The organism is Thermomonospora echinospora (assembly GCF_900108175.1).
Taxonomy (GTDB): domain Bacteria; phylum Actinomycetota; class Actinomycetes; order Streptosporangiales; family Streptosporangiaceae; genus Thermomonospora; species Thermomonospora echinospora.
This window is the reverse complement of the sequence record NZ_FNVO01000010.1, coordinates 1-54,384: the sequence shown is the minus strand read 5'-3', so window position 1 is coordinate 54,384 and position 54,384 is coordinate 1. Positions and strand designations below refer to the sequence as shown.

Sequence of the window (54,384 nt, the reverse complement as noted above, 5' to 3'; positions counted from 1 at the left end):
TGGGATGTGGCGGGGTTGAGCCACTCGCCCCGGACGACGTCCACCTTCAGGGTCCGCAGCAGTTCGGGGGTGGTCGCGCTCACCCCGATACCCCCGGTCTCCTCCTCGGGGATCTTGTCGGTGCGCAGGATCGAGGCCGTGGTCTCCCCGGTGGCGCCCACGGTCAGCACACCGTCGATGCCCCGGGTCACCTGGACGGCCCGCTCCGGCAGGGGCGACCGCCCGCCGGTCAGCGTGGTGCCCGCCGAGGCGGTCAGCAGGTCGGTGCCCAGCCGGTCGAGCCGGCGCAGCAGGTCGGCGCGGTTGGACTCGGAGATGCCCGGCACGGCGACCATGGTCGCGATGCCGATGGCGATGCCCAGCGCCGACAGCACCACCCGCGCCGGGCGGGTGCGCAGGCCCGCCGCCCCGACCCGCAGCGTGTCGCGGGGTCGCAGCCGCGCGGGAACGAGCCGCACCGCAGACCCACCACGCGGACCGGCGGCACCATCACGATCACGAGACCGCCACCGTGCGGGAACGAGCCGCACCGCAGGTCTGCCACCCGGCCGCAGCCCTCGACCGCGAGGACCGGCGGCATCATCGCGGGATCGCCGCCATGGGAGAACGAGTCTCATCGTGGTCCTCCCACCGTGGCCGCCGTGTCATCGGTGGTCACGGATCCGTCGCGGACTCTGATGCGGCGGGGGGCCGCCTCGGCGACCTCGGGGTCATGGGTGATGATCACGACCGTGGTGCCGGAGGCGTGGAGTCCGTGCAGCAGCCGCAGCACCTCGGCGCCGGAGGCGGTGTCGAGGTTGCCGGTCGGCTCGTCGGCCAGCAGCAGCCTGGGCTCGCCCACCACCGCGCGGGCGACGGCCACCCGCTGCCGTTCTCCGCCCGACAGCTGGTGCGGACGGTGGTCCAGCCGGTGGCCGAGCCCGACCCGGTCCAGTGCGGCGGCGGCCCGCAGACGGCGTTCGCGCGGCGGGACACCGGTGTAGAGCAGGCCGTCGGCGACGTTGTCCAGCGCGCTCACCCCGTCGGCCAGGTGGAACTGCTGGAACACGAAGCCGATCAGCCGCGCCCGCAGCGCCGACAGCTCCCGGTCGGTGAGCCGCCCCACGTCCAGCCCGGCGATGCGGACCGTGCCGTACGAGGGCCGGTCCAGTGTCCCGACCAGGTTCAGCAGGGTGGATTTGCCCGAGCCGGACGGCCCGACGACGGCGACCAGTTCGCCTTCGCCGATGGTCAGCGACACGTCCCTGAGGGCGGTGACCCCGCCCGGATACTCCTTGCCCGCCTGGTCGAGTTCCACCAACGGCGTGTCCGGTCCGCTCATCGCGCCGGCACCCCCACCCTGGTGCCCGCGGTGACGCCCGGTCCGCTGATCTCGACGCGGCCCTGGGCGTACAGGCCGGGTTCCACCGGAACGAGGCGTACCGAGCCCCCGGTGACGACCTGCACGCCGTAGCCGCCCTGCGGCAGCGCCCGCAGCGCCTCGACGGGAGCCGACAGGACGTCCTTGTGCCGCTCGCTCTCCAGCCGGACGCTGACGGGGGCCTGGTCCAGCCGCCCGGCCCGGTCCGGGTCGTCCAGGGTGATCTCGACGGTGATCGTCGAGTCGGGGGACGGGGATCCGGTCGCCTGGCCGTCGGCGTCCTTCGCGGTGGCGACGGTGCCGACCTCGGTGACCTTCCCCGGGACGGTCCCGCCGTCCGGCAACTCGACCCGTACCCCGGCGCCCTTGCGGGCCAGTTGCTGGTCGGCGGTGTCCAGGTGGACCCGGACGAGCCGTTCGGTGCCGGTCACCCGGAGCACGGGCTGCCCGGCCGCCGACCGGCCGCCCACCCCGACCGGGCGGGACGTGACCCGGACCGCGCCCGGCGCGAAGACCACCTCGCCGCCGTCGATCGTCCCCGTCACGGGCAGGCCCCGGTCGTCCTGCCAGTCCCGGACGGCGTCCGCGGTGGCGGAGGTGAAGTCGTCGTCGACCGTCATGTCGTCGCCGTAACCGAGCCGGTCGAGGTTGCGTTCCAGTTGCTCGACGTCCGCACCGCTCGTTCCGACCGACAGGGGACGGTAGACGGGCACGTCGCCGTACATGAGGGTGACGGGCTCGCCGTTCAGGTCGTACAGGGTCCGGCCGCGTTCGACGGTGGCGCCCTCCCGGGGCAGCCCGGTCACGATCCCCGACGCGGACGCCATCAGGGGCCACTCCTCGCCGTACCCGAGAGTGCCGTCGACGGTCTTGGTGTCCACCAGGTCGCCCCGGGTGACCTCGGCGGTCTCCTTCGGGAGCCGCCGATCCCCTGCGGCCGCTTCGTCTCCGCCGCCCATGGCCGCGGTGGTGACGGTGATGCCACCGCCCACCGCGAGGACGGCCGCCGTGGTGACGGCGAGGACGCGCCGCCGTCTCATCGGCCCCCCAGGGTCTCGCGGCACTTGCCGGCCGCCTCCTGGTAGTTGGGCGCGTCGCGGTCGATGGCGTCGAAGTCGAGCCTGCCGTTCTTGGGGTCGGGCATGTCCACGCCGTTGTCGCGCATGCACTGGGCGAACCGCAGGAGCCGGTTCTGCAGCTCGGGGTCCTTCATCCGGTCCTTGACGGCGGAGGGCAGCTTGTCCTCGCAGGCCGCCACGGCCCGGGAGTCCCTCAGCTCGGCCCTGTTCTCCTCCGACAGCCAGTTGGCGAGGTTCTGTCCCGGCTTGGGGTCCGGCACGTCGATTCCCTGGCCTCGCAGGCATTCGGCGAACTCCACCAGTTCGTCGGTGTTCACGGTCATTCCGCCGGGTCCGCCGCCGCTCGGGGCGTCGTCTTCGGAGCCGCCGCAGGCGGACAGCAACAGCACGGCCGCCAAGCCGAGAGCGAAGACCGACCTGTACGTCATATGGAACATTTCCGAGATCCCCTTCCCCGCCATTTCGGCGCCGACATGCAGTAGAACGGACGGCCGGTTACCTGGGCATTACCTCGCTGGCCCGGACGGCGACCGCCGAAAGCGGGGCTTACGCCCAGGTAACGGCCGGTCCGTCAGCATGACCGTCATGCGTGTTCTGGTGGTCGAGGACGAAAAGCTGATCGCGGACGCCATCGCCGAGTGGCTGCGCCGTGAGGCGCTGGCCGTGGACGTGGTCCACGACGGCGACCGGGCGCTGGAACTGCTCGCCGGCGACGACTACGACGTGGTCGTGCTGGACCGCGACCTGCCGCTGGTGGACGGCGACACGGTCTGCCGGTCGATGATCGAGTCCGGTGCGCGGGCGCGGGTGCTGATGCTCACCGCCGCCTCGGCCGTCCACGAACGCGTCGCCGGGCTGTCCCTGGGAGCCGACGACTACCTGTCCAAGCCGTTCGCCTTCACGGAACTGTCGGCGCGCGTGCACGCGCTGGCGCGCCGTTCCCGCCCGGCGGCGCCACCGGTGCTGCAACGCGCCGGGATCCGGGTGGACTACGCCCGGCGCGAGGTGCACCGTGACGGCCGCCCCGTGCCGCTGGGCAACCGGGAGCTGGCCCTGCTGGCCGAGCTCATGCGCGCCGAAGGAGCCGTGGTATCCACCGAGGAACTGCTGACCCGTGTCTGGGACGAGCACATCGACCCGTTCACCAACATCGTCCGGGTCACCATGCTGAAGCTGCGCCGCAAACTCGGCGATCCGCCGGTCATCGAGACCTTTCCGGGAGCGGGATACCGCATTCCTTGACCTCCTCCCCCGCCTAGCGGCAAGGGTCTCCACGCTTCAAGGAGTCAGATGAAAACGGCCCTGGCCCGTGTCGCCCCTCGGAACTGGACCATCAGAGCGCGCCTGACCGCGCTTTACGGGGGCGTCTTCGTGCTCGCCGGCACGCTGCTTCTGGGCAGCACCTACCTGCTCGTCCAGCAGCGCCTGGAAAACCAGGCGGGCACGTACGGAGCACAGGGAGCGGCCGGGCTGCAGCGGAACGACGCACTCGCGCAGAGCCTCCTGCGCGTCCAGAACGGCCGGCCCCTCACCCTCACCGGCGACCAGCTCGCCGAGCTCAGGAAACTGTCGGCGAACGTGCTCGCCGCGCAGGAGGCGTACCGCCGGGACACCCTGGAATCGCTGCTCACCCAGGGCGCGCTGGCGCTCGGCGGGGTCACGGTCATCGCGGTGGCGCTCGGCTGGGTGCTGGCCGGGCGCGGGCTGCGCCCCGTCCACCGGATCACCGAGACCGCCCGGCGCATCGCCGACAGCGCCGGGCGCGGCCTGCACGAGCGCATCGCCCTGGCCGGCCCCCGTGACGAGATCAAGCAGCTCGCCGACACCTTCGACGCCATGCTGGAACGGCTCGACCGCTCCTTTGACGGCCAGCGCCGCTTCATCGCCAGCGCCTCGCACGAGATGCGCACCCCGCTGGCGATCAACCGGGCGCTGATCGAGGTGTCGGTCACCCGTCCCGGGGCCTCGCCCGACACCCGGACGCTGGGCGAGTCCCTGCTGCAGGTCAACGCCCGGCACGAACGCCTCATCGACGGCCTGCTCACCCTCGCCGACAGCGAGAACGACCTGACCGGACGCCACCCCGTCGATCTGTCCGACGTCGTCCGCACCGTCCTGGCCGAGACGGCCGACACCGCCGGGGAGGCGGGCGTGACGGTCCGGCTCCCGCGGCTCGGTCCCGCTCCCGCCACCGGCGATCCGTACCTGCTCGAACGACTCGTCCACAACCTTGTGGAGAACGCGGTCCGGCACAACGTCCGCCACGGCGGATGGCTCGCCGTCCGCACCGGGTCGTCCGGCGACCGGGTCTGGCTGGAGGTCACCAACACCGGGCCGGTCGTCCACCGCTACGAGACCGAGGCCATCTTCGAGCCGTTCCGCCGCCTGGGCGATCGGCGCGCCCCCTCCCGCACCGGCAAGGACCGCGGCTTCGGCCTGGGCCTGTCCATCGTCCGTGCCATCGCCGGCGCCCACGGCGGCCACGCCCGCGCCGAGCCCCGCCCCGACGGCGGCCTGACCGTCACCGTCACCCTCCCGGCCCGCACCCCCGAGGACCAGGCGTTCCCTGAGCCGGCCCACCCACGGCGAGCCTGACACCGGCCCTATGCCGTTGAACGGACCGCCCTCCGTTCCACCGCGCCCGGCGGATCCTTGTGTGACGCGTTGCGGGGGCCGGCGCGTCTAGGGGGTGACGGCGAGGGCGTAGGAGGTCACGTGGCGGACGAGGAGTACCTGGAGTTCGCGTCAGCGCGCAGCGGGCACCTGTTCCGGACCGCGTGCCTGCTGACCGGCGACTGGCACCTCGCCGAGGACCTGGTCCAGGAGACGCTCGGCAAGGTCTACCGGTCCTGGCGGAAGGTCAGCCGGGCCGACAACCCGGCCGCCTACAGCGAGGCCATCCTGGTCCGGACGTTCCTGTCCCATCGTCGGCGGCGCAGTTCCGCCGAACGGCCCACGGCGTCCCTGCCGGACCGTCCCGGCACCGGCGACGCCGTCGACGGCACGGCGTTGCGGATGACGCTCCTGGACGGGCTCGCCCGGTTGCCCGTCCAGGACCGTGCCGTTCTGGTGCTGCGTTTCTGGGAGGACCGCAGCGTCAGCGAGACGGCCACCGTCCTGCACCTGAGCGCCGGGGCGGTGCGCAACCGCTCCATGCGCGCGCTGGAGCGCCTGCGCGAGGTGCTCGGCGACCAGTTCCTCGACGTCACCAGCCGATAGCACGACCCGGAAGCGGTGATCAGCTTGTCCGACGAACAGAAGCTCTCCGAGACGATGCGCATCGCGATGGCCGACGTACGGCCGCCCGCGGACCTGGCCGCGGCGGGGCTGGCCAGAGGTCACCGGATGCGGCGCCGCGCCCGCCTGCTGCGGGCCGGCGGCACCGTGCTCGGGCTGTCGGCCATCGCCGTCGCCGGCGTGAGCGTCCTCGGCGACGATTCCCGCCGGACCGAGACGCTGACACCGCAGGTGACCGCCTCATCGTCCCCGGCCACCCCGGCGAACCCGGTGCCGCACAAGGAGGTGGTCAGGATCTTCCGGGGCCTGCTGCCGGCCGGAGGCAGGCTGACCGTCGACCCACCCTGGCCTGGCATAGGTCTGGCCAGCGTTGTGGACGGCCAGTTCGACGACGGCAAAGGGCCTGCGGCGATCTCCCTGTCGATCCGGCGCGTCTCTCCCAGCGAACCGGAGGCGCAGTGCGTGCCGGTCCAGATCCACCCGTACGACGACTGTAAGGCCACCCGTCGTTCGGACGGGTCGGTGCTGGTGCTCAACAAGGGGTTCACCCGCCCGCAGTTCAACACCGGTGAAAAACTCTGGTACGCCGAGCTGAGCCGTCCTGGCGGCATCCTGATCCACCTGGGGCAGTACAACTCTCCCGAGGAGAAGCACGAGGGCGGGCCGACCCGCCCGGACCCCCCGCTGACCCTCGCGCAGATGACGAGCATCGTCACCGATCCCGCCTGGGTCAGGGTGGCGGCCAGGCTGCCGGCCCCCGGGCAACCGGTCGGTCCTGATCTTTATGAGGAGCATCCGGGCGAGAAGCTGATGGCGACGTTGCGGAGGTTGTTGCCCGCCGGAGGGAGGATCACTCACCCGCAGATCTCGGATGGCTACGTGTCGCTGATCTTCGGCGACGCCAAGGGCCGGACGACGATCGACGTCAACGTGCAGACCTGGCGGAACAAGGATCCCCAGTCAGGGCCGTCGGGGTGCAGGGAACGTACCAAGGATGATCCGCCCGACGCCTCCTGCACCAAGCGGACCCTCTCCGGCGGCGCCGTGGTCTACCTCCAGCAGCGCGCGGCGGATGTGGTCGAGTCGGGGGTGACCGTGCGCATCGCGGACGTGATGTACCCCGACGGGCTGCGAGTCGTCGCCATGGTTGCCAACGGGACGTCGCTCAAGAGCGGCCCCAAGACCCGCGACACGCCCGCGCTCACGCTGGAGCAGCTCTACCGGCTCGTGACCGACCCGAGCTGGCGGAACTGACCTGGAACGTGCGGCGGCCCCCGTCACCCTCAGGTGGCGGGGGCCGTTCGCGTCACCGGCCGCGGGAGACGGACGGGGTCAGAACGCCTCTTCGGGCAGTTCCATGACGTCCAGCGTGGTGGCCTCGGTCATCGCGCGGTCGGCGGCGATGCGGGGCAGCACGTTGGCGCAGAAGAACTGGGCCGCGGCGACCTTGCCGGTGTAGAAGGCCTCGTCGGCGCCGGGCAGGCCGCCCTCGCCGAGCCGGGCCAGGGCGATCTCGGCCTGGCGGCACAGCAGCCAGCCGACGACCAGGTCGCCCAGGGCCAGCAGCAGGCGGGTGGTGTTCAGGCCGACCTTGTAGATCTCCGCGGGGTTCTCCATCGACGCCAGCGCCCAGCCGACCATCGGGTTGATGATGCCCTCGACGTTCTCCAGCGCCTGGGCCAGCAGGGCCCGCTCGGTCTTGAGCCGGCCGTTGCCGGCCTCGCTGGCGGCGAACTGCTTGATCTCACCGGCCAGCACCTTGAGGGCCTCGCCGTTGTCCCGCAGGATCTTGCGGAAGAACAGGTCCTGTCCCTGGATCGCGGTGGTGCCCTCGTAGAGGGTGTCGATCTTGGAGTCCCGGATGTACTGCTCGATCGGGTACTCCTGCAGGAAGCCCGAGCCGCCCAGGGTCTGCAGCGACTCGGCGCCCAGCAGCGCGTAGGCCCGCTCGGAGCCGAAGCCCTTGACGATCGGCAGCAGCAGGTCGTTGAGCTTCTCGGCCTGCTTGTCCTCGCGGCCCTCGTGCTGGGCGACCTGCACCGCGTCCTGGTAGGAGGCGGTCAGCAGCACCAGCGCCCGCATGCCCTCGGCGTAGGCCTTCTGCGTCATCAGGCTGCGCCGGACGTCCGGGTGGTGGGTGATGGTGACGCGCGGGGAGGTCTTGTCGGCCATCTTGGTCAGGTCGGCGCCCTGCACCCGCTCCTTGGCGTACTCCAGCGCGTTCAGGTAGCCGGTGGACAGGGTGGCGATGGCCTTGGTGCCGACCATCATCCGGGCGTACTCGATCACCATGAACATCTGCTTGATGCCCTCGTGCACGTCGCCCACCAGGTAGCCGACGCACGGGTGCTGCTCACCGAGGGTGAGCTCGCAGGTCGTGGAGACCTTCAGGCCCATCTTCTTCTCGACGTTGGTGACGTAGGCGCCGTTGCGCTCGCCCAGCTCGCCGGTCTCCAGGTCGACCAGGTACTTGGGCACCAGGAACATCGACAGGCCCTTGGTCCCGGGGCCGGCGCCCTCGGGGCGCGCCAGCACCAGGTGGAAGATGTTCTCGGACATGTCGTGCTCGGCCGAGGTGATGAAGCGCTTGACGCCCTCGATGTGCCAGGTGCCGTCGGGCTGCCGCACCGCCTTGGTACGGCCGGCGCCCACGTCGGAGCCGGCGTCCGGCTCGGTCAGCACCATGGTGGCGCCCCACTTGCGCTCCAGCGCCAGCTCGGCGAACCGCTTCTGCTCGGGGGTGCCGATCTGCCACAGGATCTGGGCGAAGCCCGGACCGGAGGCGAACATGTAGACGGCCGGGTTGGCGCCCAGGATCTGCTCGGCGATCGCCCAGGTCAGGCTGCGCGGCGCGCCGGTACCGCCGAACTCGGGCACCAGGTCGACGCGGTACCACTCGGCGTCCATGAACGCCTGGTAGGACTTCTTGAAGCTCTCCGGCATGGTGACCGTGCCGCTCTGCGGGTCGAACACCGGCGGGTTGCGGTCGCTGTCGGTGAACGAGTCGGCGATCACACCCGTGGCCAGCCGGTTGACCTCGTCCAGGATGCTGCGGACCGTCTCCTCGTCCAGGTCCTCGTACGGTCCCCTGCCGAGCAGTTCCTGCCGGTTGAACACCTCGAAGAGGTTGAACTCCAGGTCACGGAGGTTGCTCTTGTAGTGCCCCATGGATTACCTCGTCAGGTCCGATCGGCCGGCGCCCGGCCAACATACTGGTCAGTAACACCGAACATGCTACCCGCTGGTAACCAGCAGACAACCCGTCGGAGGAACGAGATCCGCCGTGCGCCGCCCCGCCCCCCGGCCCGCCGGACCCGCCGCCTCCCACCCGCCCCAAGAGCACCCGGCACCACAGAGGCGTACACAGGAACGGTCGCATTGTGACACACATCACAAGAATTTGCCCGGAATCTTCCCGTCCCCGAGGCCGGAACAGGCCGTCCCAAAACGGACCGGCGTCAGTCCTCCGGAAGCAGGGTGCCCAGCGGCCCGAGATCGAGGTTGAGATCGCTCGGAGACAGGCCGAAGCGGTCGCACAGCTCCTCCATGGCCTCCTCCAGCCGCATCAGGGTCGTGCCGATCGCCTCGACCTGCTCGTCCGTCAGATCCCCCCGCTCGAAACGGCGGATGCACTGCCGCTCCACCAACTGGCGGACCAGCTCGACCACGGTGAGTACCAGCTTGGTCAGATCCCGCTGCACATGCTCGGGATCGGTCTCGATCCGCCGACCACCGGCCCGCGAAAACCCCCGCCGGGCCTCCCCGGCCTCGCCCTCGACGTACCGGTCACCGCCCCGCCCGACCCCGTACCGAACGCCCTCGAAACCGTCCTCGGCATACCAGTCATCGCCCCGCGCAACGCCGTACCGGACGTCCTCGAAATCAGCCTCGACACGCCGGTCACCAGCCCGCGCAACGCCGTACCGAACGTCCTCAGGATCGGCCTCGACACGCCGGTCACCGGCCCGCACGACACCGTGCCGGATGTCCTCGGGGCCGGCCTTGGCGGGTTGGTCGTCGGGGCGTGCGGGGTTGGGCTCCGGTGGGGTGGGGGCGGTCGGCCGGAGGTCGTCTCGTGCGGGGTCGTTCATGGTTGCCATCCGGGGCGTTCGGGGCGGGACGGTGGCAGGCCCACGGTTCCGCCTTCGCCGACCGAGGCGATCAGTACCCGCAGCGAGATCCGTACCAGGTCGATGTCGGCGATGGACAGGGTCAGGTCGCCCTGGAGGACCACCCCGCCGGCCAGCAGGCGGTCGAGCAGATCGACCAGTGAGGCGCGCTCGGCGGGCAGGCGGCCCTCGGCCGCCAGTTCACGGCCTCGCGAGTAGCCGACCGTCATCGCGGCGCCCGCTCGTCCGGTCCGCCGGTCCGGCCGGGGCCGCCCGGCTCCCCGGGCTCCCCAGGCTCGCCGGATTCGCCGGATTCGCCGGATTCCAGGATCGTGAAGGAGTACGGCGCCCAGGGGCCGGTGAGCTCGACGTCGATCTCCGGCGTGCGCAGGGATCCGGCGACGGACGCGAACTCGCCGCCGCGTTCGTCGTCGACCAGGTAGGCGCCGTTGAGCACCATCCATTCCTGCCGGCCGGACAGTTGGGGGTCCTGGGGGCGGTGTCGCCGGCTCGCCACGGCGATGGTGGCCAGGGCCTCGTCCACCTGTTCGGCCTGCGACAGTGCCCGGCGCATCGACTGTTCACGGGTGCGCAGGTCCGTCCGGCGGCGTTCCAGGTACGCCGCGCCCGACGACCGGCGCCCCGCCGAGGCGCCCCCGGCGGCGTCCGAGGGAGAGGATCGGGCGGCCACCTGGGGATCCACGTAGACCTTGACCCCCCACTCCCGCCGGCCGGTCACCATGTCGAGCATCTCGGTGAACTCCTCGCGGCGCCGTTCCAGCAGGTCGCGCACCTGCTCGTCGCCCCGGTAGACGGTCACCAGCCGCACCGGCGCGGCGGTGACCCGCCGCACCACCGCGTCGACCACCTGATGGTGGGCGCGGGCCGTCGTCTCCAGCCAGCGGAGGTCCTCCAGGTTGCGCCGCAGCGCCCGCTCGCCGAACTCGTCCAGGGGCACCGTGCTGACGATGCCGGTCAGCCCGCCGCGCTCGACCGTCCGCACCGGCGTCCCGCCGACACCCGACAGACCTTCGGCCGGGTTCTCACCGGTGCTCCGCGCGATGGCGTACAGGTAGGTCCCGGTGTCAGTCACGGCGGCCCTCCGACCTGGAGCGGTAGCCCTCCTGCTCGGCCCAGTCGTCCCTCGCCCCGCCCCGCCGGCCCTGCGGCTCGGCCCGGTAGTCCTCCTGCTCGGCCCGGCGGTCCCGCGACCTGGGTTGATAGTTCTCCGGCCCGTCCCGATAGTCCTGCGCCCCGGCCCGGCGGGTCTCCGGCCCGGCGCGGCGACGCTCACGCTCGGCCCAGTAGTCCTCCGGATCGGCCCAGTAGTCCTCCGACCTGGCCCGGGGGTCTTCCGGCTCGGTCCGGTAGGGCCGCGACCTGGCCCGGCGGTCCTCCGACTCGGCCAGGTAGTCCTCCGACTCGATCCCGCGTTCCTCGGCCGGTTGCCGGCGCGGCGGCCGCAACTCCAGGTCCTCGCGTTCCCCGTCCTCCACGGCGGCGAGCCGCCGGCGCAGCCGCCGATTCTCCTCCTCCAGCGACCGCTGCTTGCCGCTGAGCCAGGGATCGTGCTCCCACCAGTCGATCCCCAGCTCCTTGGCGGTCTCCACGGAGACGATCAGCAACCGCAGCTTGATGGTCAGCAGCTCGATGTCGAGCAGGTTCACCCGGATGTCGCCCGCGATGACGATGCCCTTGTCGAGCACCCGTTCCAGGATGTCGCCGAGGTTGGCCGGCTCCCGATGGGAGACGCCCCCGCCGTAGTAGGACGAGGACGGGACCACGGATCCCTGGCTCGGTCGTCCACGCATCACGCCCCCTCCCCGGCGCTGCCCTTGCCCCGCAGGTAACGCCGCGTCCTGCGGTAGGCCACCAGCGTTCCGTCCAGGTCCAGCTCGATCTCGTAGATCCCGAGGACGTCGGAGGAGGAGGGAACGTGCCGGTCCTCCAGCATCTCCACCTCGACGATCCAGCCGTCCTCGGACGGCTCGACCGAGACGACGCCCTCGGAGATCTTGGAGGTGATGTCGGCGATCTGCCGGGCGCCGGCCTTGGCGGCCTCGGCCACCGACAGCTCCTCGGGCCGACCCTGCTGCGGCCTGTCCTTGCGGTCGTCGGCACGATCCTCGTGCTCGCTGGTCTCAGCCCTGTGGTCGGTACGCACGTTCCCCCCCGGTCAGTGCGTTGGCGCTGCTAACGGTTCGTGGTGGGCGGTACTCCGAACACCTCGCCGAAGAGCTCCTCCGTCGCCCGTGCCTCCTCCTCTTCGGAGATCAGGCCGGACGCGCGGGCCTCCTGCAGTTCCTCCAGCCGCTGCCGGAGCGCCGCCGGCTGCCGCGTCCGCCGGTCGGCCTCCTCCTGCAGTAGCTCCGCGATCTTGACCAGCCCCTGGACGGGCAAGAACGGGAACTTCCACAGCGGTGACAGCAGATTCATGTCGGGCTCACCCCCCGCCTCCCGGTGTGATGACAAAGTCCCACGGGGCGATGGGGCCCTGCAGCCGCAGGTCGGCGCGGCCCTTCCCGTCCCCGGCGGCCTTCGCCACCGCTTCCTCGAACTCCGGACGCTGCGCGTCCTCGACCAGGAAGGCCACGTGCACGGCGTCCAGTTGATGTGTCGGCTCCCGTACGGCGTTCGCGACGCAGTACGGGGCCAGGTTCTGGATCAGCTTCTGGGTGTCGGCCTGGCGTTTGGCCTCGATGCCCTGGTAGATGAGCTCTCCGAGGCGTACCCGGGCCTGGCGGGTCTGCTCCTCTGGCAGTCCCCGGATCTGCTCGCGCAACCCGGCCGCCTCGGGGTTCTCCTCGATCACCTCGGTCAGGATCACGCGCTCGACGTACCGGCCCCGCACCACGTACTCGACCCGTCCCTCCAGGTCGGCCAGTGCGGCGGCGAACCCGTCGTGGTTGGGCGCCAGCAGGTCCTCGACCACCGCCTGCTCGGTCGTCAGGACCGCGCCGAAGCGCATGGGCAGCACGGGCGCCTCGGCCGCGGCGTCGTCCAGCAGTTGCTGGTGGGCGAGCAGGTCGGCGGGCCTGCCGAGCGGGACCTGCGGGTCGACCTCGCTCACCAGTGCGGCGATCTCGCCGTACCGGATCACCTCCACCGCGCGCTCGTCCACACCGCGCGCCTCCTCGGCGGTCTCCACGTCCGCGGGCACGATGCCGTACACGTACCAGGCCGTGCTCGTCGCGTCCCGCACGGCCTCGGACGCCTGCGGGGAAGACGTCGTCATCTCACTCCTCTCGGTCGGCACGCCGGCGGCGGGGCCGGGGCTCGGGGGCCTCGTCACGTTCGGCCCGGACCAACTCGGGCTCGCGTTCCTCGTCGGCCGCCTGGAGGGCCTGCAGGTCGGCGGCGCTCACTTCGTCGGACTTGGCGGATCCGCCGGGCAGCAGCCCGCCCACCAGATCCCCCACTCCGGGCTTCTCCTGGGCCGACAGGTCCAGCCGGTTGGTGGCCTCCGCGAACTGCAGGTAGGTCTCCACGCTGGCCACCACGACACGGGCGTTGATCGTCAGCAACTGGATACCGAGCAGGGAGACGCTCACATAGGCGTCGATCACCAGGCCCTTGTCGAGAATGGTGTCGATGACGTCGGCGAGCCCTCCGGCCCCGGGGCCGCCGCGGCCGCCGCCGGGTGGTTGGACGACGGTCATCACTCGGCCCCCCGTCCCCGCCGGATCCGGCGTTCACCGGCCGTGCCGACCGGTCGTCCGCCGCGCCGGATGACCGGCCGTCGCACCCTTCTGGGCCTCATCTCTTCTTCCTCCTCTTCCCGCGCACCCCTGGGCTCGCGTTCCTCGGGCTCTTCTCGTTCCTCGGGTTCTTCTTCGGGCTCTTCCTCTTCGGCCTCGGGCTCTTCCTCTTCTTCGGCTTCGGCCTCGGGCTCCTCCTCTTCGAACTCCTCCTCTTCCTCGGGCTCCTCCTCGGCGGCCTCCGGCCGCCGCCGCTCCGCGGGCTCGGCCCGCGCGGCGGACGGACGTTCCTCCGCGCCGGCCCGCTCCTCACGCTCCTCGCGTTCCTCCGCGCCGGCCCGCTCCTCGCGCTCCTCGCGCTCCTCCTCCTCGCGCACGGCGGTCTCGTGGTCCTTGACCACCTCGCCGTCGTGGATCACGCCGCGCCAGCCGTCGACGTCCTCCGGGTGCAGGATGGTGTTGGTCATCACGTGCCGCCGGAAGTGCTTGAACTCCAGCCGCGCCCGCCGGCCCTGGGCCCGCCACAGGTTGCCGGTGTGCTCGAAGAGCCCCCGCGGGTGGTACTCCAGCACCAGCAGGATGCGGGTCAGTTCGGGGCCGATCTCGTGGAAGGTCACCGCGCCGTCGACGTGTCCCTTGGCGCCCTTGGAACGCCAGACGATGCGCCGGTCCGGGACCTGCTCGATGATCGTGGACTCCCAGTCCCGGTGGGACCAGAAGATCTGCGCCTTCCAGGCCAGCTTGTCGTCGGCGACGCGGTCGACGTTCTCCACCTTCTTGGTGAAGCTCGGCCACTGCGGGAACGAGGTCCACTGGTCGTAGGCCAGCCGGACCGGCACCCCGACGTCGATCGTCTCGATGATGTTGGTGACCTTGAGCTTGCCGGACTTGCCGCGCAGGCCCTTGAACAGGCCCTTGATAGCGCCGCCGAGCGCGCCCTTGACGGCGCCGCCCTTCACTTTCCCGAGCAGGCCGCCGCCACGGCCGTCGCCCTCGCCGCCGCCTCCGAGCTTGCCGCCGAGCGCGTCCTTGAGCGTGCCGCCGAGCGCGTCCTTGACACTGCCGCCGACCGCGCCCAGCCCGGAGCCCAGCAGCGACCGCACCGGGGACCCGGCCTTGCCGTCCCCCCGGGCCGGCGCACCGGTCAGCGCGGACATCAGTCCCGGCCCGCCGCCCTTCTCGGCGTATTCGATCAGCCGGTCCGCCGTGCCCTCGGCCCTGTCGATCATCGAGTCCAGCGCCCGGGCGGCCAGCGCGCCGACCAGGTTCTCCATCTCCCCCTTCAGCCGGTCGGTGGGCAGTTCCCCGGCGAGCCGGCCGAGCGGTGACTTGCGCACGGTCTCCTCGGACTTGTGCACGGTCTCCTGTACGGAGTCGGTCACCTTCTTCGCAGCCATCGGCGTCTTCGCGACCATCAGCCTCACCCCCGCGTCCGCCGGATGGCGGAACGTCCGGCGGAGACACCGGCGCCGGCGGCCCGGCGCAGCCTCTCGGGCTTGTCGCCCACCGCTTCGCGCACCGCGTCACGCCGCCGCCTCGACGGCCGTTCCCCGGCCTCCTCGGCCTCCTCGGCCTCCTCGGCCTCCTCCGGCTCCCGACGGCTCCTGGCCTCCTCCGGCTCCTCCCGGTCCCGGCTCTCCCGGCGGCCTCTGGGCTCCTCGGGCTCGCGCCGCCCCCTAGGCTCCTCCCGGTCCCGGTCCCGGTCCCGGGCCTTCGGCCGTTCCCCGGTCTCCTCGGGCTCGCGCCGTTCCCTGGCCTCCTCCCGGTCCCGGGTCTCCTCCTCGTAGTCCTCCCGCGGCTTCTCCTCACCCTCGGGCTCCTCGGACTCGGCCGCGACGATCAGCGATTCGGTCCGCTGGCGCAGCCGGTCGCTGAGCTCGTCGAGCCGGCTGCTCGCGGCGGCCACCGCGGCGGCGCGGCCGGCCTCGGTCAGGCGACCCCGCAGGGTCTGGGTGAGCTCCTTCACCTCCGGCGAGGTTCCGACCAGGTGTGCGCCCTGTGCGGTCAGCGACCTGGAGTTCCTGGGCAGCCCCCGGCTCGCCCCGATGCCCGCGAGGGTCAGCGCCCACCGCAGTTTGCGGGTCCGGCCCAGCAGGTAGCCCGCTCCCACGGCGAGGGCCAACTGTGTCTTGTTCGCCATGTCCCCCCCCTGCGGCACGGACACGGTCGGGTCCGGCCGGCGATCCACCACCGCCTGTCCCGGGCCTGCGATGGACGGGCGGAAGATCCGATCCGTTCACGGTTCCGTCCACCCTGCAGCCGATATGTCCGCGCGTATCCCGCGCACTACCCGAGAGCATCGCCACAAAACCGCATCAACCACACGAACGGGCATCTACCAGACGACTAGCAATGAACAGGTAGAGACGGTGTGATACCCGACGTGAGGGAGTCGGGCGCGAGGGTGTTCAATGGAGACGCGGCCCCCGTGACGGGCCGCCCGGACGAGACGCGCCGTACCCGGTCAGGCCAAGACGACGCGACTGCCAGCCGTAGGTGATCTACCGTCCGGAGGTGGCCGCACATGGCCTGGATCCTCGTCGTATGCGCCGGCCTGCTCGAGGTCGCGATGGCGCTGTGTCTCAAACTGAGCAAAGGCTTCTCCCAGCCGCTGCCCTCGGTGGGCTTCGGGGTGTTCGCCGTCGCCAGCTTCGGCCTGCTCAGCCTCGCGCTGCGCGAACTGGAGGTGGGCACCGCCTACGCGGTGTGGGTCGGCATCGGCGCGGTGGGCACCGCCGTCGTCGGGATGGTGGCACTGCACGACGACGCCTCACCCCTCAAGCTCGCCGCACTGGCAATGATCATCCTCGGGGTCGTGGGCCTGAACCTGGCCGGGGGCCACTGACACCCCGGCCTTCCCCCAGCCCACCTGGTGCGTCATCATGTGGTCTCTGTCACGGCAAGCCCGATTTGCCGGAACGGAACGACCGTCACCTGCGCCTAAGGGACGATGGCACAGACGGCCGCCTGAGCCGGGGGCCCACCACAACGGGAGGAAACGTTGGTCTTCAAGAAGCTGATGAAGGCGATGGGCGTCGGGGGACCGTCCGTCGAGACGACGCTGCACAACCCGAACACGACGCCGGGCGGGACGATCACCGGTGACGTGCACCTGCTGGGCGGCGACCACGACTCCGACATCAAGTACGTCTCCGTCGCGCTGAAGACCCGGGTCGAGGTCGAGTCCGGCGACAGCGAGTACCACTCCGACCTGGAGTACGCCAAGATCCGGCTCACCGACGCCTTCGAGCTCAAGGCGGGCGCCCGCCACACCGTCCCGTTCAGCCTGCAGATCCCGTGGGAGGCACCGCTCACCCACATGTACGGGCAGCCGCTGCACGGCACCACCGTCGGGGTCGCCACCGAGCTGGAGGTCGCGCGGGCGGTGGACGCCACCGACCTCGACCCGATCGCGGTGCACCCGCTGCCCGCCCAGGAGCGCATCCTCGTCGCGTTCGCCAACCTCGGCTTCCGCTTCCGCAACGCCGATTGCGAGAAGGGCCGCATCTGGGGCGTGCACCAGGAGCTGCCGTTCTACCAGGAGATCGAGTTCTACCCCGCGCCGCAGTACGCCAGCGGCATCAAGCAGCTCGAAGTGACCTTCGTGTCCTACCCGCAGTCCATGGAGGTCGTGCTGGAGCTCGACAAGCGCGGCGGCGTCTTCACCGAGGGGCACGACTCGTTCGCCCGGTTCACCGTCGACTACGCGAGCGTCAACAACACCAACTGGGAGCAGCAGCTGGAGGGCTACCTCAACCAGGCCGCCCGGCGCCGCGGCTTCTTCTAGGCCGTCCCGCCGGACCACTCCGCCGCACCCCGGGCGATCGGGGTGCGGCGGAGTGCCGTGTACGTCGAAAGGTCCCGCACGTGCCGGAGCGCACCCCGGTGGAAGAGCCGGATCTGACCGAGCCCGAAGCGCTGCTCTGGAACGCCTACCTGACCGGAGAGACGGTCGACCTGGGCGCCGGACGCTCCGACCGGACGGTACGCGCGGAGGTGATCGCCCGGCTGCTGCTGGGCGCCCGCGAGCCGCTCCCCGGCCACGTCCCGGCCGTCCGGCTGCGCGGGGCGCACGTCACCGGCCGCCTGGACGTGTCCGGCGGCGTCATCGAGTGCGAGCTGCGGCTCGAACACTGCGTCCTGGACGAGATGCCGGACTTCTCCAACGCGCAGACCCGCCAGTTGCGGCTGTCGGACTGCCGGATGCCCGGCTTCGACGGCGGCGGGCTGCGGGCGGACGGCTATCTGAGCCTGTCGGGCTCGCGGATCAACGGCTCGGTGCGGCTGCCCCGCGCCCAGCTGTCCGGTGGCCTGCGGATGAACAGGACCAAGGTGATCTCGTCCGGGCCGGAGCAGTGGGCGCTGTTCAGCGGCGGGCTGGTGGTGGACGCCGGGGCGTTCCTGCGCCACGCGGAGTTCACCGGCGGGGTCCGCCTGGTCGGCGCGCGGATGAACGGCGGGCTGTTCATGGAGGGCACCACGCTGCGCAACCCCGGCCGGCGCGCGCTGGACGCGCAGAACATCCTCATCGAGGACGCCGCCGAGCTGAGCCACGGCTTCACCGCCGAGGGCAAGGTCCGGCTGCGCAACGCCCAGGTGCACGGGACGCTGTCGTTCGACCAGGCCGGACCGCTGCGCAACCCCGGCGCGATGTGCCTGCACCTGAGCCACATGCAGGTGGAGGAGCTGATCCTGACGCCGTCGGTGCCGGTCGAGGGCATCGTCTCGCTCGCCTACTCCAAGATCGGCGTGCTGCTGGACAACCCTGACCACTGGCCCGAGCGGCTCCGGCTCCAAGGCCTGACGTACGAGTCACTGCGCGGCGGCGGCGTGACCCGGCGCATCGACTGGGTCGGCCGCGACATCGAAGGCTTCCGCCCCCAGCCGTACGAGCAACTGGCGGCCTGGTACCGGCGCGACGGCAACGACCACCTGGCCCGCCGGGCGCTGCTGTACAAGCAGCGGGCCCGCCGCAGGTCGCTGCCCCGGCACTCGCGCGCCTGGGGCGCTCTCCTGGACGTCACCGTGGGGTACGGGTACCGGCCGTGGCTGGCGGCGGCCTGGCTGGGGGCGCTGCTGACGGCGGGCACCGTCGTGTTCGGGCTCATCCCGCCGCACCCGCTCAAGCAGCCCACGGAACGGCCGGACTTCCACTCGTTCATCTACACCCTGGACCTGCTCGTCCCGTTCGGCGCGTTCGGACAGCGCGAGGTGTGGAACCCGGACGGCTGGACCCAGTGGCTGGCCTACGGGCTGATCGCCGCCGGCTGGATCCTGGCCACCGCGCTGATCGCCGGAGCCACCCGGGTGCTGCGGCCGAACTGAGCCGATCGTCCCCGTGGTCGGCCACAATGGCGGCATGGGAACGTACCTCATCACCGGGGCGAGCGGCGGCATCGGAGCGGCGACGGCGGAACTGCTGGCCGACCGGGGACATGACCTCGTGCTGGTCGGCCGCTCCGCCGAGCGGCTGGCCAAGGTCACCACCGGGCTGGGCAGCGGGGCGCACGCCCGCACGCAGGTGCTGTACCGCGACGCCGCCGGGTCACCGGTGCCGGGTGCGTCCCCGGCGGGACGGCGCGGGGCGGTGCAGTCCGTGGTGCTGGACCTGGCCGAGCCCCGCCGACTGGAGGCCGCGCTGGCGGTCGCCGGGCTGCCGGAACGGCTGGACGGGGTGGTGCACAGCGCGGGCATCGTGGATCTGGGCCCGGTGGCCGAGCAGGACGCCGACCACTGGATCGACCAGCTCATGGTCAACCTGGTCGCCGCGGCGGAGCTGACCCGGCTGCTGCTCCCGGCGCTGCGCGCGGCCGAGGGGCACGTCGTCTTCGTCAACTCCGGCTCGGGGCTGCGCGCCCGGGCCGGCTGGTCGGCGTACGCGGCGAGCAAGCACGGCCTGAAGGCGCTGGCCGACTCGCTGCGCGAGGAGGAGCCCCGGCTGCGGGTGACGAGCGTCTACCCGGGCCGCACCGCCACCGAGATGCAGCGCAAGGTGCGCGCCCAGGAGGGCGGGCCGTACGAGCCGGAGAAGTTCATGTCGGCCGCCACGGTGGCCCGGGTGATCGTGAACGCCCTGGAGACCCCGCGCGACGCCACCGTCACCGACGTCTCCGTCCGCTCCTGACCCCGGGACCACACCCGGCACGGCACTCCGCCGCCCGTACGGAGCGACCCCGCACCGAGGCCACGGCCCCGGCACGCCCGCCTTCCACACGCCGGGACGGACGTGACCGCGGCAGGAGCGGTCACGCCTCGATGCGGCGGCGCAGGGTGAAGGCGGCCAGCACGCCGCCGATCAGCCCGAACAGGTGGCCCTGCCAGGAGATCATCGGGTCGGTGGGCAGGACGCCGTAGATCATCGTGCCGTAGAACACCGCCACCCCGACGGCGATCACCAGGTCCAGCAGGTTGCGCTCGAACAGGCCCCGGCCCAGCAGGTAACCGAAGAAGCCGAAGATCAGGATGCTGCTGCCCAGCGTCTCGACGGTCGGCGAGCCGGTGAACCACACCCCCAGCCCGCCCACCACGATGATGATCAGGGCGGCCGCCAGGAACCTGCCGATCCCGCGCGCCGCCGCCAGGAAGCCCAGCACCAGGAACGGCATCGTGTTGGCCATCAGGTGCTCGAACCCGCCGTGCAGGAACGGGGCGGTGAGGATCTGCGGCAGCTCGCCGGCATCGTGCGCCCGGATCCCGTACGCGTCGAGCCGGTTGCCCGCCGCGTAGTCGTAGATCTCCAGCGCCCACATGCCCGCGGTGACCGCCACGACCAGCACGGCCGCCGAGACCGCCCGGGTGGCGTGGGTCATCAGGCCCTCCGAACGACTCCGCCGGGGGACCACGGGGTTGCTCATCTCGCCGCCTCCGTCGGGGGGATCTCGCTGCCGGTACAACGAGCGGGGCCCTGTGATGGTGCCCTGCAGCCGCCCGCTCACACCGGCGGACCGGCCCCACCGGGCGGCGGGAGGCCCGGTCCGGCTGGCCGTTTCCGGTCAGATGATCTCTCTCGTCACCGGCGGAACGGCGGCTTACCTTCGGTGCGCGATCCCGAACGGCGATCATCGTGCCCCTTGACGTCCTCCCCACCGTGAACGGCGGGGATTCCAACCCATCGACCTACGCGGAGAGGAGGACAGGTTGAGGTTCGCGGTGCGTCGGCCCGGTAACCCGTGGCCCTTCCCGCGCAGACACGGCACGCCCTGCCGCCAGTTTGATGTTCTTGGCCGCGTTCACGTCAGCGTTGCCGGTGTAGCCGCAGGACCGGCAGCGGAAGACGGCTTGGCTCTCGCGCGCCCTCCGATCCATGACCCCACACGCCGAACACCGCTGACTCGTGTACGCGGGGTTGACCTTCACCAGGCGTCCGGGCGCCTTGTGCTCCAACCGCTCGGCCAGGAGCCCCCAACCGCCGGCAAGGATGCCCCGGTTGAGACCGGCCTTGGCCCGGACGTTCCGGCCAGGCCGCTCGACCGTGCCCTTCGCCGAGCGGGCCATGTTCCCGATGTTGAGGTCTTCGACCCCGATCACCTCGAAACGGCAGGCCAGGTCGGTGGAGGTCTTCTCCACCCAGTCCTTGCGCCGGTCGCTCTCGCGGGCCTTCAGCCGGGCGATGGCGGCCTTGACCTTGGCGCGCCGGTTGGAGCCGCGCCGGGCGCGGGCCAGCTTGCGCTGGAGCCGATGCAGGCGCTTGGCCTCGGTCTCGCGCAGGCCGGGGACGTTCAGCAATTCGCCTGTGGACAGGGCCGCCGAGACGGTCACGCCCCGGTCCACGCCGACGATCTCGCCTGTCCCGGGCGCGGGGATCGGTTCGGGGACGGCGGCGAACGCGACATGCCAGCGCCCGGCCGCATCCCGGGTGATCCGGTAGGACTTCACCCCTTCCGGCACGGCACGCGACCAGCGAAACCGCACCCAACCGACCTTGGGGACCTTCACCTCGCCGACACGACGGGACAGACGGCGCACGTGGTCGGGTTTGACCGCGACGATCCGGAATCCTTCGCGCCGGCCGCGCCTGCGCCACGTCGGCCGCCGGTGGGTGCCCGCGAAGAAGTTCGCCATGGCCTCGGCGAAATCCTTGAGTGCCTGCTGCTGCACGATGATCGACCCGGCGGCCAGCCAGGCGAACCCGGCACGCGCTTGGGTGAGCTGGCGGCACTGCTCAGCGAACCCCGGCGCGGACTTGCGTCCGGGCTTCCAATGCGCGTGCTGCTCGACGGCGAGGTTCCACACGTACCGGGCGTGCGCGCAGTGCCCGGCCAGCGCCTGTTCCTGGGCAGGCGTGGGCTGGAGACGGTAGCGGGACACGCCGATCAACCTATAGGGCACCACCGACAAAACCAGGAGGCCCAAATGCCGCATCGTGCCGCGTTTCCTCCCCGCCCTGAAGGACGAGGCATCCATGCTGTAGGCGCCCGGTGACGGGGTGACCGGATGACACGACGGGCCGGGCGGCCTCGGTGAGGGAGGATCGCCCGGCCTGTCCGCGTCGGGCCCCGTTCGTCATGCGGAGTGCGGAGTCAGGCCGCCGGGCGCTCGGTCAGGGGGGCCGGGGCGATGGTGCGCTGGGGGCGGCGCAGGTAGCGGCGCTCCTCGGGGGTGGTACCGCCCCAGATGCCGTCGGGCTCACCGGCCCGCAGGGCCCAGTCGAGGCACTCGGCCCGCACCGGGCACTGGGCGCAGACCGACTTGGCGGATCGCACCTGTTCGGCCATCACCGGCGACGTGTAGTTGATGGGGTAGAACAGCTCGGGGTCGACGCCGCGGTTGCGGCAGGCCGAGTAGTCGGTCCAGTGCTTGTCGGGGTTCAGCATGTCGTCTCCAGGTCGAACAGGGCCGCCAGCAGGGATGGCTCGCAGTGGCCGGCCCTTACCCGTTCCAGCAGCAGGGAGTCGGCCAGCCTGTGCAGCGCACCCGTCACGATCGCCAGTTGTGCGCAGTCCAGCGCGGTCCGTCGGGCGAGCCGGGTCACCTCGGCGTCGATGACCGCCGCGCAGCGGTCCCGCAGCGCGGCCGGCAGGTCGCCGTCCGGCCGTCCCTCGTCCGGCGCGAGCGTATGGGCGGCGTCGAGGGCGGGAGCGGACGGCGGCCGGGATTCGGCGCGGGGAACGTCGGCGAGGGCGACCATGACGGCGGTGGCCTCCATGAGATCCAGCGTGGTTCGTACCCAACGTAGTACTACAAGCCGTAGTACTACAAACGAGGGTAACTTACCGGCCCGACCGGGCGGATACCCTGAGCCACGTGGCTCGTGATCAAAAGGTGACCTTCCGCGAGGCCGTGCGCGACGACGTGCCCGCCATCGTCCGGCTGCTGGCCGATGACCCGCTGGGCAGCACCCGCGAGTCGCCCGGCGACGAGTTGCCCGAGCCCTACTGGACGGCCTTCGACGCCATCGACAAGGATCCCAACAACGCGATCATTGTGGCGGAGATCGACGGCAGGATCGCCGGTTCCCTCCAGCTGACCTACATTCCCGGCCTGACCTACACCGGCGGCGAGCGCGCCCAGATCGAGGGCGTGCGGGTGGCCTCCGAGCACCGCGGCCGGGGCGTCGGGCAGGCCCTGATCGAGTGGGTCATCGAGCAGGCCCGCGCCCGCGGCTGCCGGGTCGTCCAGCTCACCACCGACCGCCAGCGGCCCAACGCCATCCGTTTCTACCAAAAAATGGGCTTCCGTCCGAGCCACATGGGCATGAAATACCCCCTCATCGAGAAGTAGGCGCGGCGCCCCGGCCCCGTGCGCTGCGGCGCGAGGGCCGGGTCCGCACGGCGCGGGCGGCGACCTCGCCGCCCCGTTCTCGCGCCGCCCCTACCGTGAGAGAAGGCGTTCGCACTGCTGGACGCCCCAGGCGGTGATCATGATGACAGAGCGCACGATGCCGGCCGGTCCGCACGGTGATGAGGCCGGCGACCCCGGACAGGACGCGGCCGGCACCCGGCTGTTGGCCGTGGCCGGACGCCTGTTCGCCGAGCTGGGCTACGACGGAATCAGCACACAGACGATCGCCGCCGCGGCCGGCGTCGGTCTGAACGTGATAGCCGAGTGTTACGGCGGTAAGAGCGGCCTGTACATAGCGGTGATGGAGCAGTCCATCGGACCGTGGCACCAAGAAGTGAGGGCAGCCCGCCGGCAGGGCCCGCCGGGCGCCGAGGGTCTGATCTGGCTGATCGACTCGTATCTGGACTACTGCCTGGAGCACCCGGAGATGCCCCGGCTGTGGATCTACCGCTGGATGTCCGACGCCACCGACATCGGCGGCCCAGAGGAGCGGATCAGTGCGCCCCTGATGGAGGACGTGATGGCGATCGTCCGCCCGGCCGTCGCCCCGGACGTCGACCCCGATGCGGCGCTGTGGACCTTCGTTTGGGCGATCCACGCCTACATGCAGGCCGGTTTCCTGGACGACTTCGGCCGGCCACGCCGGCCGGAGAATCCGCAGACGCTGGACCGCTTCCGCCACCACCTGCACCAGCTCGTCTGGATGATGACCGCCCCGGACCCCTCGCTCCGCGAGCCGCGCTAGCCCAGATCCACGCTGGACGAGATCAGCGCTGGACCAGATCAGCGCTGGACCAGATCCGCGCTAGACGAACGGCCCGGCGTCCCGGAACAGGGCCTCGGCGCGTACCAGCATGCGTTTGAGGAGGGCGTTGAGGGCCTCCTGGTCCGCCTCGTCCAACCCTTCGAGCATGGCCTCCTCGGCCTCGCCGCGCAGCCGCATGGCCTCCTGCCACCTGTCGTGACCGAACTCGGTGAGCTCCACCTCGACCCGGCGGCGGTCCCCGGTGCCGCGCAACCGGCGGACCAGCCCGGCCCGTTCCAGGGTGTCGAGCCGCCCGGTCATCCCGGCGGGGGACAGCATCAGCTCGGCGGCCAGTTCGGAGGGGCCGGCCCGCCAGGGCCGCCCGCGCGAGACCAGCCGGTGCATCGTCTCGAACTCCGACTCCTGCAGGCCCACCTCCGCCAGCGCCCGATCCTTGGTCTGGCCGACGTGCTTGGCCAGGAACTGGATCCGGGTGATGATCCCCTCGGCCCGGTCGTCGAAGGGGGTCAGGCCACGCCAGCGGGCGATGTGCCGATCGACGGAGTCCTCCATGCCGCCATTGTGCTACGCCCGCCCCCGGGTAGATAATTCGGTAGCGAAATTTTCGCTACCGAAGTAAGTTGCCGGTCCATGAAGCTCTCCCATGGCCGGCTGCTCGTCGGCTGCGGCCTCGCGACGGTGGGGACCGCGCTGATCCCCACCGCCCTGACCCTGGCCGTCCTGCACGGCACCGGCTCGGCGGCCGACCTCGGCATCGTGCTGTCCGCCGAACTGCTGCCGCTGGTGCTGCTGCTGCCGGTCGCCGGGGTGGTCGCCGACCGGCTCCGACCGGAGCTGATCATCCTCGTCGCCGACCTGGTACGCGCCGCCGCACAGATCGCCATGGGCGTCGAACTGCTGTACGGCCTCACCCGGATCCCCGACCTGGCCGTGCTGTCGGCCATCACCGGAGCCGCGGTGGCCTTCGGCATGCCCGCGGTGCGCGGCCTCGTCACCGCAACGGTGCCCGGCCCGCAGCGTCTGCGGACCAACGCACGGCTGGGCGTCGTGCAGGGGGTGTCCCAGGTGGCGGCACCCTCGGTGGCGGGAGGTCTGTCGATCGCCCTGGGCGCGGGATGGTCCTCGGTGCTCACGGGCGGACTGTTCGCGCTGGGGGCGATCACGATCGGCGGGATGCGGACGCCCGCGGCCCGCCCCCGGGAACAGGCGGGCCCCGGCGCGTTCTTCGCGGAGATGCGCGAAGGCTGGGCCGAGACCAGGCGGCACCGCTGGTTCTTCTACAGCGTGATCGGCCACGGCGTCTGGCACCTGGCGGCCGGTTTCCTGCTCACCCTCGGCCCGGTCATCGCGGTACGGCACCTCGGCGGCGAATCCTCCTGGGTGGCCATCGTCCAGGTCGGGATGATCGGCCTGGTGGCCGGGATCTACCTGGCCGGCCGGCTGCCGATCCGCCGCCCGCTGGTCGTGGTCGCCGTCTGCACGGCCTCCTACGCGCTTCCGCTGACGGCCTTCGGGCTGCACGCCTCGATGCCGATGGTCACGGCGGCCTACTGCGCCGCGATGTTCGGCCTCGGCCTGCTGTCGACGCTATGGGAGACGGCCATGCAGGACCGCATCCCCGCCGAGGCCATGGGCCGCGTCGGCGCCTTCGACGCCCTCATCTCCTTCGCGGTCCGCCCGCTGGGCCTGGCGGTCGCCGCGCCCGTCGCCGCCCTCACCGGCACGGCGGTGCCGCTGCTGGTCGGCGCGGTCCTGGTGGCGGTGGTCAACCTCGCGGTCATCGCGCTCCCCGACATACGCAAGGAGCCCGCACGGACGGCGGCCGAACCGGTCCGATGAACGGCATCCGGTCGGCCGCCGGCCGCATCCGGGCGGCTCAGCCCGAGTCCCGCACCCGGTAGGCGAGTTCGATGGACCACTGGTCCATGTCGGGCTCGACGGCGGGGTCGTTCGGGTAGAACTCGAAGCAGCCGCCCCAGACCTCGCTGTCGCCCTCCTGCCGGATGTCCCAAGCGATGCCATGGTCGTCCGCCCAGCGCCGCAGCGCGGTGATGGAGCCGAACAGGCCGTCCGGGTGGCCGTGGTGCGTCAGCGTGGCGTAGCGGCCGGCCGGGATCGAGCCCGCGATGACCCGGCCGTCCTCCTCGACGGCCTCCGCCACCGGGACGCCCACCTCCACCTCGAACGGGGCGTCCCTGTCGCCGATCACCCAGTAGCGGTAGAACAGCGGCCCGGCAGGGGCGATCCCCTGCCGGGCGAGCCACCCGAAGACCTCCGGGACCAGGGCGTTGACCCGATCCCACTCCCTCATCGGAGCCTTGATCGGGATGGCGGCGTACGGCCGGGCGGCGCGTTCTTCGATCCTCGGTTCACTGCGCATCTGCGATCTCCCCACAGTCGTGCGGTCACGTTCACCTCCCCTACGACGCGGCGCTCGGAAACTCATCGGTCGGCGACGGATTCCCCGCCGGACGGCACTGACCGCCGAGCCACGCGGAACCGACTTGCGGGCTCCGGCCTCACCACCGTCACCTGCGGCCTTCCCCGCAAGCCCCGCCACCTCTCACCGTGTGCGGGCCGGGCTTCGGATTCAGGGGCCGCCGAGGGACGGCGGCAGGCCGAACAGCGGGAACAGGCGGTCGGTGTTCAGAAACGAGGTCGTTGCGGCGATGCGCCCGGCCCGCACGTCCACCAGTACCAGCGCCCTCGGCTCGAACGCACCGCCCGGCCCGGTGGGGACGTACTGGGCGAAGGCCGGTGAGCCGTTCGCGGCGACCCGCACCAGACGCGAGCCGAGACATCCCGCGGCCGGGGCGAGCAGCGCCCGGCGGATGTCCTCGCGGCCCCGCAGCCACCAGGCGAACGGGGGCATCGACATCGTGGCGTCCTCGTGCAGCAGCGAGACCAGCCGGTCGACGTCATGACGTTCGAAGGCGTCGCAGTAGCCGTCCAGCAGCCGCCGCCCCGCCTCGTCCAGCGGATCGGCCGGCCCGGGGGCCCGCAGGGTGGTCCGGGCGCGTTGCAGGGCGCTGTCGACGGCCGCGACGGTGCCGCCGAGCAGCCCGGCGACCTCGGCGGACTTCCAGCGCAGCACGTCCCGCAGGATCAGCACCGCACGCTGGCGGGGCGGCAGGTGCTGGAGCGCGGCCACGAACGCCAGCCGGATCGTCTCGCGCGCCGCCACCACTTCGGCCGGGTCCAGCCTGCCGTCCGGGACCGGCAGTACCCACCGTTCCTCCGGCAGCGGCCTGCCCAGGGCCTCGCCGGGCCGGGAGGCGGGACCGAGGTCCACGGCGCGGGCCCGCCGTTCGGCGCCGCGCAGCATGTCGAGGCAGATGTTCGTCGCGATGGCGTACAGCCAGGAACGCGGCTTCCCTCGCGCCTCGTCGAAGCGGTCGAGACTCCGCCAGGCGCGTACCAGGGTCTCCTGAACGGCGTCGTCCGCGTCGAACGCCGAACCCAGCATCCGGTAGCAGTAGCCGGTCAACTCCCCGCGGTACCGCTGCCACCACTGCTCCAGCACCGCCGAGTCGGGTACAAGACTCATCCGCACCCCACGCCCGGCGGCGCCGGTGCCGGCCGTTCAATGGTCAGGGACCGCACGGCTCTCCTCTTCGGACTCGTCACCGGACACGCCTACCTCATCATGGACCTTTCGTTCTCGGGTACGAGCGAGCTGTGACGGACCGGCCGGGACGTCCGGGTTTGCCCGGACGCCGTGGCCTCGTGGTTTGTTCACCTTGGCGTGTAATGCTGGACATTCGATCGTTCCCCCTGGTTCACCCCCGCCACCAGGAGGCCGACCACCGAGGAGCACGCGTGGCCGAACCGAAGAGCCAAATGGAGATCGAGCGCAAGTACGACGCCGAGCACGACTTCACGCTGCCCGACCTGTCGGGACTGCCCGGAGTCGCGTCCGTGAGCGAGCGCCGCTCGTACCTGCTCGTGGCGAACTACTTCGACACCGCCGATCACCGGCTGGCCACGCGCGGCATCACCCTGCGCCGCCGCCGCGGCGGGGAGGACGCCGGCTGGCACCTGAAGATGCCGGTGGGCCCCGACGCCAAGAACGAGCTGCGGGCCCCGCTGGGCCGCCCCCAGGTCGTCCCGGCCCGGCTGTCCGGCCTGGTCGCCGCGTACACCCGGGGCGCCGAGCTGCGGCCGGTGGCCACTCTGGAGACCAGCCGTACGGTGACGCGGCTGCTGGACGCCCAGGGGGAGGTGCTCGCCGAGGTCGCCGACGACGCGGTGATCGGCCGGGTGATCGACCCGGTGGTCGCCGGGGACGGGGAGCAGCCCGCCGGCAACGGCACCGCGCCGATCAGCGCCTGGCGGGAGATCGAGGTCGAGCTGGGCCCCGCCGGCACCCCCGAGTTGCTGAAGGCCGCCGGCAAGCGGCTGCGCAAGGCCGGCGCCCGCAAGGCGAGCAGCTCCTCCAAGCTGGGCCGCGTGCTGGAGCCCGTCATGACGGCCCCGTTCAACGGCCACCGGGCCGCCCCCGAGCTGCCCGCGGGCTCCGCCGGGGCCGCCGTGATCGGTTATCTGTCCGCGCAGGTGGACGCGGTGCTGAAGTTCGACCCGAAGGCCCGGCTGGCCGAGCATGACGCGGTGCACAAGATGCGGGTCTCCGTCCGCCGGATCCGCAGCGCCCTCAAGAGCTACGCACCCCTCCTGGACGCCGGACGCATCGCCCCGCTGGAGCCGGAGCTGAAGTGGCTGGCCGACGCCCTCGGCGAGGTCCGCGACCTGGAGGTGCTGCGGATGCGCTTCACCGACCGCCTGGACCAGCCGTACGGCCTGGAGCCCGCCGCCTCCCAGTCGTGGCTGGAGTCCCTGGCCAGGGAGGAGAAGTCGGCGTACCGCAGGCTCAACGTCACCCTCAAGGAGCCGCGTTACTTCGCCCTGCTGAACGCCCTGGACACCCTGGTGACCGACCCGCCGCTGACCGAACGGGCCGGCAAGGACGCCACCAAGGAGCTGCCCCGCCTGGTCACCCGCCAGTGGAAGCGCCTCACCAGAAAGTACGAGGCCATCTCCACCGCCGAGGACGCCGAGGAGGCCCGGCACGACACCCGCAAGGCCGCCAAGCGCGCCCGCTACGCGGCGGACCTGGCCGCCGACGCCCTGCGCGACCTCGCCCGGCAGACCGGCGGCAAGGACTCCCGCGACCTGGCGAAACTCGCCGACGCCGCCGACCGGACCGCAGGCCACGCCAAGAGCCTCCAGGAGGTCCTCGGCGGCTACCAGGACGGCGTCATCGCCATGGAGCACCTGAAGGCCGCCTCCGCCAACCGCACCACCACCCCGGCCGAGGCGTTCGTCCTGGGCGCCCTCTACGGCATCGAACGCTCCGAAGCCCACGCCTCCCTCTCCCAGGTCGAAGACACCTGGAAGAAGACCAAGCCCCCATCCTTCTGACCGCCGGTCGCGGTGTGCGGCTCCGGCAGGGCCAAGGCCGCCGATGACGGTAGCGCGCCGCCCGCCTCACAGGGCAGGCGACTAACGCGGGTGGGTGGAGTGGCGTTCCAGGGCGGCGATGCCGGTGGGGTGGCCGTGCGGGTCTGTGGACAGGTGGGCCACCCAGAAGCTGCCCTTGCGGAGAGAGGGATCGTCGGGGGCCTTCTCGCCGAGTCTGCGGCACAGCTCGGTGACGAGATCGGCGACGATCTCGCCGTGAGTGCATACCAGGAACGGGACGCCCTCGTCGATGAGCTCGTCCAGTTTCCTGCGGGCCTGCTCAGGAGGGCGGCCGATGGTGAACGCCGGGGCGGTGGTCGCCTCGGCGCCGTTCGCCAGTGTGTAGGGGAGCAGGGTCTCCACGCAGCGGGCGGTGGCCGAGCTGACCGGGCGGAGGGGGCCGAACGCCCCCAGCAGGTCGGCCAGCAGCCGGGCCTCGCAGCGGCCGTGCTCGTCCAGCGGGCGCAGGGCGTCGTCGTCGCGCCAGTGGCGTTTGTCCCCCGCCGAGGCGTGCCGCAGGATCACCACGGGACGGGTCACCGCCGGCCCGGCAGCGAACTCGTGCAGCAGGTCCACGTCCCGCTCGTAGGTCAGCAGCCGGGCGGCATCGTCCACCGGCAGCCACTCCAGGCGGTCCACCTCGTGGTTGGGGACGAAGGGCCTCCCGGCACCGATGGCCGTGGCGCTCCAGTAGTCGACCCGCTTGGGCCGGCCGCTCTTCATGTAGGTGGTCGTGGGCAGGCGGCGGCCCAGCCGTACCGTCAGGCCGGTCTCCTCCTCGGCCTCGCGCAGCGCGGCGGCCAGCACGTGCTCGCCCTTGTCGAGCTTGCCCTTGGGGAACGACCAGTCGTCGTACTTGGGCCGGTGGACCAGCGCGACCCGCGGCCCGTCCGGGCCGCCGCGCCACAGCACGACCCCGGCCGCACGGATCAGCGCGCCCTCGGGCACCGTCTCAGCCATCCACCGTCCTCCAGCGTCTGGTCCTCATCAGGTGCCGCTGGATGTCGAGCAGCGGCTCGGCCTCGTCGTCGCCCGGCGTCCCGGCGTACTGGTGCCGGGTCCACTCGCCGTCGCCGTCCAGCCACCAGCTCGCGGTGCCGTCGTCCATCGCCAGGTCCAGCAGCCGGACCAGCTCGTTGCGGTGCGCCCGGTCACTGACCCGCACCAGCGCCTCCACCCGGCGGTCGAGGTTGCGGTGCATCAGGTCGGCGCTGCCCAGCCAGACCTCCGGATCGCCACCCGCCTCGAATGCGAAGATCCGCGAGTGTTCCAGGAACCGGCCCAGCACGCTGCGGACCCGGATGTTCTCCGACAGATCCGGGATGCCCGGCCGCAGCGCGCAGATGCCGCGCACCCAGATGTCCGCCGGCACGCCCTCCCGCGACGCCCGGTACAGCGCATCGATGAGCACCTCGTCGACCAGCCCGTTGCACTTCATCCGGATGCGGGCGGGACGGCCGGCCCGATGGTGGTCGATCTCCCGCTCGATCCGTTCCACCAGCCCCGAGCGCAGGCTGTGCGGCGCCACCAGCAACCGGTGGTAGGAGTTCTGCCGGGAGTAGCCGGTCAGGTGGTTGAACAGCGTGCTGACGTCCTCGCCGACGTCCGGCGCGGCGGTCAGCACCCCGAGGTCCTCGTACTGGCGGGCGGTCTTGGGGTGGTAGTTGCCGGTGCCGACGTGGCAGTAGCGGCGCAGCGTCCCGTCGGACTCCTGCCGCACCACCAGCGACAGCTTGCAGTGCGTCTTGAGCCCCACGAACCCGTACACCACGTGGCAGCCGGCCTGCTCCAGCTTGCGCGCCCACTCGATGTTGGCGCGCTCGTCGAAGCGGGCCTTCAGCTCGACCACCACCACAACCTGCTTACCCGCCTCGGCCGCGCCGATCAGCGCGTCCACGATCGGGGAGTCCCCGCTGGTGCGGTAGAGGGTCTGCTTGATCGCCAGCACCTGCGGGTCGGCCGCGGCCTCCTCGATGAGCCGCTGCACGGTGGTGGTGAACGAGTCGTAGGGATGGTGGACCAGCACGTCGCGCTCGCGGATCGCGGCGAACAGGTCCGCGTCGATCGGCAGCGCCTGCTTGGACGGCACGAACGGGGGGTACTTCAGCTCCGGCCGGTCCAGGTCGGCGATGGCGTGCAGCCCGGCCAGGTCCAGCGGGCCGGGCACCTTGTAGATCTGCCGGTCCTTGATGCCCAGCTCGACGGTGAGCATCTCCAGCACCTCGGGGGAGATGGACTCCTCCACCTCCAGCCGCACCACCGGGCCGAACCGGCGGCGCAGCAGTTCGCGTTCCAGCGCCTGCAGCAGCCCCTCGCTGATGTCCTCGTCGATCTCCAGGTCCTGGTTGCGGGTCACCCGGAACGCGTGGTGCTCGACCACCTCCATGCCGGTGAACAACTGGCCGAGGTGCGCGGCGATCACGTCCTCCAGCGGGGTGAACCGGTCGGCGGACGCCTCGATGAAGCGGGGCAGCACCGGCGGCACCTTGACCCGGGCGAACATCGTCGCCTCGCTCTCGGGGTCCCGGACGACCACCGCCAGGTTCAGCGACTGCCCGCTGATGTAGGGGAACGGGTGCGCGGAGTCGACCGCCAGCGGGGTGAGCACCGGGTAGATCCGGTCCCGGAACATCCGGTGCAGCCGCTCCTGCTCGGTCTGCGACAGCTCGTCCCAGCGCAGGATCTCGATGTCCTCCTTGGCCAGCGCCGGGCAGATCTGGTCGCGGAACACGTCGGCGTGCCGCAGCATCAGCTCGCGCGCCACCGCCGAGGTGCGCTCCAGCACCTCGCGGGGCCGCCGTCCGCTGGCCGACTGCACGGCCAGCCCGGTGGCCATCCGGCGGGTCAGCCCGGCCACCCGCACCATGAAGAACTCGTCGAGGTTGCTGGCGAAGATCGCCAGGAAGCGCACCCGCTCCAGCAACGGCAGCGACGGATCCTCCGCCAGCTCCAGGACACGCTGGTTGAACCGGAGCCAGCTCTCCTCCCGGTCGAGGTAGCGGTTGTCCGGCAGGGCGTCACCTCGCGAGGGGATATGTCCCGGATTGACACTCATGCCCATCATCATCCCCGCCCTTTATGAACAAATGCCCAGGCCGCATGAACAGCGGGTGAACCCCTCCCCCGCCGACGGCACTCAGATCCAATGATCACGTCTGCGGTTCCCCGGCAACGCCCTGACGCCCCGTCCGGATCAGGCCGCGCCCGTCCGTCCACGGGGTGTTCCACTCTGCGCGGGGATCATTCCGCCCCGCTCTTCACCACCGCCGCCCCGGCCGGGGCGGGCCTGCCCGTGAAGCTCGTGTCAGGGACGCCACTGGTCCAGGTAGGCCGGCAGATCACGTTCGGCGAAACGGGCGGGATTCCAGTCGTCCGGCTCGGTGCGGCCCTTCCACACGTACGTCCAGGCCCGCCGCCCGTCGTCCAGCGCCATCCGGCGGGGCTCGTACGACTCGCCCTCATAGGCGTCGAGCAGCCGGCGCTCGGCCTCGGACAGGCCCGTCATCAGCAACCCGTCCGCCACGCCGCCCGGGTCGGCGACCAGCCCGGGATACACCACACCGGGCAGCGCCTTGACGCGCCACCCCACGGCCCTGGCGGGCTCCAGCTCCGGCACCCGTCCCAGCAGCGCTTGGAGAACCTCGGGGAACCGCAGCGTCCCGTAGACGAACAGCCCGTCCGGCTCACAGCGGGTCGCACCCGCGGGGTCGGCGGGGCCAGGCGGCCGGTCATCGCCGGCGAGAGCGTCCATCCCCTCATCCTCACCGCGCCGGACCCGTGCGACGGCCCGGACGGCGTCAGGAACGCCGGTCGGCCGCCGCCTCGGACCCGCCGGGCCTGGCCTTCATGAAGAACGACAGCGCCTCCGGCACGTCCCGGAGCTCCATCCGCTGTGGGCCGCCGACCGGCAGCGCCCCCGCCACGACGATCAGGGCGGCCACGATCACCCAGCGAACCAGCCGTCTGCGCATTCCAACCTCGGACTCTCCCGGCGTCGACCGAGCGGCACTCACCGCGGAGACACCATGGACCCAAACCCACACGTCGCGTGACCAAAAGACGGAAAAGTGATCCAGGTCACACAGCCTGGATCGCGGTGGACTCCGGTCCTGCGCGGACGCGCGTACACGCGGACCGCCGGCCGGCCCGTCCGGCCGATGCGGTGCGGTGCCGGGCGGAGGCCCCGGGGCCGTCGTCCCGGACGGACGCAACCGGCCGGTGGGGGTCGGGATAGAGGGGGTGTCGGCATTCGGAGATCGAGGAGACACCCATGAAAGGACGTACCGGTCCATGGCTCCGGCGAGAGCGGTGAGCCGTCCCCCGGGGCAGCTCGACGACGAAGCCATCGTCGCCGCCTCTCTGGAGGAGCCTGAGGCGTTCGGGGAACTGTTCCGCCGCCACTCGCCACGGCTGCACGCCTATGTGCAGCGGCGGCTGGGGCCTGCCCTGGCGGACGACGTGGTGGCCGAGACGTTCGCGACCGCGTTCCGGCAACGGGCGCGGTTCGACGGACGAGCGGCGTTCGGCGCGTGGCTGTGGGGCATCGCGAGCAAGGTCATCGCCAGGCACCACCGGCAGGAGAGCCGCATGTACCGGGCGTTCGCCCGGACCGGGGTGGACCCCGCCGTGGACGGCGTCGCCGAGTTGGCCAGCGCCCGCGCGGCGGCCACCGCGCTCGGACCCCACCTGGCCAAGGCCCTCGCCGGCCTGAAGGCGCAGGACCGCAACGCGGTCCTGCTGCTGGCGTGGGCCGATCTGTCGTACGCCGAGATCGCGGTGGCCCTGGACCTGCCCCTCGGCACCGTGAAAGCCAAGATCCACCGGGCCCGAGCCAAGCTCCGCAAGGCCCTTCCCGAGGAGACCAACGATGGATGAGATCGACGCCCTGCGGGGGATGCGCACCGCCCTGACCCGCGAGGAGGCCCCGGACCGGCTGGCCCAGCGGATCGACTGGCGGTCGGCCCGGCCCGCCGCCGAGGCCCCGCGCCGCCGCGGCCGGTTGAAGATGCCGCTGGTGAGCCTGGCCACCGCGGCGGCCGTGTCCGCGGCGGCCGTGGCGGTGGTGTCCCTGGCCTCGGACGAGCGGCCGCCCGGTGGCCCGTCCTCCCCGACCGTCCTGACCGGCAACGCACTGCTGGTGGCCGCCACGAACGCGGAGAAGGCGCCGACCGGCAGGTACTGGCACACCAAGCGGGTGGCCGGGAAGGTGTACGCGGTCGGCAAGACCGCCGCGGACCACTACAAGGTGGACACGAGCCGGGAGTACGAGACATGGGTGGACCGCGACGGCAAGAGCCACAGCTTCATGACCGACCGGCCGGCCCGCCCGGTGACCGCCGAGGACCGGCGCAGGTGGCAGGCTGCCGGGTCCCCCGATGAGATCCTCGCCCCGGACCCCGACGGGGTGATGGTCTCCCTGTTCGTGAAGTCGCTCGGCCCCCGGAGTCCGATGCCCTCGCCCCCGGACGCCTACAGCTTCCACGGCCTGACGGTACGACAGCTCGCCGAGCTGCCCACCGACGCCAAGGCGCTGGAGAAGACCCTGCTGGGCCTCAAGGGCAACTGGCACGCCTACTCGAAGGACTTCTCACAGCGGCCCGTGCGGGAGCCGATCCGTTCCCTGCGCGGCGCGGAGCGGGTCCGGGCGCTCAGCGATGTGGCCGGTGACCTGCTGGCCAACCAGCCCGTTCCGCCGGGGGTACGGGCGGCGGCGTTCAAGATGCTGGCCGGGCTGCCCGGCGTCACGGTCAAGGGGCAGGGCACCGACCCGCTGGGCCGCACCGGAACGGTGGTGTCCCTGCCCCTGGAGACCACCACCCCGCTCGGGATCTACAGCGCCCCGAAGCAACTCGGCACCTACCGCCGCCAGTGGATCATCAACCCCGCCAACGGCACCCTCCTGGCGGTCCAGGACCTCGTGGCGACCCCGCCGAAGGGGTCGCGCCGCCTGCCTCCCGGGGACGACGGCAAGCCGCGCCGCCTGACGGTCGACTACCAGCCCGACCGCTTCCACCGCCCCGGCGAGGTGTCGTCGTACGAGGTGTACACGGTCACCGAGTGGACCGACACCCAGCCGCGCTGACCCCCGGCGCCCCGAGTCGGCATCGCCATTCATGACCTGTTGCCCACCGACGCGTTCAGATCTCGACGGGGAACCGGTCGATGTCGCCGCCCAGCTTCTTGAACACGTCCGCGTCGATGACCGTGTTGGGCGGCGGCGGAGTGATGCTGACCGGGACGCCGTAGTCGCTGAAATCCAGCCGCTCCTTCTCCGTGCCCTCAAGCTGCAGCACATACGGTTGGCCCACAGTCGACACATAGATGTTGCCGATGTCGCCGCCTTTCAGCGTGATGACGGAGTTCCAGCCGACCATGGCCGTCGTGCCCTTGGTCAGGGCGCCCGTCGACCGCAGCGCATCACCGAGCAACTCCCTGTGGTCGGTGAAGGCCTTCAGTTTCCTCAGGTTCGTGTCGTCGATGGTGGCCTTGAGATATTTGCCGGACATCATGTCCACGACCGCCCGCCCGCCGAGCTCCCGCCAGAACGCGTCATCGGCCTTCATGTAGACGGTCCGGCCGATCCGGACGAGGTGCAGGCTGTTGTCGCCGAAGGTCACCTCTCCCATCGCCCGGTCGGGTGCCGAGGAACGGACGTCCATCCGGAACTGAAGGCCGCCCTTGCCGAACCCGCCGCGCATCCGCACGGACCCGGCCGCCAGGCTCGCCTGCCCGGCCCGGTCGAGGATCTCCTGGGCCGTCAGCCGTTCGACGCCGTTGACGGCGGCGGTGGGCTGCGCCGACGTGGACGCCGCGCCCGGCTCCCCGGCCGCCGCGCCGTCGTCATCGCAGCCGGCGGTCAGCAGCCCGCCCAGCAGGAGCATGACCAGCACGGCGGGTTTGCGCACACCCATGACAGACCTCGATTCGCCCATTTCCGATGATCGCCAGTAGGACGGCCGATTCCGCCGAACCGTTGTCATCGCCGTCGGGGGTGCGGCAGGTGGAGAAGTGGCACAGCGCCTGGCGGGCGGTCGAGCGCGACGACGAGGCGATCCGGCAGCGGAGGAGCCGGGTGTGGCCGTGCCGGCAAGCAGCGCGGCGGCCCGGACCGGACGGCACTCGCCGCGGAGACGCCGTGGCCCCGAACCCGTACGTCGTGTGACCCAAATCGGGAAAAGCGATCCAGGTCCCAGGATCTGGATCACACTCGTACGGGCATCATCCTCGGCCGGGCTCAGACGAGGCCGAGGGAGAGCATCGCCTGGGCCACCCGGGTGAATCCGTCGATGTTGGCCCCGGCGACGTAGTCGCCCGGCATCCCGTAGGCGTCGGCGGTGGTCATGCAGCGGGTGTGGATGTCCCGCATGATCTGGCGAAGCCGGTCCTCGGAGTGCTCGAACGTCCAGGAGTCGCGGCTGGCGTTCTGCTGCATCTCCAGCGCGCTGGTCGCCACGCCGCCGGCGTTGGCCGCCTTGCCCGGCCCGAAGGCGACGCCCGCCTCACGGAAGACACGCACGGCCTCGGGCATCGTGGGCATGTTGGCGCCCTCGCCCACCGCGATGCAGCCCCCGCGCACCAGCTTGTGGGCGTCGGCGCCGGTGAGCTCGTTCTGGGTGGCCGACGGCAGCGCCACCTCGCAGGGCACCTCCCAGACGCTGCGGCCCGGAACGAAGGTCGCCCCGTCGCCGGCCCGCGCCACCGCGTACTCCTCGATCCGCTGCCGGCGGACCTCCTTGACCTCCTTCAGCAGCGCCAGGTCGACGCCCTTCTCGTCGACGACGTAGCCGGAGGAGTCGGAGCAGGCCACGACGGTGCCGCCGAGCTGGATGACCTTCTCGATCGCGTAGATGGCGACGTTGCCGGCCCCGGAGACGACCACGCGCCGGCCGTCGAAGGAGGTACCGCGGGCACGCAGCATCTCCTCCACGAAGAACGCGCACCCGTAGCCGGTGGCCTCCGGGCGCACCTGCGCGCCGCCGTGCAGCAGCGGCTTGCCGGTCAGCACCCCGGACTCGTACCGGTTGGTGATGCGCTTGTACTGGCCGAACAGGTAGCCGACCTCACGGGAGCCCACCCCGATGTCACCGGCCGGCACGTCGGTGTGCTCGCCCAGATAGCGGTACAGCTCGGTCATGAAGCTCTGGCAGAAGCGCATGATCTCCGACTCCGAGCGTCCCTTCGGGTCGAAGTCCGAGCCGCCCTTGCCGCCGCCGATCGGCATGCCGGTGAGGCTGTTCTTGAAGATCTGCTCGAAGCTCAGGAACTTCACTATGCCCAGGTACACCGAGGGGTGGAAGCGCAGGCCCCCCTTGTACGGGCCCAGGGCGCTGTTGAACTCCACCCGGAACCCGCGGTTGACGTGCACCTCTCCGCGGTCGTCCTGCCAGGGCACCCGGAAGATGATCTGCCGCTCGGGCTCGCAGATCCGCTCAATGATCTTCGCATCGGTGAACTCCGGATGCTTGGCGATCACCGGTCCCACGCTCTCGAACACCTCGCGGACCGCCTGGTGGAACTCCACCTCGCCGGCGTTGCGCCGGACGACCTCATCGAAGATCGGCTCAAGCCTCTCGTGCACGAACGATTCCCTCCCTGGCTCATCGCGGCCCGGCCCGCCTCCTCGCGCGGGCTCCGGCCTCCTGCTGACCATGGTCGACGATCCGCCGCCCGCCGGCCCGCCTCACCCGCCACCGCGGACGAGGGCGGCGGCATGCGGAGGGCCCACCGGCCGCGACCACGGCACCGTCCCTGGGCACGACGTGTCGCCGCCCTTGGACGCCCGTATTTCCCCTGGTCAAGGGTAGGGCTACGAAGCCCGTGAGCTGGATCACCTCACCGAATGGCGTTCGGTATGGTGGGGGCCATGACGGTCTACGCGCTGGCCCAGATCTCCATCCACGATCGCAGGCGTTACGACGCCTATGTCGCGGGGTTCATGGACGTCCTCACCACGTATCAGGGCCGCCTGCTCGCCGCCGACGAACGGCCGGAGGTCGTCGAAGGCGAGTGGCCCCACGACAAGGTCATCCTGCTGTCCTTCCGGGACCGCGACGCCTTCGAGACATGGGCGAACTCCCCCGAGTACCAGGAGATCTCCAAGGACCGCCTCGCCGCCACCACCGGAGTCGTCATCCTCGCCAAGGGCCTGTGAGCAGGCGCCGGGGTGTCCTCGCGCGGCCCGTCAGACATCGAAGGCGGCGAACAGGGAGCCGACGATGAGCCCCATGGCCAGGAACGCCGCAGGACCTCCCGCCCACGCGGCCGCCCGCCCCTGGGCACCGGTGGCTCCCGCGTCCTCCAACATGGCTCGGACCTCGGCGTAGGGACCGGCGCCCCGATCGGGCATCGCCATCATGACGATGGGCGCCTGCAGCAGCCCGGCAAGCCCTATCACCGTGGGCGCCGGCCAGCTCATACCGGTCGCGTCACCGAGTGACAGGCCAAGGGCGACGGCGCAACCGTAGGCGATCATGGCGGCCAGTTGCAGCCCGACGGCGAACAACCCCGCCGCCAGGGCGCTGTCAGGCACCCTCCGCAGCAGCGGGCGCCACACCCGGAGCCCGACCCGCCGGCGGACCAGCGCCCCCCATCCCACCAGGAGCAGGGCGACCGCCACCACCAGCCACATCGTGCCGGACGGCTCCTTTCCGGCCAGGATCCGAACTGTAAATAGTATGTCCTATTAGATCCGTTCGCCGCCAGGCACGGGGCGCCTCGGCCTCCTGGTCCGGGGTCGCCGTCGACGGAGGTCGCCCGTTCCTCAAAAGAGCGCCGGGGCCGCCCGCTCCGGCTCACCGGGCTCGAAGACCCGGATCGCGCCGTACTCGCCGTCGTAGCCGGCCTCCCGGATCACCTCCCTGCGGCGCAGCCGGCCGACGGCCTCGGCCAGCAGCGGCGAGCGGGCCTCGATGGCGTCCACCGGCACGTCCTCCAGGATCGCCAGCTCGGGTCCCAGGGCGGCGACGAGCTCATCGACCTCCCGCAGCACCCGCTTGCTCTTGGGCCCGACCCCCAGGACCTCGCCCACGATCTCCGGCAGCGGGACGAGGCTGTGGAAACCCGCCGCGCCCTCGGGCCGGACGCCTTCGGGCCGGTCGGCCAGCTCCTCGACCCGGCTGAGCACCCCCACCGTGAGCCGCCGACCGCACACCGGGCAGACCCCGCCGCGCTCGCGCCGCTCACTCGGCGTCATCCGGACGCCGCAGCCGCGGTGCCCGTCGAGGTGGTACTTGCCCTCCTCGGGAAAGAACTCGACCGTCCCCAGGTGCCCCGCACCGGTCTCCAGCGCCCGCCGGATCGCGAAGTAGTCCAATTCGGTGTCGAACACCGTGGTCTCGCGGCCGAGCATGGGCGGCGAGTGCGCGTCGGAGTGGCTGACCATCCGGTAGCGGTCGAGCGCGGACACCCGCCAGTTCATGGCCGGGTCGCTGGACAGCCCGGTCTCCAGCGCGTGGATGTGACCGGCCAGATCGAGATAGCAGTCCTCGATCGCGTCGAACCCCGACTTGGAGCCGAAAACACCGAACCACGGCGTCCAGACATGGGCCGGCACCAGGTAGCCACCGTCGCCGCTCGCCAGCACGGCCTCCAGCAGGTCACGGGAGTCCAGGGCGAGCGTGGGACGACCGTCGGAGGCCAGCTCGCCGAACCGGCCGAGCCTGCGGTTGAGCTCCGCCGCCGCGTCGAAGTCCGGCACGTACACCAGGTGGTGGATCTTACGGGTACGCCCCGCGCGCCGATAGACGGTGGAGACCTCCACCGACAGCATGAACCGCACCGGGGCGGCGGCCACCCGGGACGGCAGCCCCGCCGAGGCCTCCCGATCCACGTCCTCCCGCAGCCGGAACAGCCCCGGCTCGGCCGGCACGAGGCCCTCCCGCAGCCTGTCGAACCAGGCCGGGTGCGTGAAGTCCCCGGTGCCCACCACCGTGATGCCCTTACGCCGCGCCCACCAGGTCAACTGCTCCAGGTCGCTGTTCTTGCTACACGCCCTGGCGTACTTGGAATGAACATGCAGATCGGCATGAAAACGCACTCGCGCATCCCTCCTGTGGCCTCGTACCCCGATACCCACCCGCAAACGGCGATCACGCCACCGTCCCGCTCCCCGGAAAGCCACGCCACCCACCTCCCGGAGCCCTCGGGAGTATCCGGCCTTCGGTGGGGCCGATCTGCCGAGTGACGCGTTCGCGCAGGTGAATCGGCTGAAGCGGCGTTGCGCAGTCGGCGCCGGCGCGAGGCCCGCCGTTTCCCGGCACAGGCGCCGCTCCGGCTTGCCTATAGACGTATACGTCTATAGGTTGTGCCGGTGCCCTTGGACGCCTCACGCAACAGCCTGGTGCTGCCGCTGCTCGGACTCCTCGTCGAGCAGCCGTCCCATGCCTACGAGCTCACCTCCCGCCTGCGCGAGCGGTACGAGGACCTGCCGGTCACGCGCAGCACGGTCACGTCCCTGCTGAAGGCGCTGGAGAGAGCCGGCCTGGTGGCTTCCCGCCGGCCTGAGCAGAGGGGCGGCCGCCCGCCGCGCACGACCTACGAGTTGACCGACGCGGGTGTGGCGGACTTCCGCCGGAAGATCGAGGCGGGACTGCGTGACGGACGGGTCGCCTCCGTGGACTTCGTCATGGCCGTCGCCTACGCGGCCATCCTCCCGGCCGACCATGCCGTGTCCATCCTGGAGGACCGCGCCGACCGGCTCGACCGGGAACGGGCGGCCCTGCGGGAACGACCCGACGGCGTGGCCGAGGCGCACATGCTCGAAGTCGCCTACTGGCGCACCATCGTCGCCGCTGAGACCACCTGGATCAGAACGCTGGCCTCGCGGATCCGCTCACACGACATCGGCTGGCCGGACACGCAGCCCGGCGGGCCGGAGAGGACCGGCACATGAAGTTCGGCATCTACCCGGGCGGGCGTGCGGGCACCGTCTGCTCACACCCGCCCGACCGCGCCGCGATCGGTGATCTCATCGACGACCTCGCGGGCGGCCGCCCCTTCGTCATCCGCGAATATGTGCACTTCTTCGGTGAGGAGACACCGCCGGACGTCATCACCTCACTCGGAGCCGACCACGACCTCGCCCACCTCACGATGCCCGACGGGTGGTACGTCGAGAACGGCCGCGAGCTGGACCTCGTGGTGAGCTACATCCCCCAGGCCGCCGACGTTCCCGGCTGGCTGTCGTTCCTCGACACCGTCATCGACCGCTACGGCCACCTGACGCGGTACCTGCAAGTGACCCTTGAGCCCAACTTCCCCATCCCACTCATCGACGGAAGCGCCCCCGGAGTCCTCCAAGCCCTGACCCTCGGCATACCGCACGCACGCACCGCCCTGGACCGGCGAGGCCTCCATGACGTACAGATCGGCTTCTCCGTCGCCGAACCGGCGGAATGGCTGGGCGGCGACGACGAGTTCTGGCGGTACCTGTCCACCGTGCCGCAGCAGGACTTCGCCGACCACGTCGACTACGTCGGCCTGGGCCTGTACCCCGACGCCTTCTCTCCGGTCGCCCCACGCGGCACACCAGGAGACGTCGCGTCCCTCACCGCCCACGCCCTGCACCACCTGAGAGAGCACTCGCTGCCCCGCGCCCACATCCCGCCCAGCACCCCGATCCACATCGCGGAGAACGGCACCCCGAGCGGAGCACCGCGCACCGAGCAGACACAGTGCGACTCCCTGTCCGACATGCTGAACACGATCCTCGCCTGCGAAGAACCCCTGAACATCGCCCACTACGAACTGTTCAGCCTCCGGGACGCAGCCAGCGACTCCCCCCAGCCCACCGGGACCCTGGGCCTCGTCACCGACACCTACCGTCCCAAACAGGCCTTCACCGTCTACCGCGACATCGTCCGCGACGCGAGCAGTCCGGCCACCACCAGAAAATCCTGACCGCGACAGCGTGCCCACTGATCCACCGCTCCACCACGGCGGGAACAGCGACGGCGGCCGGTGGGCAGAGGCGCCACGGCGCGACCGGCCACGTGATCTCCCACATCACCGAATCCGCCACCGGTAAGGAGTGACCGTGATGGCCGGCCCGGTACCGCTGCGCAGGTCAGCCAGGGCATCAAGCGAGTTCGGCGCGGAGCGTCTCGGTCACGGGGCGGTGGCCGCCGAGGTAGGCAGGGACTGCGGTGAGCGCCGCCACCACGAGCACGGTTGCCAGTACCAGGGCGAGCAACTGCCACAGTGGCGGAAGCGTGGCCCTGTCGCTGTCGCCGCCGGTGATCGCGTTGATGGCGTGGAACAGTACGAAACCCCCCGGGAAGGCACCCACGATGGCGCCGGCGAGCGCGGGAAGCACCTGCGCTGCCGCCAGTGCCGCACTCACCTCACCAGGGGTTGCGCCGAGGGCACGTGCCAGCGCGGAGGAATGCCGGTTGTCGAGTGCCGTCGCCCAGGTGATGAAGATGGCGTTGACCGCCGCCAGCGAGAACAATATGACCATCACGGCAAGGAGCGCCTGACGCAGCAGCTCGGCTTGGGCGTCGTCCACTCCCGCGGCGAGCGGTTGGGCGGTGAGGAAGGCGTTGAGCACCAGTGCGACGTAGATCCCGCTGACCGTGATCGCGATACTGACCACCCCCAGCACGACCCGTCGCGGCCGGCGGGCGACGACCCGCAAGGCGAGCAGCAGCGGGACGGGCAGCCGCGCCGAGATCACGATCAGCCAACCGGTGCGGCGGGGCGGGCGTGGCGAGCCGGCCAGCGCGTCGACGGTGCTGGAGCGGGCGGCGCGCAATGCCGGAACGACCGTCGCGACCACCGCGACCCCGACCGCCACGGCGGTCACCGAACCGACCGTGGACATGGTCATCGACGGCGTGCCCGTACCGCCGATGAGACCGGCACCGAACCCGGTGAGCAACGGAGCGATCAGCGAACCGGCCGCCAACCCGGCCGCGGCCGCGACGACGGCCACGAGGACGTACTCCGCGAGCAGCACGGCAGCGACCAGGCCCGGTGTGCCACCGGCCGCCTTGAGGAGCCCGACGCGTTTGGTCTGATCGGCCATCCGGCCGCCGACCAGCACCGAGACACTGGCCACGGCGAGCAGACCGAGCAGCCAGGCTCCGATCATCAGCAGGATCCGGGCGTCCCGGGCCAGCTCGGTGACCCCTTCGAGGATGTTCTCCCAGGACTCCAGACGTGGCGCCGCCAGGCCCTCCGAGGAGTGGGCATCGACGAACGCCCGGGCCTCGTCCGGGTCGGCCAGCTTCAGGTTCATCACGTAGGCCAGGGAGCCTGGATCCGGGGCGAGACGGCGCACGTCCGCCTGGGTGAGCCAGACCAGACCTGGATTCTGCAGCAGGCCCGGAGGAAGCTTGGCCAGCACCTCGGGAGTCGCACCGCTCGCGCAGCCAACGGCGACAATGCAGGTTCCCCCTGGATAGGGCGGCATGGCGGCGGTGACCGCAACGCCGACGACCTCGAACGACCGGCCGTCCAGAGTGACCGGATCACCCACGCGCACATCAAGCGCCTTGGCGAAGGCGGCCTCGACCACCACGCCGCCATCGCTGACCCAGTCGCCCTGGATGAGCTTGGGCTGGTCGACCGACGCGGGCGTGGCGTCGCGCCCCACGGCCTGCACATCTGACGTTCGACCGGAGGCCTGAAGTTTCGCCGGGGTGACCGGGTACGGTCCGCCGTGGTCGATGACGCCGGGAGCGCCGGCCAGTTCCTCAAGGTCGGAGAGCTTGGCGTGCCGGTCGACGCCGGCGACCACGTCGGGTCCGCCGGTCGCCTCCCGGGTGCTCTGGTACGGGTCGCCGGCCGCGTCGCGCAGAACGAGCCCGAGCGTCAACGTCGTGGTGGCCGCCGTGAGGGCGAGCAGCAGAAGCGCAGTCTCGATACGGCGCCGTCGCAGGTCACGCACGGCGATGCGGCCCACCAGCAGGATCCGGCCCAGCACCCTCAGTCCTCCAGCCCGACGAAGGCGCCGAGTTGCCCGGTGGTGCCACCGGACAACCTGGTCTCGTCCACGAACGCGCCGTCGCGCATCGAGATCATCCGGTCCGCGGTGGCCGCGATCCGCGCGTCGTGGGTGACGATGACCAGCGTCTGCCCGGACTCGTGCAATCTCTCGAAGAGCTGGAGGACGTCCAGGACGGCGGCGCTGTCCAGATTCCCGGTCGGCTCGTCGGCGAGCACGACCAGTGGTTCGTTGCTCAACGCCCTGGCGATCGCGACCCGCTGCCGCTGGCCGCCGGACAGCGCGGAGGGCAGGAAACGTGCCCGGTCGGCGAGCCCGACCTGCTCCAGCAGATCCCCGGCCCGCCGTCTGGCCGCCCGCGGTGAGCGGCCGGCCAGCAGCGCCGACAGTTCGACGTTCTCCAGGGCGGTGAGCTCCTCCATCAGGTGGAAGGACTGGAAGACGAAGCCGACATCGGTGCGTCGCATCCGGGCCAGGGCCTTCTCACCGAGGTCGTCGATACGGCGGCCGTTCAGCCACACCTCGCCGCCCGAGGGCCGGTCCAGCCCTCCGAGCAGGTGCAGCAGCGTGGACTTCCCGCAGCCGCTGGGCCCCATCACCGCCACCGTCTCTCCCGCACCGATGTCGAGATCGACCCCGTCGACGGCGCGCACCAATCCCTCCCCCTTGCCGTACTCCCTGCGCAACCCGCGGGCGCGCAGCACGGATACGTCGGCGGCGTTGCTCACGATCCACTCCTTCGGTGGGTCCAGCTTTTCTCGCATGCTTCGAGCCAGCGCAGGTCCGCCTGAAGCCGGAGCACGACGCCCTCCAGCAACAGCGCCGCGTCCGAGCGGTCCGGCTCGGCCATGGCGGCGCGCTGGGCGTCCCGCAGCCGGCGCAGCAGCTCGCGGCGCTGGGCATCGACGATGGTGAGCGGGTCGGCCAACCCGGCCGCCGCGGCCGCGATCAGCTTGAGATGGAACTCCGCGAGGTCGGGCCGTGGCCAGCTCACCTCGGCGATCCACTCGGCGACCCGCTGCTGGCCACTGGGGGTGAGCACGTACACCTTGCGATCCGACCGGTCGGCGCCTCCGGCAGACCTCTCGACCGCCAACAGGCCGGCCTTCTCCAGCCGGGTCAGCGTGACGTAGACGTGCCCGGCGTTCATCCCCTCACCGAGAGGACCGAGCGCCTCACGCAGCCGCGCGCGCAGCTGGTAGCCGTACGAGGGCTCCTTGGCCAGCATCGCCAGCACCACTTCCTGCTGCATGACCCTCCTAGCTAACCGTTAGCCCTAGGTATAACGGTTAGCCCCCAGCAAGTCCAGCGAGCAGGACCCACCCGTCATGAAACGCCTCAAGAGCCGGCCGAAGCCGCGGTGCCCTGTCCCGATGCGTCGATCAGACGTTCGGGATTCGGCGCATGAAGCTCCACTTGTGGCCTTCGGGGTCGATGACTGTGATCATGCGGATGCCGAAGTCCCGCTCGACCGGTGCGGCCACCTCGACGTCAGGCGCCGCCTCCTGGATGGCGTGGTACACGGCGTCGACATCATCCACCCAGAAGCCGACCCAAGAACTCAGGCCGTCATAACGGGACTGCCAATCGACAACGGGTCCGTCGAGCCACACCTCGGCATCGCCTGCGGTGAGCTCGACATTGCGGACCACGTCGCCGTCGGACCAACGACCTCGTTCCTCGAACCCGAGCACGCGCACGCACCAGTCGGCGATACAGCCGGCATCGGCGCAGTACACGTACGGAACGGCGGCTTTCACCCGCAACGCGTCACCCATCGCCCGTCTCCCCTCGGGTCGTCGGTTCGAAGAGGTGACACAGTCTCAGACGTTCCAGGGCAGCGTCTTGTACCCAAGGACGCGAACGTAATGCTCGTAGCCTAGTGGGATGCCATCGAGCATGAAGGTCGTCACCGCGACCCCCAGCGCACCACTGGCGTCGGTGGTTCGTCGCTACGTCGGTTACCGGCAGACGGGGATTCCGCCCGGGATACATCGGGGCCTGCCCACCCGTGACCTGACGTTCATCGTCAGTCTCGAAGCCCCGGTGCGCACCGCCGCACCGCCGGACCCGACCCAAGCCCCGGTGTCACTGCAAGCCCTCGTCTGCGGCCTTCACACCCGCGCCGCACTGATCGCACGCAACCCCGTCGAATACGGCATCGCGGTGGAGACCGGCCCACTCGCGGCCCGCGCGTTGTTCGGCCTGCCGGCCGGCGAACTCGCCGGCACTGTCGTCGACCTGTCCACCCTCCTCGGCCGGGTCGGCGTCGAGCTGGTCGACCGCCTCTCCACCGCCGATACCTGGACTGCCCGGTTCGCCATCCTCGATGAGGTGCTGGCTCGCCAGATCGGCCGCACAACGACCGAGGTACCCCCCGAGGTCCGTCACGCGTGGCGCCGCCTCACCGGCACCGGCACCCCGCCCCCAATGGAGACGCTGGCCAACGAGGTCGGCTGGAGTCGCCGCCACCTCACCAAGCGTTTCCACCAGGAGGTAGGACTCCCACCCCGCCAACTACGCCGTGTGCTTCGCTTCGAGCGCTCGCTCACCCTGCTGCGCACCGGCCAGTGGCGAACGATGACCGACCTGGCCTCCGCCGCGGGCTACCACGACCATCCCCACCTACTGCACGAGTGGACAGACCTGGCAGGCTGCATCCCCACCACCTGGCTCACCCAGGAACACCTCCGCGTCCAGGAGGCACTCGACGACCGCTGAGCGTGATGCCACCCATGGACTGCAGCGCACCCCACCACCAAGCCGATCGCCCGGTTCAAGGTCCGCAAGCCGCAGCCATCGCAGCCGACCACATCGCCGGCGTCAGCAGCGCGAACCTGACGGACGCACAATGCTCGTGTGACCCGACCCAGAATCCGTGTCGCCGCCTACGTGATCAGGCATCGCACGGTTCCCGAACTCCTGGTCTTCGACCATGTCGGCATGCCTCAGGCCGGCACCCAAGTCCCCGCCGGCGGCGTCCAGCCCGGCGAGGAACTGGAGCAAGCCGTCTTGCGTGAGGTCTTCGAAGAGACCGGTCTGCACACCACTTCCCTGATCGAGCAACTCGTCGTGGAGAACAAGCCCCATCCCGACACCCGCCAGCCCCGCAGGACCACCTACTTCCATCTTCAGGCGCCCGCAACCACGGCAGACGCCTGGAATCACACGGTATGCGGCGATGGAGACGACACCGGCCTGACCTTCGCCTGCCGCTTCCTGCCGCTACCGCTGACACAACCCCTGGCAGACGATCAAGACGCCTGGCTCGGCCGCATCAACCCCCTCTGGGCCACCACGACCGACAACCAGCAGTAGGGGCTTCCCCCCTTGGTTGTGGACACCTCGAGACCTGGATCATGAGTGGTTCAGGCCGCCACCTCGCGTGGGCATCATTCGGCAGCGCAGCGCCGGCCATGGGTCACCTGGCTCGGTACGCAACGACATCTGTGCGCCCCCTGCAGCGCGGACCTCCATTCACCGACACATCGCGTCGATGAGTTCTGAAAAGTCCGGGAACTCCTCTCGCGCCGCCGCCACGATCTCCGCCGCGGAACGGCGTCTCCCCGGCGCGTACCGCTCCGCGATCGCCTGGAAAGCCTCGTTCGGCTGCGTCTCACGACCCGGGTCGGTGAACGCCTCCCCCGGCCCGAATCCGTCCGCGAACAGCCAGAGCAGGTCATCGAGATCGCGAGCTATCACGCCGCGCTCACCCTCGGAACCGAGATAGACGACAGGCTGCTCAGTGATCGGCGCACTGGGCCGGACCAGCCAGAAACCGACATAGTCACCCGTCCCGGTAGCGCCGAAGAAGCGGAATTCGCTGCCATCGACCTCCTCGTTACCGGTCCACAGGCGAAACCACCACGCGGTCTTCTCCGGCGCCTCGAACTGTTCGTACGGCTCGAAATCACAACCACGGGCCTCGTCGGTTTCTTCGTCCCACTCCCACTCGAAGCCGACCTCGACCACCTCGGCCAAGGCGATGGGCAGGACCAGATCTTCAGGTGTCTCCGTCACTCCGAGAGACTAAACCACCTCGGCAGCCGAAGTGGTTCGAACCTCCAACCTCCTGATCCGTAGCCACTGGCCAAGCCTTGCCCGAGCACATCGCCCGTGACTGGTTCCGCAAGAAGGTCTGGCTGCCTGCTCGCGCAGCGGCGGGTCCCGGCCTCGCACCACGCCGAGACCTTCCTGCACAACAGGTCGTGGCCTCGGCCGCTCACGCCGTGCAGCGCCTTGACGGCCACCTGATCGCCATTCGGCCCACAGCCCTCGTGAACGACTCCTCGGCTCCCCACACGGGTCTGGAATTCCTCACCAAAGCCCACCTCCGCCTGATCGGCAGCGAAACGCCGGCCGAAGATCCAGCACCGCAAACGAGTAACGCTTGACCCGAGGGAACAGGATCGCGTGGAGGCCGTCTTACACCACTCCGTTGGACGTGACCTACCGCGACCACGTTTCGCCGGCATTTCAACCGCGCCGTCGACAAGCAGCGCTGAGACAGGTGCTCCGGAATCCCGTACAGGCGGGGGGCGCAGCCTTAAAGACATGGTTGTCCACTGGGAAGTGAGGCGACTAGGGTCAGGGCATGAATGATCCCGGCCAGGTCCTTGCCCATCGGTACCGGTTGACGGACCTTCTGGGACGTGGCGGCATGGGGGCCGTCTGGCGGGCCCGCGACATGCAACTGGACCGGGAAGTGGCCGTCAAGGAGCTCCGGCTCCCCGAACATCTGGGCGCCGCACAGCGGGAGAAGTGGATCGCGCGGCTGGATCGGGAGGCGCGCGCGGCCGCAAGGTTGAAGCATCCCGGCATCATCACCGTCCATGACCTGGTCAAGGGTGACGACGGGCGCCCCTGGATCGTCATGGAGTCGGTCCACGGCGGATCCCTGGACGACCTGCTCAAGGCCCGTGGGCCGCTCACACCTCAGCAGGTCGCCGCAATCGGCCTGCGGATGCTTGACGCCCTGCACGCGGCGCACCGGGCGGGCATCATCCACCGGGACATCAAGCCCGCCAACGTGCTCCTGGAAGGCGACCGGGTCATCCTGACCGACTTCGGCATCGCCGCCCTCGGCGACGATGCCGCCCTGACCCGCTCGGGCGAGGTCATGGGGACCCCCGCCTTCATGTCCCCCGAACAGGTACGCGGCCTCCCGACCAGTGCCGCGACCGACCTGTGGTCGCTGGGCGCGACCCTCTACACCGCCGTGGAAGGCCGTCCTCCGTTCCCCGGTACGAGCACCGGAGCGGTCTTCGTCGCCATCGCGACCGAAGATCCAGCGCCCGCCGCCCATGCCGGCCCCCTGGAACCGGTCATCAACGGGCTACTCCGCAAGGACCCGGCCCAGCGACTGACCGCCGAACAGGTACACCCGATGCTGCTCCAGCTCGGTGCCAGTCCACCGGCACATGCCGCAGTGCATGGCCACGTACCCGCGCAGGCGCCTGCCCACTGGCCGCCGCCCCCGGTGCCGGGGACGCCGACGGCGTATCGCGGGAAACCCCTGTGGGCGGTGCTGGCCGTTGCGGCAGTCGCCGTGGTGGCTGCCGCGCTCGTGTTCGCGTTCGTGATCGCTTCCGGCGGGGACTCCGCCTACGAGAACAACCTGAGCATCGCCGAGAAACTGGGAGCACCCAGCGGCTACACGCGTACGTCGGAGAAGAACGTGGGCGGCGGCCGAGCACAGGTGACACTCGCCCGCACGTGCACCACAGGGTGCTCAGGCCCCGCCACCGCCGATCACCCGGCGTTCAAGGCCGTCAGAGAATGGCTGGTGACCAGGCCCGGCATCGCGGCGGTGTCTCCCGCGATGCCGGCCCTGGACCGCAAGAGTTGCATCATCAACGTTCAACCCGTCCGCACACCGGGCGTCATCAAGGTCCAGGTGGTACTCCGCGACGACAAGACCCTCCTGCAGATCGAGGTCGCCTGAGCGCCATTCCGGCCGCAATCCGGCGGGTTCAACGTGCCCAGCCGCCGAGTACGTGTTCGGGGTTTGCGCGATGGCAAGGCGGTCGCGGGCGGCAGCGATGTGGACGCCGAGTGAGAGACCACTCCTGTTGAGTCCGAGGGAGGACTCAGGCCGCCTTCACCGGGCGGCGTGGGCGTCTGCTGTGCAGAGGACGGGTTCAGTGAGCGTGCTCGCGGGGTGAGGCCGGCCGGACCGCCATCGCCTGGGCCAGCCACTGCCTGGTGGCGAACCCATCTGCGGGGGGATCCCCGCCTGCTCGCACCGCCCGGTCGGTGATCCAGGATCTGGGTGGATACAGCTCGGCATCGATCAACGCCCGCGCCTGCCGCCGATGAACGCCGCTAGGTGCATTGCCGCCCATCGCCAGGTAGCCGTCGACGCGAGGAGTCCCGACATCGACAGCCGAGGGTCTCGTACCGGTGACACGGCCACGATCGTCAACCGACGGCCGGACCTGGCCCCCGGATCCCATCCCGACGATGCGGCGGCCGGCCGCCCGGTCCGCCGAGATCACGTGCGGTCCCGGTGATGAACGAGTGATGAAAGATCTCAAGCCTTGATCATCTTGTGGTGACCAAGGCTCTGAGCCGGGGAACGTGGAGCGAGTGACGGGAATCGAACCCGCGCTACCAGCTTGGGAATCGCCCGGTTCCGGTCTGCCACAGCCCCTGAGCAGGCCGACCAGCCTCCCGCGGGTGACCGTGAGCGCCCCTGGTTCACCGTCCCTAATGGCCCGCTAATGGCCCGGCGACCCACCCTCCGACCTGCGGCAGCGTAGGCACCCAGCGCCCGAAGCTCCAGCCGTCGCACCGACCGCACCAGGGTCACAGAGGACAGGTGGACCCGGAGCGTAGGGACGCCGCGCCCCGAGCGCTGGAAGCCGATCGCCCCGATCCCGAACGGCGCCCAGCCACCCCAGTCTCGTAGGCCGCCCGAAGTCGGTGATCGAAGGAGGTGCAGTCTCCGCTGGCTCACCATGGCCCGGGTCCGGCAGATCACTCGGAACCGGGTCTACCAGCGGAGCGGTGAGCCTTCTCTTCCCTGTGAGACCGCTGGTTCGTGCACACTGGGTACATGCGCTACGCCGTGAGCCGACCCTACATCGTCCCGGAGAGCCTGGCCGAGCTGGCTGGGCCAACCTCCGGTGTGGTCAAGTTGCCCGCGCACCTCGACTGGTCAGAGCAGCATGTCTACGATCTGGGCGACCCTGCGCAGGCCGGGCTGATGTACGAGCGGGTCATCCGGGAAGCTTCCTCCTCACGTGACCTCGCCGCCTACCTCAATGCGGGCATGCTGGACCGGCTGTGGAATCGGCTCTACCTTCCCCCTCAGGTCCGTCGACTGTGGGAGAGCAGATTCCCTGGGCTGGTCCGAGCGGCGTAGCCCTGCACATGGACACTCTCCACGAACTCGCAACCCGTATCGGCCTCACGGCAACCGAGAAGTACGGATTCGCACTCGCAGGGGGTTATGCGATCCAAGCACACGGATTCCTTGATCGCATCTCTGAAGATGTCGACCTTTTCACCGTGAACGAGGCACGTGACCAGTTCGGCGAGGCTGTCGCAGCCGCGACCGCCGCCTACCGCAGTGCCGGCTTCGATGTCGAAGTCCCCCTGTCCAATGACGGGTTCGCCAGGCTGCTGATCACCACGCCTGACGGTCACTCGGTCAAGGTGGAACTGGGTATCGACTGGCGGGCGCACCCGCCCGTCGGACTTTCGGTCGGGCCCGTCCTCCATCCCGATGACGCCGTCGGCAACAAGGTCGCAGCGCTCTACGGCCGAGCCGAAGTACGAGACTTCGTCGACGTGGATGCAGTCCTGCGTAGCGGCCGGTACAGCACCGGCGACCTACTACGGCTTGCCGCCACGGCGGATCCCGGTTTCGAACCCGAGATGTTCGTGCATGCTTTGAATGCACTCGACCGGCTCCCGGACCAGGCTTTCGGTGTTCACGGCCTCTCACCATCGCAGATCGCCGAACTACGCAACCGCTTCAAGACGTGGGCGGCGGAGATCACCGGCTGAACGCACCCGGTCATGCCAGGTCATACCGAACCCCTACCACCGGCTCGGGGGCATTTTCGACCATCTCGAACCGGCAGGAAGGAAACCACTGACCGGCTGGTTGTACGGCAGCGCAGCACCTAAACGATCAAGGCCCAGGTCCGGGGATCATGTCCCTGGCCTGGGCCTTCGTAGTGGAGCGAGTGACGGGAATCGAACCCGCGCTACCAGCTTGGGAATCCAACCGATCCTGACTGTGACGGCCCCTGACCTGCCCTCCGGCCGTCCCACGAGTGACCGTGGTTGACCCCCGATCACCACCCCTAATTGCACGCTAGTTGCACGACGATCGGGCGTCTGGCCTGCATCAGCATCTCTGCTCCATGGCGCGCCCAAGACCAGACCTGGAGTGCTCGTCCGCGCAAACGGCGAAGTGTAGTGACAGACCTCCTGCGCGGACGAGCCACCACCGTGTTAGTCCTCAGTTCGCCTTAGCTGGGCGACCAGGCAGCCGATGACTAGCGTGATGATCTCCATCCCGATCATCTGGACTTGCTGCGGACTTGCCTCCAGCCGGAGCAGGATGAGGGCCATGATCCCTACAGCTGCCAGGGCGACCGCAAGGATCACGGCATCCGGCTCGGATTCCTCAGGCGGTGGTATCACCATAGACTCTCCTAGGAGTTGCTAGCCGACGGGCTCTGTCAGCTAGCGGCTTGATAGTTGGGAGTGGCTGGGGGGTAGTCGATGGGGAACAGTCGATGAGCCCCCAGCCACGGGCTTCCCCCGCAGCCTAGCGATCGTCTCCACGCAAAAGATCGACGTCGTTCCCTTGCACCCTGCGCTAAATACCCGTACAATTAACCGCCGATCCGAGCATGCACTCTCCTGACCTGTAGGAATGCCGTCGGGCATATCTGCCACAACCGCGCGAGCGTGACCACATCCGGCCAAGCGAGGTTGTCCCCGGCAACTATGTGCTAGCCGCCGCGTTGAAGACGCGTGGCAGGAACCGCGACATACTCCGGAAGAAGCTGCTGGCCATCGCCCGCACCCGGCATCTTGAGTTCATGACAGCGGAGTAACATCCGCCCCCGGACACTCTCATCCGTTGACCTGCTCAACGCCCCTCTCTGACGTCCACTGGTTCCACACCCATCCAAGATCGTTCAAGCGGGGTCGGCACCTGCGTTAGCACGCTAACGTTCCGGAGGGTGCTCCCGCGCGAACGGCGAGCCTGTATGACAGACCGTTTCGCGCGGGAGTGCCCTCCGGCCCGCGGGGGTCCAGGGGGCGGCGTCAGCCCCCTGGTTCGAGCTCGCTCAACCGATGTATGCCGTCATCGTCGCGTCGCACATCTCCTCGGGCTGAGAGAGGTCATGCCCTTGGGGGTGGTTGTTCCGACCTCCCCACGGCATAGCCCGCGAGGATCATGGCCAACTCTATCGTGATCATATGCACATCACTGGGGTCTAGCCCCAAGGCTGTGAGAGCAACGGCTGTAGCGCTGACAGCAAGCGTGATCGTGACGGCGCTGGGGTCGTTCGGTACTGTAGGCAAGGAGCCTCCTTCGGGGGTCTCGGGCCGCGTGCGTGAGGCATGGAAGACTGCCAGGTCGAGCCTCACGTACGCGGCTGCTTTGTACTACTTGGAGCGTACCGCGCACCATTCACGCCGTGACGCTACTTGCGAGTAGGATTTACCCAACAGGCGTCATCGAGACCACGGGACCATCCATTCACAAGAGTCCCTTATGCAGGTCAGAGCCCATGCAGCCCACCCCTCACAGCCGCGTATAACAACTTGGCTACAGTCGCATCCCACCTGGTCAAGGGCCTCACGAGGCCGACCAACGAAGTTTGCAAACCGACAACGTCACCGCTTTGCCCGAACCAAAGCACAGAACCGTCGCTAACCCCAAAAGAGCAAAACGACAACGTCACCGCTTTGCCCGAACCAAAG

Annotated in this window: 59 protein-coding genes and 1 riboswitch (1 of these 60 only partly in view); of the genes, 23 read left to right on the top strand and 36 right to left on the bottom strand. The window is 70.5% G+C overall.

The genetic code is table 11. From position 1 onward, the window contains the following. From C4U03_RS22200 to C4U03_RS22185, 4 genes are all read right to left on the bottom strand, one after another. A protein-coding gene (locus C4U03_RS22200) for an ABC transporter permease (protein ID WP_235018042.1) crosses the window boundary here: on the bottom strand, nt 1-458 show its start. It extends 730 nt beyond the left edge of the window; only the first 458 of its 1,188 coding nucleotides appear in the window; its start codon is at nt 456-458; its stop codon lies beyond the left edge, outside the window. 155 nt (nt 459-613) lie between these two features. Continuing rightward, entirely contained in the window at nt 614-1,321 is a 708-nt protein-coding gene (locus C4U03_RS22195; protein ID WP_103939785.1) for an ABC transporter ATP-binding protein, read from the bottom strand. Then, nucleotides 1,318-2,400 (bottom strand): efflux RND transporter periplasmic adaptor subunit, encoded by a 1,083-nt coding sequence (locus tag C4U03_RS22190; protein ID WP_103939784.1) that lies wholly within the window; start codon nt 2,398-2,400, stop codon nt 1,318-1,320. The genes C4U03_RS22195 and C4U03_RS22190 overlap by 4 nt, the downstream gene beginning before the upstream one ends. Continuing rightward, nucleotides 2,397-2,867 carry a hypothetical protein gene (locus C4U03_RS22185; protein WP_103939783.1) on the bottom strand — a complete coding sequence of 157 codons (471 nt, stop codon included), beginning with the start codon at nt 2,865-2,867 and terminating at the stop codon, nt 2,397-2,399. Before C4U03_RS22185 ends, C4U03_RS22190 begins: the two co-directional genes overlap by 4 nt. 157 nt (nt 2,868-3,024) lie before the next feature. Here C4U03_RS22185 and C4U03_RS22180 point away from each other — a divergent pair, with 157 nt between their 5' ends. The 4 genes from C4U03_RS22180 to C4U03_RS22165 all read left to right on the top strand — a co-directional run bounded on the left by C4U03_RS22180 (nt 3,025) and on the right by C4U03_RS22165 (nt 6,930). Then, nucleotides 3,025-3,681 (top strand): response regulator transcription factor, encoded by a 657-nt coding sequence (locus C4U03_RS22180; protein ID WP_103939952.1) that lies wholly within the window; start codon nt 3,025-3,027, stop codon nt 3,679-3,681. A gap of 48 nt (nt 3,682-3,729) precedes the next feature. Further along, a complete protein-coding gene (locus C4U03_RS22175; RefSeq protein WP_103939782.1) occupies nt 3,730-5,034 on the top strand; it encodes a sensor histidine kinase in 1,305 nt (434 codons plus the stop codon). 120 nt (nt 5,035-5,154) lie between these two features. Further along, the gene (locus C4U03_RS22170) at nt 5,155-5,658 is read left to right on the top strand and encodes a SigE family RNA polymerase sigma factor (protein WP_103939781.1); all 504 of its coding nucleotides are present in this window, start codon (nt 5,155-5,157) and stop codon (nt 5,656-5,658) included. 24 nt (nt 5,659-5,682) lie between these two features. Beyond that, nucleotides 5,683-6,930 carry a hypothetical protein gene (locus C4U03_RS22165; RefSeq protein ID WP_146087466.1) on the top strand — a complete coding sequence of 416 codons (1,248 nt, stop codon included), beginning with the start codon at nt 5,683-5,685 and terminating at the stop codon, nt 6,928-6,930. A gap of 78 nt (nt 6,931-7,008) precedes the next feature. Here the strand turns inward: C4U03_RS22165 and C4U03_RS22160 are convergent, their stop codons facing one another. From C4U03_RS22160 to C4U03_RS22110, 11 genes are all read right to left on the bottom strand, one after another. Further along, a complete protein-coding gene (locus C4U03_RS22160) occupies nt 7,009-8,844 on the bottom strand; it encodes an acyl-CoA dehydrogenase (protein ID WP_103939779.1) in 1,836 nt (611 codons plus the stop codon). A 290-nt stretch (nt 8,845-9,134) separates the two neighbouring features. After that, entirely contained in the window at nt 9,135-9,767 is a 633-nt protein-coding gene (locus tag C4U03_RS22155) for a gas vesicle protein K (RefSeq protein ID WP_103939778.1), read from the bottom strand. Continuing rightward, on the bottom strand, nt 9,764-10,015 hold the full coding sequence (locus C4U03_RS22150) for a gas vesicle protein (RefSeq protein WP_103939777.1): 252 nt from the start codon (nt 10,013-10,015) through the stop codon (nt 9,764-9,766). The genes C4U03_RS22155 and C4U03_RS22150 overlap by 4 nt, the downstream gene beginning before the upstream one ends. Further along, on the bottom strand, nt 10,012-10,878 hold the full coding sequence (locus C4U03_RS22145) for a GvpL/GvpF family gas vesicle protein (protein WP_103939776.1): 867 nt from the start codon (nt 10,876-10,878) through the stop codon (nt 10,012-10,014). The genes C4U03_RS22150 and C4U03_RS22145 overlap by 4 nt, the downstream gene beginning before the upstream one ends. Beyond that, nucleotides 10,871-11,596: a gas vesicle protein gene (gvpJ, locus tag C4U03_RS41965; protein WP_235018041.1), complete on the bottom strand. Its 726-nt coding sequence runs from the start codon at nt 11,594-11,596 to the stop codon at nt 10,871-10,873. Before gvpJ (C4U03_RS41965) ends, C4U03_RS22145 begins: the two co-directional genes overlap by 8 nt. Then, complete coding sequence (locus tag C4U03_RS22135) at nt 11,596-11,949, bottom strand: gas vesicle protein GvpO (protein WP_103939775.1); 354 nt, start codon at nt 11,947-11,949, stop codon at nt 11,596-11,598. Before C4U03_RS22135 ends, gvpJ (C4U03_RS41965) begins: the two co-directional genes overlap by 1 nt. Before the next feature lie 29 nt (nt 11,950-11,978). Beyond that, a complete protein-coding gene (locus C4U03_RS22130; protein ID WP_103939774.1) occupies nt 11,979-12,221 on the bottom strand; it encodes a gas vesicle protein GvpG in 243 nt (80 codons plus the stop codon). A 7-nt stretch (nt 12,222-12,228) separates the two neighbouring features. Next, entirely contained in the window at nt 12,229-13,020 is a 792-nt protein-coding gene (locus C4U03_RS22125) for a GvpL/GvpF family gas vesicle protein (protein WP_103939773.1), read from the bottom strand. Nucleotide 13,021: 1 nt separating this feature from the next. Beyond that, nucleotides 13,022-13,444 (bottom strand): gas vesicle protein GvpJ, encoded by a 423-nt coding sequence (gvpJ, locus tag C4U03_RS43155; protein WP_103939772.1) that lies wholly within the window; start codon nt 13,442-13,444, stop codon nt 13,022-13,024. After that, entirely contained in the window at nt 13,444-14,898 is a 1,455-nt protein-coding gene (locus tag C4U03_RS22115; protein WP_235018040.1) for an SRPBCC family protein, read from the bottom strand. The genes gvpJ (C4U03_RS43155) and C4U03_RS22115 overlap by 1 nt, the downstream gene beginning before the upstream one ends. Before the next feature lie 5 nt (nt 14,899-14,903). Continuing rightward, on the bottom strand, nt 14,904-15,623 hold the full coding sequence (locus C4U03_RS22110) for a hypothetical protein (RefSeq protein WP_146087465.1): 720 nt from the start codon (nt 15,621-15,623) through the stop codon (nt 14,904-14,906). A 276-nt stretch (nt 15,624-15,899) separates the two neighbouring features. Then, nucleotides 15,900-15,967, top strand: a riboswitch (guanidine-III (ykkC-III) riboswitch). A 40-nt stretch (nt 15,968-16,007) separates the two neighbouring features. Between C4U03_RS22110 and C4U03_RS22105 the strand changes: the two genes are divergently transcribed. The 4 genes from C4U03_RS22105 to C4U03_RS22090 all read left to right on the top strand — a co-directional run bounded on the left by C4U03_RS22105 (nt 16,008) and on the right by C4U03_RS22090 (nt 19,607). Then, nucleotides 16,008-16,328: a DMT family transporter gene (locus C4U03_RS22105; protein ID WP_103939770.1), complete on the top strand. Its 321-nt coding sequence runs from the start codon at nt 16,008-16,010 to the stop codon at nt 16,326-16,328. A 156-nt stretch (nt 16,329-16,484) separates the two neighbouring features. Continuing rightward, entirely contained in the window at nt 16,485-17,270 is a 786-nt protein-coding gene (locus C4U03_RS22100; RefSeq protein ID WP_103939769.1) for a sporulation protein, read from the top strand. A gap of 80 nt (nt 17,271-17,350) precedes the next feature. Continuing rightward, a complete protein-coding gene (locus C4U03_RS22095) occupies nt 17,351-18,808 on the top strand; it encodes a hypothetical protein (RefSeq protein WP_103939768.1) in 1,458 nt (485 codons plus the stop codon). A 34-nt stretch (nt 18,809-18,842) separates the two neighbouring features. Beyond that, nucleotides 18,843-19,607, top strand: a complete 765-nt coding sequence (locus C4U03_RS22090) for an SDR family oxidoreductase (RefSeq protein WP_103939767.1) — start codon at nt 18,843-18,845, stop codon at nt 19,605-19,607. A 121-nt stretch (nt 19,608-19,728) separates the two neighbouring features. Here the strand turns inward: C4U03_RS22090 and C4U03_RS22085 are convergent, their stop codons facing one another. The 4 genes from C4U03_RS22085 to C4U03_RS22070 all read right to left on the bottom strand — a co-directional run bounded on the left by C4U03_RS22085 (nt 19,729) and on the right by C4U03_RS22070 (nt 22,628). Continuing rightward, a complete protein-coding gene (locus C4U03_RS22085; RefSeq protein ID WP_103939766.1) occupies nt 19,729-20,337 on the bottom strand; it encodes a rhomboid family intramembrane serine protease in 609 nt (202 codons plus the stop codon). Between the two features lie 262 nt (nt 20,338-20,599). After that, on the bottom strand, nt 20,600-21,844 hold the full coding sequence (locus tag C4U03_RS22080) for an RNA-guided endonuclease InsQ/TnpB family protein (protein WP_200827393.1): 1,245 nt from the start codon (nt 21,842-21,844) through the stop codon (nt 20,600-20,602). 158 nt (nt 21,845-22,002) lie between these two features. Then, nucleotides 22,003-22,296: a WhiB family transcriptional regulator gene (locus C4U03_RS22075; RefSeq protein ID WP_103939764.1), complete on the bottom strand. Its 294-nt coding sequence runs from the start codon at nt 22,294-22,296 to the stop codon at nt 22,003-22,005. After that, on the bottom strand, nt 22,290-22,628 hold the full coding sequence (locus tag C4U03_RS22070) for a hypothetical protein (protein WP_103939763.1): 339 nt from the start codon (nt 22,626-22,628) through the stop codon (nt 22,290-22,292). The genes C4U03_RS22075 and C4U03_RS22070 overlap by 7 nt, the downstream gene beginning before the upstream one ends. 116 nt (nt 22,629-22,744) lie before the next feature. On the opposite strand from C4U03_RS22070, the gene C4U03_RS22065 reads away from it, so the two are divergent. Further along, on the top strand, nt 22,745-23,203 hold the full coding sequence (locus tag C4U03_RS22065; protein WP_103939762.1) for a GNAT family N-acetyltransferase: 459 nt from the start codon (nt 22,745-22,747) through the stop codon (nt 23,201-23,203). Nucleotides 23,204-23,342: 139 nt separating this feature from the next. Beyond that, nucleotides 23,343-24,008, top strand: coding sequence for a TetR/AcrR family transcriptional regulator (locus C4U03_RS22060; protein ID WP_146087464.1), 666 nt, complete (start codon nt 23,343-23,345; stop codon nt 24,006-24,008). A 60-nt stretch (nt 24,009-24,068) separates the two neighbouring features. Here the strand turns inward: C4U03_RS22060 and C4U03_RS22055 are convergent, their stop codons facing one another. Continuing rightward, nucleotides 24,069-24,581: a MarR family winged helix-turn-helix transcriptional regulator gene (locus tag C4U03_RS22055; RefSeq protein ID WP_103939760.1), complete on the bottom strand. Its 513-nt coding sequence runs from the start codon at nt 24,579-24,581 to the stop codon at nt 24,069-24,071. Between the two features lie 78 nt (nt 24,582-24,659). On the opposite strand from C4U03_RS22055, the gene C4U03_RS22050 reads away from it, so the two are divergent. Next, a complete protein-coding gene (locus tag C4U03_RS22050) occupies nt 24,660-25,868 on the top strand; it encodes an MFS transporter (protein WP_103939759.1) in 1,209 nt (402 codons plus the stop codon). Between the two features lie 37 nt (nt 25,869-25,905). On the opposite strand, the gene C4U03_RS22045 is transcribed toward C4U03_RS22050, so the two are convergent. After that, the gene (locus C4U03_RS22045) at nt 25,906-26,409 is read right to left on the bottom strand and encodes a GyrI-like domain-containing protein (protein ID WP_103939758.1); all 504 of its coding nucleotides are present in this window, start codon (nt 26,407-26,409) and stop codon (nt 25,906-25,908) included. Between the two features lie 210 nt (nt 26,410-26,619). Next, on the bottom strand, nt 26,620-27,576 hold the full coding sequence (locus tag C4U03_RS22040) for a sigma-70 family RNA polymerase sigma factor (protein ID WP_103939950.1): 957 nt from the start codon (nt 27,574-27,576) through the stop codon (nt 26,620-26,622). Between the two features lie 272 nt (nt 27,577-27,848). Between C4U03_RS22040 and C4U03_RS22035 the strand changes: the two genes are divergently transcribed. After that, nucleotides 27,849-29,447 carry a CYTH and CHAD domain-containing protein gene (locus C4U03_RS22035; protein ID WP_160147058.1) on the top strand — a complete coding sequence of 533 codons (1,599 nt, stop codon included), beginning with the start codon at nt 27,849-27,851 and terminating at the stop codon, nt 29,445-29,447. Between the two features lie 81 nt (nt 29,448-29,528). Here the strand turns inward: C4U03_RS22035 and C4U03_RS22030 are convergent, their stop codons facing one another. The 4 genes from C4U03_RS22030 to C4U03_RS40520 form a co-directional block, all read right to left on the bottom strand. Continuing rightward, entirely contained in the window at nt 29,529-30,446 is a 918-nt protein-coding gene (locus tag C4U03_RS22030; protein ID WP_103939756.1) for an NUDIX hydrolase, read from the bottom strand. Then, entirely contained in the window at nt 30,439-32,541 is a 2,103-nt protein-coding gene (locus C4U03_RS22025; protein ID WP_103939755.1) for an RNA degradosome polyphosphate kinase, read from the bottom strand. Before C4U03_RS22025 ends, C4U03_RS22030 begins: the two co-directional genes overlap by 8 nt. 249 nt (nt 32,542-32,790) lie before the next feature. Beyond that, on the bottom strand, nt 32,791-33,237 hold the full coding sequence (locus tag C4U03_RS22020; RefSeq protein ID WP_103939754.1) for a gamma-glutamylcyclotransferase family protein: 447 nt from the start codon (nt 33,235-33,237) through the stop codon (nt 32,791-32,793). Between the two features lie 46 nt (nt 33,238-33,283). Further along, on the bottom strand, nt 33,284-33,457 hold the full coding sequence (locus tag C4U03_RS40520; protein WP_160147057.1) for a hypothetical protein: 174 nt from the start codon (nt 33,455-33,457) through the stop codon (nt 33,284-33,286). A 319-nt stretch (nt 33,458-33,776) separates the two neighbouring features. Here C4U03_RS40520 and C4U03_RS22015 point away from each other — a divergent pair, with 319 nt between their 5' ends. Further along, entirely contained in the window at nt 33,777-34,361 is a 585-nt protein-coding gene (locus C4U03_RS22015; protein ID WP_103939753.1) for an RNA polymerase sigma factor, read from the top strand. After that, nucleotides 34,354-35,568 (top strand): CU044_5270 family protein, encoded by a 1,215-nt coding sequence (locus C4U03_RS22010; protein ID WP_103939752.1) that lies wholly within the window; start codon nt 34,354-34,356, stop codon nt 35,566-35,568. Before C4U03_RS22015 ends, C4U03_RS22010 begins: the two co-directional genes overlap by 8 nt. Nucleotides 35,569-35,623: 55 nt before the next feature. Here the strand turns inward: C4U03_RS22010 and C4U03_RS22005 are convergent, their stop codons facing one another. Both C4U03_RS22005 and gdhA read right to left on the bottom strand, forming a co-directional pair. Next, nucleotides 35,624-36,397 (bottom strand): hypothetical protein, encoded by a 774-nt coding sequence (locus tag C4U03_RS22005; protein ID WP_103939751.1) that lies wholly within the window; start codon nt 36,395-36,397, stop codon nt 35,624-35,626. 323 nt (nt 36,398-36,720) lie between these two features. Beyond that, on the bottom strand, nt 36,721-38,064 hold the full coding sequence (gene gdhA / locus C4U03_RS22000) for an NADP-specific glutamate dehydrogenase (protein WP_103939750.1): 1,344 nt from the start codon (nt 38,062-38,064) through the stop codon (nt 36,721-36,723). A 285-nt stretch (nt 38,065-38,349) separates the two neighbouring features. Between gdhA and C4U03_RS21995 the strand changes: the two genes are divergently transcribed. Next, nucleotides 38,350-38,637 (top strand): DUF1330 domain-containing protein, encoded by a 288-nt coding sequence (locus C4U03_RS21995; RefSeq protein ID WP_103939949.1) that lies wholly within the window; start codon nt 38,350-38,352, stop codon nt 38,635-38,637. Between the two features lie 30 nt (nt 38,638-38,667). On the opposite strand, the gene C4U03_RS21990 is transcribed toward C4U03_RS21995, so the two are convergent. Both C4U03_RS21990 and C4U03_RS21985 read right to left on the bottom strand, forming a co-directional pair. Next, complete coding sequence (locus tag C4U03_RS21990) at nt 38,668-39,114, bottom strand: hypothetical protein (protein WP_103939749.1); 447 nt, start codon at nt 39,112-39,114, stop codon at nt 38,668-38,670. 132 nt (nt 39,115-39,246) lie between these two features. Next, nucleotides 39,247-40,521, bottom strand: a complete 1,275-nt coding sequence (locus C4U03_RS21985) for an endonuclease Q family protein (protein ID WP_103939748.1) — start codon at nt 40,519-40,521, stop codon at nt 39,247-39,249. Between the two features lie 273 nt (nt 40,522-40,794). Between C4U03_RS21985 and C4U03_RS21980 the strand changes: the two genes are divergently transcribed. Further along, nucleotides 40,795-41,376 carry a PadR family transcriptional regulator gene (locus C4U03_RS21980; protein ID WP_103939747.1) on the top strand — a complete coding sequence of 194 codons (582 nt, stop codon included), beginning with the start codon at nt 40,795-40,797 and terminating at the stop codon, nt 41,374-41,376. Next, nucleotides 41,373-42,383, top strand: a complete 1,011-nt coding sequence (locus tag C4U03_RS21975) for a hypothetical protein (protein ID WP_103939746.1) — start codon at nt 41,373-41,375, stop codon at nt 42,381-42,383. Before C4U03_RS21980 ends, C4U03_RS21975 begins: the two co-directional genes overlap by 4 nt. A gap of 178 nt (nt 42,384-42,561) precedes the next feature. On the opposite strand, the gene C4U03_RS21970 is transcribed toward C4U03_RS21975, so the two are convergent. The 4 genes from C4U03_RS21970 to C4U03_RS21955 form a co-directional block, all read right to left on the bottom strand. Then, nucleotides 42,562-44,409 (bottom strand): FtsX-like permease family protein, encoded by a 1,848-nt coding sequence (locus tag C4U03_RS21970; protein WP_235018039.1) that lies wholly within the window; start codon nt 44,407-44,409, stop codon nt 42,562-42,564. Nucleotides 44,410-44,411: 2 nt separating this feature from the next. Next, nucleotides 44,412-45,194, bottom strand: a complete 783-nt coding sequence (locus C4U03_RS21965) for an ABC transporter ATP-binding protein (protein ID WP_103939745.1) — start codon at nt 45,192-45,194, stop codon at nt 44,412-44,414. Then, on the bottom strand, nt 45,155-45,682 hold the full coding sequence (locus C4U03_RS21960; RefSeq protein ID WP_103939744.1) for a PadR family transcriptional regulator: 528 nt from the start codon (nt 45,680-45,682) through the stop codon (nt 45,155-45,157). Before C4U03_RS21960 ends, C4U03_RS21965 begins: the two co-directional genes overlap by 40 nt. A gap of 130 nt (nt 45,683-45,812) precedes the next feature. Further along, a complete protein-coding gene (locus C4U03_RS21955) occupies nt 45,813-46,208 on the bottom strand; it encodes a VOC family protein (protein WP_103939743.1) in 396 nt (131 codons plus the stop codon). A gap of 109 nt (nt 46,209-46,317) precedes the next feature. On the opposite strand from C4U03_RS21955, the gene C4U03_RS21950 reads away from it, so the two are divergent. Together C4U03_RS21950 and C4U03_RS21945 are read left to right on the top strand one after the other, a co-directional pair. Then, nucleotides 46,318-47,151, top strand: coding sequence for a helix-turn-helix domain-containing protein (locus tag C4U03_RS21950; RefSeq protein ID WP_235018037.1), 834 nt, complete (start codon nt 46,318-46,320; stop codon nt 47,149-47,151). A 138-nt stretch (nt 47,152-47,289) separates the two neighbouring features. Further along, nucleotides 47,290-47,748: an NUDIX hydrolase gene (locus C4U03_RS21945; RefSeq protein ID WP_103939741.1), complete on the top strand. Its 459-nt coding sequence runs from the start codon at nt 47,290-47,292 to the stop codon at nt 47,746-47,748. A gap of 159 nt (nt 47,749-47,907) precedes the next feature. Here the strand turns inward: C4U03_RS21945 and C4U03_RS21940 are convergent, their stop codons facing one another. Beyond that, the gene (locus tag C4U03_RS21940) at nt 47,908-48,450 is read right to left on the bottom strand and encodes an SMI1/KNR4 family protein (RefSeq protein ID WP_103939740.1); all 543 of its coding nucleotides are present in this window, start codon (nt 48,448-48,450) and stop codon (nt 47,908-47,910) included. 77 nt (nt 48,451-48,527) lie between these two features. On the opposite strand from C4U03_RS21940, the gene C4U03_RS39995 reads away from it, so the two are divergent. The 4 genes from C4U03_RS39995 (at nt 48,528) to C4U03_RS21925 (ending at nt 52,443) form a co-directional block, all read left to right on the top strand. After that, nucleotides 48,528-48,824: a hypothetical protein gene (locus C4U03_RS39995; protein WP_146087463.1), complete on the top strand. Its 297-nt coding sequence runs from the start codon at nt 48,528-48,530 to the stop codon at nt 48,822-48,824. A gap of 200 nt (nt 48,825-49,024) precedes the next feature. Then, nucleotides 49,025-50,374 (top strand): serine/threonine-protein kinase, encoded by a 1,350-nt coding sequence (locus tag C4U03_RS21935; protein WP_103939739.1) that lies wholly within the window; start codon nt 49,025-49,027, stop codon nt 50,372-50,374. A 1,113-nt stretch (nt 50,375-51,487) separates the two neighbouring features. Continuing rightward, complete coding sequence (locus tag C4U03_RS21930) at nt 51,488-51,796, top strand: hypothetical protein (RefSeq protein WP_103939947.1); 309 nt, start codon at nt 51,488-51,490, stop codon at nt 51,794-51,796. Between the two features lie 8 nt (nt 51,797-51,804). Then, nucleotides 51,805-52,443 carry a nucleotidyl transferase AbiEii/AbiGii toxin family protein gene (locus C4U03_RS21925; RefSeq protein ID WP_103939738.1) on the top strand — a complete coding sequence of 213 codons (639 nt, stop codon included), beginning with the start codon at nt 51,805-51,807 and terminating at the stop codon, nt 52,441-52,443. 453 nt (nt 52,444-52,896) lie between these two features. On the opposite strand, the gene C4U03_RS39990 is transcribed toward C4U03_RS21925, so the two are convergent. Further along, a complete protein-coding gene (locus C4U03_RS39990; RefSeq protein WP_146087462.1) occupies nt 52,897-53,091 on the bottom strand; it encodes a hypothetical protein in 195 nt (64 codons plus the stop codon). Nucleotides 53,092-54,384 lie beyond the last annotated feature (1,293 nt).

Excerpts from the sequence above, each read along its gene's own strand:
- C4U03_RS22195 (WP_103939785.1), bottom strand. The coding sequence starts at position 1,321 with ATGAGCGGACCGGACACGCCGTTGGTGGAACTCGACCAGGCGGGCAAG.
- C4U03_RS22190 (WP_103939784.1), bottom strand. The coding sequence starts at position 2,400 with ATGAGACGGCGGCGCGTCCTCGCCGTCACCACGGCGGCCGTCCTCGCG.
- C4U03_RS22185 (WP_103939783.1), bottom strand. The coding sequence starts at position 2,867 with ATGACGTACAGGTCGGTCTTCGCTCTCGGCTTGGCGGCCGTGCTGTTG.
- C4U03_RS22180 (WP_103939952.1), top strand. The coding sequence starts at position 3,025 with ATGCGTGTTCTGGTGGTCGAGGACGAAAAGCTGATCGCGGACGCCATC.
- C4U03_RS22175 (WP_103939782.1), top strand. The coding sequence starts at position 3,730 with ATGAAAACGGCCCTGGCCCGTGTCGCCCCTCGGAACTGGACCATCAGA.
- C4U03_RS22160 (WP_103939779.1), bottom strand. The coding sequence starts at position 8,844 with ATGGGGCACTACAAGAGCAACCTCCGTGACCTGGAGTTCAACCTCTTC.
- C4U03_RS22155 (WP_103939778.1), bottom strand. The coding sequence starts at position 9,767 with ATGAACGACCCCGCACGAGACGACCTCCGGCCGACCGCCCCCACCCCA.
- C4U03_RS22150 (WP_103939777.1), bottom strand. The coding sequence starts at position 10,015 with ATGACGGTCGGCTACTCGCGAGGCCGTGAACTGGCGGCCGAGGGCCGC.
- gvpJ (WP_235018041.1), bottom strand. The coding sequence starts at position 11,596 with ATGCGTGGACGACCGAGCCAGGGATCCGTGGTCCCGTCCTCGTCCTAC.
- C4U03_RS22130 (WP_103939774.1), bottom strand. The coding sequence starts at position 12,221 with ATGAATCTGCTGTCACCGCTGTGGAAGTTCCCGTTCTTGCCCGTCCAG.
- C4U03_RS22125 (WP_103939773.1), bottom strand. The coding sequence starts at position 13,020 with ATGACGACGTCTTCCCCGCAGGCGTCCGAGGCCGTGCGGGACGCGACG.
- gvpJ (WP_103939772.1), bottom strand. The coding sequence starts at position 13,444 with ATGACCGTCGTCCAACCACCCGGCGGCGGCCGCGGCGGCCCCGGGGCC.
- C4U03_RS22115 (WP_235018040.1), bottom strand. The coding sequence starts at position 14,898 with ATGGTCGCGAAGACGCCGATGGCTGCGAAGAAGGTGACCGACTCCGTA.
- C4U03_RS22110 (WP_146087465.1), bottom strand. The coding sequence starts at position 15,623 with ATGGCGAACAAGACACAGTTGGCCCTCGCCGTGGGAGCGGGCTACCTG.
- C4U03_RS22105 (WP_103939770.1), top strand. The coding sequence starts at position 16,008 with ATGGCCTGGATCCTCGTCGTATGCGCCGGCCTGCTCGAGGTCGCGATG.
- C4U03_RS22090 (WP_103939767.1), top strand. The coding sequence starts at position 18,843 with ATGGGAACGTACCTCATCACCGGGGCGAGCGGCGGCATCGGAGCGGCG.
- C4U03_RS22085 (WP_103939766.1), bottom strand. The coding sequence starts at position 20,337 with ATGAGCAACCCCGTGGTCCCCCGGCGGAGTCGTTCGGAGGGCCTGATG.
- C4U03_RS22080 (WP_200827393.1), bottom strand. The coding sequence starts at position 21,844 with ATGCGGCATTTGGGCCTCCTGGTTTTGTCGGTGGTGCCCTATAGGTTG.
- C4U03_RS22075 (WP_103939764.1), bottom strand. The coding sequence starts at position 22,296 with ATGCTGAACCCCGACAAGCACTGGACCGACTACTCGGCCTGCCGCAAC.
- C4U03_RS22070 (WP_103939763.1), bottom strand. The coding sequence starts at position 22,628 with ATGGAGGCCACCGCCGTCATGGTCGCCCTCGCCGACGTTCCCCGCGCC.
- C4U03_RS22060 (WP_146087464.1), top strand. The coding sequence starts at position 23,343 with ATGATGACAGAGCGCACGATGCCGGCCGGTCCGCACGGTGATGAGGCC.
- C4U03_RS22055 (WP_103939760.1), bottom strand. The coding sequence starts at position 24,581 with ATGGAGGACTCCGTCGATCGGCACATCGCCCGCTGGCGTGGCCTGACC.
- C4U03_RS22050 (WP_103939759.1), top strand. The coding sequence starts at position 24,660 with ATGAAGCTCTCCCATGGCCGGCTGCTCGTCGGCTGCGGCCTCGCGACG.
- C4U03_RS22045 (WP_103939758.1), bottom strand. The coding sequence starts at position 26,409 with ATGCGCAGTGAACCGAGGATCGAAGAACGCGCCGCCCGGCCGTACGCC.
- C4U03_RS22040 (WP_103939950.1), bottom strand. The coding sequence starts at position 27,576 with ATGAGTCTTGTACCCGACTCGGCGGTGCTGGAGCAGTGGTGGCAGCGG.
- C4U03_RS22030 (WP_103939756.1), bottom strand. The coding sequence starts at position 30,446 with ATGGCTGAGACGGTGCCCGAGGGCGCGCTGATCCGTGCGGCCGGGGTC.
- C4U03_RS22025 (WP_103939755.1), bottom strand. The coding sequence starts at position 32,541 with ATGAGTGTCAATCCGGGACATATCCCCTCGCGAGGTGACGCCCTGCCG.
- C4U03_RS22020 (WP_103939754.1), bottom strand. The coding sequence starts at position 33,237 with ATGGACGCTCTCGCCGGCGATGACCGGCCGCCTGGCCCCGCCGACCCC.
- C4U03_RS40520 (WP_160147057.1), bottom strand. The coding sequence starts at position 33,457 with ATGCGCAGACGGCTGGTTCGCTGGGTGATCGTGGCCGCCCTGATCGTC.
- C4U03_RS22015 (WP_103939753.1), top strand. The coding sequence starts at position 33,777 with ATGGCTCCGGCGAGAGCGGTGAGCCGTCCCCCGGGGCAGCTCGACGAC.
- C4U03_RS22010 (WP_103939752.1), top strand. The coding sequence starts at position 34,354 with ATGGATGAGATCGACGCCCTGCGGGGGATGCGCACCGCCCTGACCCGC.
- C4U03_RS22005 (WP_103939751.1), bottom strand. The coding sequence starts at position 36,397 with ATGGGTGTGCGCAAACCCGCCGTGCTGGTCATGCTCCTGCTGGGCGGG.
- C4U03_RS21995 (WP_103939949.1), top strand. The coding sequence starts at position 38,350 with ATGACGGTCTACGCGCTGGCCCAGATCTCCATCCACGATCGCAGGCGT.
- C4U03_RS21990 (WP_103939749.1), bottom strand. The coding sequence starts at position 39,114 with ATGTGGCTGGTGGTGGCGGTCGCCCTGCTCCTGGTGGGATGGGGGGCG.
- C4U03_RS21975 (WP_103939746.1), top strand. The coding sequence starts at position 41,373 with ATGAAGTTCGGCATCTACCCGGGCGGGCGTGCGGGCACCGTCTGCTCA.
- C4U03_RS21965 (WP_103939745.1), bottom strand. The coding sequence starts at position 45,194 with ATGCGAGAAAAGCTGGACCCACCGAAGGAGTGGATCGTGAGCAACGCC.
- C4U03_RS21960 (WP_103939744.1), bottom strand. The coding sequence starts at position 45,682 with ATGCAGCAGGAAGTGGTGCTGGCGATGCTGGCCAAGGAGCCCTCGTAC.
- C4U03_RS21955 (WP_103939743.1), bottom strand. The coding sequence starts at position 46,208 with ATGGGTGACGCGTTGCGGGTGAAAGCCGCCGTTCCGTACGTGTACTGC.
- C4U03_RS21950 (WP_235018037.1), top strand. The coding sequence starts at position 46,318 with ATGCCATCGAGCATGAAGGTCGTCACCGCGACCCCCAGCGCACCACTG.
- C4U03_RS21935 (WP_103939739.1), top strand. The coding sequence starts at position 49,025 with ATGAATGATCCCGGCCAGGTCCTTGCCCATCGGTACCGGTTGACGGAC.
- C4U03_RS21930 (WP_103939947.1), top strand. The coding sequence starts at position 51,488 with ATGCGCTACGCCGTGAGCCGACCCTACATCGTCCCGGAGAGCCTGGCC.
- C4U03_RS21925 (WP_103939738.1), top strand. The coding sequence starts at position 51,805 with ATGGACACTCTCCACGAACTCGCAACCCGTATCGGCCTCACGGCAACC.
- C4U03_RS39990 (WP_146087462.1), bottom strand. The coding sequence starts at position 53,091 with ATGGTGATACCACCGCCTGAGGAATCCGAGCCGGATGCCGTGATCCTT.